Annotated in this window: 56 protein-coding genes (2 of these 56 only partly in view); 18 read left to right on the plus strand and 38 right to left on the minus strand. The window is 58.2% G+C overall.

All coding sequences use genetic code 11. The annotated features are described in order from the left end of the window. From C1N60_RS18130 to dnaB, 3 genes are all read right to left on the minus strand, one after another. Positions 1-2, minus strand: partial view of a YitT family protein gene (locus C1N60_RS18130; RefSeq protein WP_021507849.1) — a 2-nt sliver only. 613 nt of this gene lie to the left of the window's left edge; just 2 of its 615 coding nucleotides fall inside the window; the start codon is cut by the window's left edge — 2 of its three bases fall inside, at positions 1-2; its stop codon lies off the left edge, out of view. 228 nt (positions 3-230) lie between these two features. Beyond that, positions 231-722, minus strand: coding sequence for an Lrp/AsnC family transcriptional regulator (locus tag C1N60_RS18135; protein WP_058757562.1), 492 nt, complete (start codon positions 720-722; stop codon positions 231-233). Between the two features lie 128 nt (positions 723-850). Further along, entirely contained in the window at positions 851-2,257 is a 1,407-nt protein-coding gene (dnaB, locus tag C1N60_RS18140; protein ID WP_021507851.1) for a replicative DNA helicase, read from the minus strand. 73 nt (positions 2,258-2,330) lie between these two features. On the opposite strand from dnaB, the gene C1N60_RS18145 reads away from it, so the two are divergent. After that, on the plus strand, positions 2,331-3,314 hold the full coding sequence (locus C1N60_RS18145; RefSeq protein ID WP_394521168.1) for a quinone oxidoreductase: 984 nt from the start codon (positions 2,331-2,333) through the stop codon (positions 3,312-3,314). A gap of 191 nt (positions 3,315-3,505) precedes the next feature. Here the strand turns inward: C1N60_RS18145 and pspG are convergent, their stop codons facing one another. The 3 genes from pspG to traF form a co-directional block, all read right to left on the minus strand. Then, positions 3,506-3,772, minus strand: a complete 267-nt coding sequence (gene pspG / locus C1N60_RS18150) for an envelope stress response protein PspG (protein ID WP_104187839.1) — start codon at positions 3,770-3,772, stop codon at positions 3,506-3,508. A 209-nt stretch (positions 3,773-3,981) separates the two neighbouring features. Continuing rightward, positions 3,982-4,977, minus strand: a complete 996-nt coding sequence (gene dusA, locus C1N60_RS18155; protein ID WP_104187837.1) for a tRNA dihydrouridine(20/20a) synthase DusA — start codon at positions 4,975-4,977, stop codon at positions 3,982-3,984. A gap of 90 nt (positions 4,978-5,067) precedes the next feature. Further along, a complete protein-coding gene (traF, locus tag C1N60_RS18160) occupies positions 5,068-6,315 on the minus strand; it encodes a conjugal transfer protein TraF (protein ID WP_282955259.1) in 1,248 nt (415 codons plus the stop codon). 448 nt (positions 6,316-6,763) lie between these two features. Here traF and zur point away from each other — a divergent pair, with 448 nt between their 5' ends. Beyond that, positions 6,764-7,285, plus strand: coding sequence for a zinc uptake transcriptional repressor Zur (gene zur / locus C1N60_RS18165; protein ID WP_088515725.1), 522 nt, complete (start codon positions 6,764-6,766; stop codon positions 7,283-7,285). A gap of 70 nt (positions 7,286-7,355) precedes the next feature. Here zur and C1N60_RS18170 read toward each other — a convergent pair whose 3' ends face one another. From C1N60_RS18170 to C1N60_RS18185, 4 genes are all read right to left on the minus strand, one after another. Next, the gene (locus tag C1N60_RS18170; protein WP_021507857.1) at positions 7,356-7,568 is read right to left on the minus strand and encodes a CsbD family protein; all 213 of its coding nucleotides are present in this window, start codon (positions 7,566-7,568) and stop codon (positions 7,356-7,358) included. 159 nt (positions 7,569-7,727) lie between these two features. Next, positions 7,728-9,053, minus strand: coding sequence for an MATE family efflux transporter DinF (gene dinF / locus C1N60_RS18175; RefSeq protein WP_058770113.1), 1,326 nt, complete (start codon positions 9,051-9,053; stop codon positions 7,728-7,730). Between the two features lie 128 nt (positions 9,054-9,181). Then, positions 9,182-9,796 (minus strand): transcriptional repressor LexA, encoded by a 615-nt coding sequence (gene lexA / locus C1N60_RS18180; protein WP_031279762.1) that lies wholly within the window; start codon positions 9,794-9,796, stop codon positions 9,182-9,184. Positions 9,797-9,901: 105 nt separating this feature from the next. Next, positions 9,902-10,270 carry a diacylglycerol kinase gene (locus tag C1N60_RS18185; RefSeq protein WP_058780895.1) on the minus strand — a complete coding sequence of 123 codons (369 nt, stop codon included), beginning with the start codon at positions 10,268-10,270 and terminating at the stop codon, positions 9,902-9,904. Between the two features lie 125 nt (positions 10,271-10,395). Between C1N60_RS18185 and plsB the strand changes: the two genes are divergently transcribed. Then, complete coding sequence (plsB, locus tag C1N60_RS18190; protein WP_031279763.1) at positions 10,396-12,819, plus strand: glycerol-3-phosphate 1-O-acyltransferase PlsB; 2,424 nt, start codon at positions 10,396-10,398, stop codon at positions 12,817-12,819. Positions 12,820-12,953: 134 nt separating this feature from the next. Here the strand turns inward: plsB and ubiA are convergent, their stop codons facing one another. The 4 genes from ubiA to C1N60_RS18210 form a co-directional block, all read right to left on the minus strand. After that, entirely contained in the window at positions 12,954-13,820 is an 867-nt protein-coding gene (gene ubiA, locus C1N60_RS18195) for a 4-hydroxybenzoate octaprenyltransferase (RefSeq protein ID WP_021507861.1), read from the minus strand. 24 nt (positions 13,821-13,844) lie between these two features. After that, entirely contained in the window at positions 13,845-14,363 is a 519-nt protein-coding gene (gene ubiC / locus C1N60_RS18200; RefSeq protein WP_264441742.1) for a chorismate lyase, read from the minus strand. Positions 14,364-14,455: 92 nt separating this feature from the next. Next, positions 14,456-14,866 (minus strand): phosphate-starvation-inducible protein PsiE, encoded by a 411-nt coding sequence (psiE, locus tag C1N60_RS18205; protein WP_010616618.1) that lies wholly within the window; start codon positions 14,864-14,866, stop codon positions 14,456-14,458. A 70-nt stretch (positions 14,867-14,936) separates the two neighbouring features. Continuing rightward, on the minus strand, positions 14,937-15,635 hold the full coding sequence (locus tag C1N60_RS18210; protein ID WP_021507862.1) for a UTRA domain-containing protein: 699 nt from the start codon (positions 15,633-15,635) through the stop codon (positions 14,937-14,939). Positions 15,636-15,861: 226 nt separating this feature from the next. Between C1N60_RS18210 and C1N60_RS18215 the strand changes: the two genes are divergently transcribed. The 6 genes from C1N60_RS18215 (at position 15,862) to C1N60_RS18240 (ending at position 22,241) form a co-directional block, all read left to right on the plus strand. Next, positions 15,862-16,923: an ABC transporter substrate-binding protein gene (locus C1N60_RS18215; RefSeq protein ID WP_058770009.1), complete on the plus strand. Its 1,062-nt coding sequence runs from the start codon at positions 15,862-15,864 to the stop codon at positions 16,921-16,923. Positions 16,924-17,064: 141 nt separating this feature from the next. After that, complete coding sequence (locus C1N60_RS18220; RefSeq protein ID WP_058770008.1) at positions 17,065-17,874, plus strand: alkaline phosphatase family protein; 810 nt, start codon at positions 17,065-17,067, stop codon at positions 17,872-17,874. After that, a complete protein-coding gene (locus C1N60_RS18225) occupies positions 17,874-18,725 on the plus strand; it encodes an ABC transporter permease (protein WP_021507865.1) in 852 nt (283 codons plus the stop codon). The genes C1N60_RS18220 and C1N60_RS18225 overlap by 1 nt, the downstream gene beginning before the upstream one ends. Before the next feature lies 1 nt (position 18,726). Continuing rightward, positions 18,727-19,512, plus strand: coding sequence for an ABC transporter permease (locus tag C1N60_RS18230; protein ID WP_058757571.1), 786 nt, complete (start codon positions 18,727-18,729; stop codon positions 19,510-19,512). 2 nt (positions 19,513-19,514) lie between these two features. Further along, positions 19,515-20,507: an ABC transporter ATP-binding protein gene (locus tag C1N60_RS18235; protein ID WP_058770007.1), complete on the plus strand. Its 993-nt coding sequence runs from the start codon at positions 19,515-19,517 to the stop codon at positions 20,505-20,507. A 108-nt stretch (positions 20,508-20,615) separates the two neighbouring features. Further along, positions 20,616-22,241 carry a Na/Pi cotransporter family protein gene (locus tag C1N60_RS18240; RefSeq protein WP_058757573.1) on the plus strand — a complete coding sequence of 542 codons (1,626 nt, stop codon included), beginning with the start codon at positions 20,616-20,618 and terminating at the stop codon, positions 22,239-22,241. 81 nt (positions 22,242-22,322) lie between these two features. Here the strand turns inward: C1N60_RS18240 and gntU are convergent, their stop codons facing one another. From gntU to gntR, 3 genes are all read right to left on the minus strand, one after another. Continuing rightward, on the minus strand, positions 22,323-23,663 hold the full coding sequence (gene gntU / locus C1N60_RS18245; RefSeq protein ID WP_058757574.1) for a gluconate transporter: 1,341 nt from the start codon (positions 23,661-23,663) through the stop codon (positions 22,323-22,325). Positions 23,664-23,665: 2 nt separating this feature from the next. After that, a complete protein-coding gene (gene gntK, locus C1N60_RS18250; RefSeq protein WP_010615889.1) occupies positions 23,666-24,202 on the minus strand; it encodes a gluconokinase in 537 nt (178 codons plus the stop codon). Positions 24,203-24,343: 141 nt separating this feature from the next. Then, the gene (gene gntR, locus C1N60_RS18255) at positions 24,344-25,339 is read right to left on the minus strand and encodes a gluconate operon transcriptional repressor GntR (protein ID WP_058774941.1); all 996 of its coding nucleotides are present in this window, start codon (positions 25,337-25,339) and stop codon (positions 24,344-24,346) included. 346 nt (positions 25,340-25,685) lie between these two features. Here gntR and C1N60_RS18260 point away from each other — a divergent pair, with 346 nt between their 5' ends. Beyond that, on the plus strand, positions 25,686-26,189 hold the full coding sequence (locus C1N60_RS18260) for a GNAT family N-acetyltransferase (protein ID WP_058757575.1): 504 nt from the start codon (positions 25,686-25,688) through the stop codon (positions 26,187-26,189). Between the two features lie 57 nt (positions 26,190-26,246). On the opposite strand, the gene ggt is transcribed toward C1N60_RS18260, so the two are convergent. Next, positions 26,247-27,998 carry a gamma-glutamyltransferase gene (gene ggt / locus C1N60_RS18265; protein WP_021507998.1) on the minus strand — a complete coding sequence of 584 codons (1,752 nt, stop codon included), beginning with the start codon at positions 27,996-27,998 and terminating at the stop codon, positions 26,247-26,249. A gap of 203 nt (positions 27,999-28,201) precedes the next feature. Between ggt and C1N60_RS18270 the strand changes: the two genes are divergently transcribed. After that, a complete protein-coding gene (locus C1N60_RS18270; protein WP_021507999.1) occupies positions 28,202-28,498 on the plus strand; it encodes a DUF2756 domain-containing protein in 297 nt (98 codons plus the stop codon). Here the strand turns inward: C1N60_RS18270 and ugpQ are convergent. The 10 genes from ugpQ to C1N60_RS18320 form a co-directional block, all read right to left on the minus strand. Continuing rightward, positions 28,495-29,238 carry a glycerophosphodiester phosphodiesterase gene (ugpQ, locus tag C1N60_RS18275; RefSeq protein WP_348879881.1) on the minus strand — a complete coding sequence of 248 codons (744 nt, stop codon included), beginning with the start codon at positions 29,236-29,238 and terminating at the stop codon, positions 28,495-28,497. The genes C1N60_RS18270 and ugpQ overlap by 4 nt on opposite strands. Next, positions 29,235-30,308 (minus strand): sn-glycerol-3-phosphate import ATP-binding protein UgpC, encoded by a 1,074-nt coding sequence (locus C1N60_RS18280; protein WP_283342042.1) that lies wholly within the window; start codon positions 30,306-30,308, stop codon positions 29,235-29,237. The genes ugpQ and C1N60_RS18280 overlap by 4 nt, the downstream gene beginning before the upstream one ends. After that, positions 30,309-31,151, minus strand: coding sequence for a sn-glycerol-3-phosphate ABC transporter permease UgpE (gene ugpE, locus C1N60_RS18285; RefSeq protein ID WP_021508002.1), 843 nt, complete (start codon positions 31,149-31,151; stop codon positions 30,309-30,311). Then, positions 31,148-32,038 (minus strand): sn-glycerol-3-phosphate ABC transporter permease UgpA, encoded by an 891-nt coding sequence (ugpA, locus tag C1N60_RS18290; RefSeq protein ID WP_058774944.1) that lies wholly within the window; start codon positions 32,036-32,038, stop codon positions 31,148-31,150. Before ugpA ends, ugpE begins: the two co-directional genes overlap by 4 nt. A gap of 61 nt (positions 32,039-32,099) precedes the next feature. After that, complete coding sequence (gene ugpB, locus C1N60_RS18295) at positions 32,100-33,416, minus strand: sn-glycerol-3-phosphate ABC transporter substrate-binding protein UgpB (protein WP_058757579.1); 1,317 nt, start codon at positions 33,414-33,416, stop codon at positions 32,100-32,102. Between the two features lie 292 nt (positions 33,417-33,708). Further along, positions 33,709-34,422, minus strand: a complete 714-nt coding sequence (livF, locus tag C1N60_RS18300) for a high-affinity branched-chain amino acid ABC transporter ATP-binding protein LivF (protein ID WP_010615896.1) — start codon at positions 34,420-34,422, stop codon at positions 33,709-33,711. A 1-nt stretch (position 34,423) separates the two neighbouring features. Then, on the minus strand, positions 34,424-35,191 hold the full coding sequence (gene livG, locus C1N60_RS18305) for a high-affinity branched-chain amino acid ABC transporter ATP-binding protein LivG (protein WP_021508005.1): 768 nt from the start codon (positions 35,189-35,191) through the stop codon (positions 34,424-34,426). Then, positions 35,188-36,459 (minus strand): high-affinity branched-chain amino acid ABC transporter permease LivM, encoded by a 1,272-nt coding sequence (locus tag C1N60_RS18310; protein ID WP_058780903.1) that lies wholly within the window; start codon positions 36,457-36,459, stop codon positions 35,188-35,190. The genes livG and C1N60_RS18310 overlap by 4 nt, the downstream gene beginning before the upstream one ends. Further along, a complete protein-coding gene (livH, locus tag C1N60_RS18315) occupies positions 36,456-37,382 on the minus strand; it encodes a high-affinity branched-chain amino acid ABC transporter permease LivH (protein WP_010615899.1) in 927 nt (308 codons plus the stop codon). Before livH ends, C1N60_RS18310 begins: the two co-directional genes overlap by 4 nt. 150 nt (positions 37,383-37,532) lie before the next feature. Continuing rightward, the gene (locus tag C1N60_RS18320; protein ID WP_021508007.1) at positions 37,533-38,660 is read right to left on the minus strand and encodes a branched-chain amino acid ABC transporter substrate-binding protein; all 1,128 of its coding nucleotides are present in this window, start codon (positions 38,658-38,660) and stop codon (positions 37,533-37,535) included. Between the two features lie 403 nt (positions 38,661-39,063). On the opposite strand from C1N60_RS18320, the gene panM reads away from it, so the two are divergent. Beyond that, entirely contained in the window at positions 39,064-39,450 is a 387-nt protein-coding gene (gene panM, locus C1N60_RS18325) for an aspartate 1-decarboxylase autocleavage activator PanM (protein ID WP_021508008.1), read from the plus strand. Positions 39,451-39,727: 277 nt separating this feature from the next. Here panM and rpoH read toward each other — a convergent pair whose 3' ends face one another. From rpoH to ftsY, 4 genes are all read right to left on the minus strand, one after another. Continuing rightward, positions 39,728-40,585: an RNA polymerase sigma factor RpoH gene (gene rpoH, locus C1N60_RS18330; protein WP_021508009.1), complete on the minus strand. Its 858-nt coding sequence runs from the start codon at positions 40,583-40,585 to the stop codon at positions 39,728-39,730. A 240-nt stretch (positions 40,586-40,825) separates the two neighbouring features. Then, a complete protein-coding gene (gene ftsX / locus C1N60_RS18335; RefSeq protein ID WP_021508010.1) occupies positions 40,826-41,812 on the minus strand; it encodes a permease-like cell division protein FtsX in 987 nt (328 codons plus the stop codon). After that, positions 41,802-42,470, minus strand: coding sequence for a cell division ATP-binding protein FtsE (gene ftsE, locus C1N60_RS18340; protein WP_394521169.1), 669 nt, complete (start codon positions 42,468-42,470; stop codon positions 41,802-41,804). The genes ftsX and ftsE overlap by 11 nt, the downstream gene beginning before the upstream one ends. Before the next feature lie 5 nt (positions 42,471-42,475). Beyond that, positions 42,476-43,984 carry a signal recognition particle-docking protein FtsY gene (ftsY, locus tag C1N60_RS18345; protein ID WP_394521170.1) on the minus strand — a complete coding sequence of 503 codons (1,509 nt, stop codon included), beginning with the start codon at positions 43,982-43,984 and terminating at the stop codon, positions 42,476-42,478. A gap of 231 nt (positions 43,985-44,215) precedes the next feature. Here ftsY and rsmD point away from each other — a divergent pair, with 231 nt between their 5' ends. Together rsmD and C1N60_RS18355 are read left to right on the plus strand one after the other, a co-directional pair. Next, positions 44,216-44,815: a 16S rRNA (guanine(966)-N(2))-methyltransferase gene (gene rsmD / locus C1N60_RS18350; RefSeq protein WP_125309276.1), complete on the plus strand. Its 600-nt coding sequence runs from the start codon at positions 44,216-44,218 to the stop codon at positions 44,813-44,815. Next, complete coding sequence (locus C1N60_RS18355; protein ID WP_021313674.1) at positions 44,805-45,071, plus strand: DUF1145 family protein; 267 nt, start codon at positions 44,805-44,807, stop codon at positions 45,069-45,071. The genes rsmD and C1N60_RS18355 overlap by 11 nt, the downstream gene beginning before the upstream one ends. A gap of 43 nt (positions 45,072-45,114) precedes the next feature. On the opposite strand, the gene C1N60_RS18360 is transcribed toward C1N60_RS18355, so the two are convergent. Continuing rightward, positions 45,115-45,471 (minus strand): DUF2500 domain-containing protein, encoded by a 357-nt coding sequence (locus C1N60_RS18360; protein ID WP_021508014.1) that lies wholly within the window; start codon positions 45,469-45,471, stop codon positions 45,115-45,117. Between the two features lie 162 nt (positions 45,472-45,633). On the opposite strand from C1N60_RS18360, the gene C1N60_RS18365 reads away from it, so the two are divergent. Further along, the gene (locus tag C1N60_RS18365) at positions 45,634-46,263 is read left to right on the plus strand and encodes a lysoplasmalogenase (RefSeq protein WP_125309278.1); all 630 of its coding nucleotides are present in this window, start codon (positions 45,634-45,636) and stop codon (positions 46,261-46,263) included. A 92-nt stretch (positions 46,264-46,355) separates the two neighbouring features. Then, the gene (locus C1N60_RS18370; RefSeq protein ID WP_394521171.1) at positions 46,356-48,623 is read left to right on the plus strand and encodes a zinc/cadmium/mercury/lead-transporting ATPase; all 2,268 of its coding nucleotides are present in this window, start codon (positions 46,356-46,358) and stop codon (positions 48,621-48,623) included. 18 nt (positions 48,624-48,641) lie between these two features. Here C1N60_RS18370 and tusA read toward each other — a convergent pair whose 3' ends face one another. Further along, on the minus strand, positions 48,642-48,893 hold the full coding sequence (gene tusA, locus C1N60_RS18375) for a sulfurtransferase TusA (protein WP_021508017.1): 252 nt from the start codon (positions 48,891-48,893) through the stop codon (positions 48,642-48,644). A gap of 303 nt (positions 48,894-49,196) precedes the next feature. Here tusA and C1N60_RS18380 point away from each other — a divergent pair, with 303 nt between their 5' ends. Both C1N60_RS18380 and C1N60_RS18385 read left to right on the plus strand, forming a co-directional pair. Further along, the gene (locus C1N60_RS18380) at positions 49,197-49,862 is read left to right on the plus strand and encodes a 7-cyano-7-deazaguanine/7-aminomethyl-7-deazaguanine transporter (protein ID WP_021508018.1); all 666 of its coding nucleotides are present in this window, start codon (positions 49,197-49,199) and stop codon (positions 49,860-49,862) included. Positions 49,863-49,977: 115 nt separating this feature from the next. Further along, entirely contained in the window at positions 49,978-50,535 is a 558-nt protein-coding gene (locus C1N60_RS18385) for a DcrB family lipoprotein (RefSeq protein WP_150059135.1), read from the plus strand. A gap of 84 nt (positions 50,536-50,619) precedes the next feature. On the opposite strand, the gene glgP is transcribed toward C1N60_RS18385, so the two are convergent. The 4 genes from glgP to glgX form a co-directional block, all read right to left on the minus strand. Then, complete coding sequence (gene glgP / locus C1N60_RS18390; protein ID WP_058769996.1) at positions 50,620-53,067, minus strand: glycogen phosphorylase; 2,448 nt, start codon at positions 53,065-53,067, stop codon at positions 50,620-50,622. Positions 53,068-53,088: 21 nt separating this feature from the next. After that, positions 53,089-54,522: a glycogen synthase GlgA gene (gene glgA / locus C1N60_RS18395; protein WP_325971473.1), complete on the minus strand. Its 1,434-nt coding sequence runs from the start codon at positions 54,520-54,522 to the stop codon at positions 53,089-53,091. 62 nt (positions 54,523-54,584) lie between these two features. Next, entirely contained in the window at positions 54,585-55,877 is a 1,293-nt protein-coding gene (gene glgC / locus C1N60_RS18400; RefSeq protein ID WP_058757590.1) for a glucose-1-phosphate adenylyltransferase, read from the minus strand. 10 nt (positions 55,878-55,887) lie between these two features. After that, on the minus strand, positions 55,888-56,492 hold the final stretch of the coding sequence (gene glgX / locus C1N60_RS18405) for a glycogen debranching protein GlgX (RefSeq protein ID WP_058780908.1). Its footprint extends 1,375 nt past the window's final position; the window shows 605 of its 1,980 coding nt (coding positions 1,376-1,980); its start codon lies beyond the right edge, outside the window; it ends in the stop codon at positions 55,888-55,890.

The raw sequence follows: 56,492 nt of genomic DNA on the forward strand, positions 1-56,492 counted from the left end.
ATGGCGCGATCTCTTTGCAAATGATGGCGTTCATTTGCAAAAAACGCACCACATCGGCGGCTTCCTGTCGCCGCCGATGGGTGCCAGCGATTATCCAATTGATAACTAAGGCGCTTTATTGCAGGTTTATGTGCATCAATCTGCTGTAAAATAATCGATTCATGCACAAATTCGGTTTCTGGTGCGCGCTTTGCGCGAAAAACGGCACAAATCTGCACCACACTGGCACATCATGCACTCTTTTGGCGCACTTTGTGCTCGGGGATCATCATCAAGCCGTTCTCTTTTAAACGGTTGAGTACCACCGAGGTTTTCACGTGGGCCACGCTTTGATGGCCAGCGACGAGCTGACTGATCAGCGCGCTCAGCGCCGCTAAATCGGCCACCGCGACTTTTAACAGATAGTCGGCGTCACCGGTGGTTTTGAACGCGTCGACAATCGCCGCTTCCTGCTCCACCATGCGGTGAAAACTCTCTTCGTAATCGGGCGTGTGATTTTTTAGTCGCACCTCGATCAAGCCGACCATGCCCAGCCCTACCGCGTCCGGCGAGAGCCGCGCGTGATAGCCGAGAATAAGATTTGCCTGTTCGAGATTAATGCGCCGGCGTGAACATTGCGACGCCGAAAGTCCGACTAAATCACTGAGTTCCTGGTTGGTAAGGCGGCCGTTAGATTGTAGTAGTGTCAGTATCTTAAGGTCGTAATCGTCTACCTGAGTCATTCTGTGTCCACAGCGTTATAGGATTCGCTTTGCTACAGATAACCTGATAATTGACGAGGTTGTCCAACACTATTTTCTGATGACGTGAAATGCATGCACAAATCGTGCATGCAACTGTGGAAGCGCGATTATTCGTCGTCGTATTGCGGTCCGGCGTAGTTATCAAAGCGTGACCACTGGCCGTTGAACGTCAGACGTACTGTGCCGATCGGGCCGTTACGCTGTTTGCCGATGATGATCTCGGCGATGCCTTTCAGATCGCTGTTTTCGTGATACACCTCGTCACGATAGATGAACATGATCAGGTCCGCATCCTGCTCGATCGACCCCGATTCACGCAGATCCGAGTTAACCGGACGCTTATCGGCGCGCTGCTCCAGCGAGCGGTTAAGCTGCGACAGCGCCACCACCGGTACATTGAGCTCTTTCGCCAGCGCTTTAAGCGAGCGTGAGATCTCGGCGATCTCCAGCGTACGGTTGTCAGAGAGCGCCGGTACGCGCATCAGCTGCAGGTAGTCGATCATGATCATGCTCAGGCCGCCGTTTTCACGGAACACGCGGCGCGCGCGTGAACGCACTTCGGTTGGCGTCAGGCCGGACGAGTCATCGATGAACATGTTCTTCTTTTCTAACAGAATGCCCATGGTGGCCGAGATGCGCGCCCAGTCTTCATCCTCCAGCTGACCAGTACGGATGCGCGTCTGATCAACGCGCGACAGCGAGGCCAGCATACGCATCATCAGCTGTTCGCTGGGCATCTCGAGACTGAAAATCAGCACCGGTTTGTCTGTCAGCATGGCGGCGTTTTCGCACAGGTTCATGGCGAAAGTGGTTTTACCCATCGACGGACGCGCCGCGACAATGATCAGATCTGAGCCCTGCAGACCGGCGGTTTTCTTGTTGAGATCCTGATAGCCGGTATCGACGCCGGTCACGCCATCGTGCGGCGTTGACACCAGCGCTTCAATGCGCGATACCGTCGCTTCGAGAATTTGCTCGATATTTTGCGGGCCTTCATCCTTATTGGCGCGCTGTTCGGCAATTTTAAAGACGTTGGATTCAGCGAAATCCAGCAGCTCTTCACTGCTGCGGCCCTGCGGATCGTAACCGGCGTCAGCGATCTGATTGGCCACCGAAATCATCTCACGCACCACCGCACGTTCACGCACGATGTCGGCATAAGCACCGAGGTTTGCCGCACTTGGAGTATTTTTTGCCAGCTCGGCCAGATAGGCAAAGCCGCCCGCCATTTCCAGCTCGCCGCGGGTTTCCAGCGACTCTGACAGGGTGATCAGATCGATAGGCTGACCGGCTTCCAGCAGGCGCTGCATTTCGGAGAAAATCATGCGGTGCGAGCGGTTGAAGAAGTCTTCCGCGACCACGCGCTCGGAGACGTTATCCCAGCGTTCGTTATCCAGCATCAACCCACCGAGCACCGACTGCTCCGCTTCGAGAGAGTGCGGCGGCATTTTCACGCCTTCGAGCTGCCGATCGCGGGGTTCGTTCGATTTGTTGGTGGGTTTATTTCCTGCCATAGTGAATGCATTACCGATCGTGAAAGGGACGCGCAAGTATACCGTCCCAGGATGAACAATCACAGGAGTCAGAATGGCAAAGCGAATTCAGTTCAACCAGCACGGCGGCCCGGAAGTATTGCAATGGGTCGATTTCACACTAGCCGATCCCGCCGACCATGAAGTTCAGGTGGAGAACAAGGCGATTGGTATTAACTACATCGATACCTACGTGCGCAGCGGATTGTATCCGGTCTCCTCGCTGCCGTCCGGCCTGGGCACTGAAGCGGCAGGCATCGTGAAAAAAGTGGGCAGCGCGGTTTCGCGTTTCAAGCCGGGCGATCGCGTGGTGTATTGCCAGGCCGCGCTGGGTGCCTACAGCGAGCTGCACAATGTGGCGGAAGATCGGCTGGTGATTCTGCCGGACAGCATCAGCTTTGAGCAGGCTGCGGCCTCTTTCCTCAAGGGCCTGACGGTGCAGTATCTGCTGCGTCAGACGTACAAAGTAAAAGCCGATGAAATTTTCCTGTTTCATGCCGCCGCGGGCGGCGTGGGCCTGATTGCCTGCCAGTGGGCGAAAGCGCTGGGCGCGCATTTGATTGGCACCGTCGGTTCTGCGGAGAAAGCGCAGATCGCCAAAGATGCCGGCGCCTGGGCCACCATCAATTATCGCGAAGAGGATATCGCCCATCGCGTCAGCGAACTGACCAACGGTGAAAAAGTGGCGGTAGTGTACGACTCAGTGGGCAAAGATACCTGGGAACCCTCCCTCGACAGCCTGCGCCGCCACGGCCTGATGGTGAGCTTTGGTAATGCATCCGGCCCGGTGACCGGCGTTGACCTCGGCATTCTCAACAAGAAAGGCTCGCTGTTTGTCACCCGCCCTTCCCTGTTTGGCTATATCACCAACCGTGAAGAGCTCGATCGCGCCAGCGGCGAACTGTTTTCGCTTATCGCCAGCCGCGCTATTCAGCTTAACGTGCCGGAGCAGCAGAAATTTGCCCTGAGCGATGCGGTACGTGCGCATCAGGTGCTGGAGAGTCGTGCCACTCAGGGTTCCAGCCTGTTAATTCCCTGATAGCAGAAATGATGAAGGGCTTCCCGAAGGAAGCCCTTTTCTTTCTTTTTTATAGTTCGCGCTGGTGTAGGGACAGCGGCGATGAATTCGTCTGAATTTCTTTACCTATCCTGACAGAAAACATAAGTAAAAAATATGTTTAATTGCGAATTCGTACTAAGCAATCACCAACTCTGTGATCGTAACCGCATTTAGCGCCAGCTTCTCTTCTCTAAGTCACTGATTTTCCTTTTCAGCCGGTTAAGTTTCACCTCACCCTGCGGCGTGGTAAATGCGCGATACAGCCACACGGCGACCACCGCCAGCACCAGCCACGGCAACAATTTTATAACAAGCGCAAACAGCCCGCCGAGAAACATCACCACGGTGGCCACCACCAGCGCGGCGATCACGCCCAGCAGCGATACGCCAGTCAGCAGCAGCATCATAAAAAAGCCGATAACGAATAATATTTCCACGAGCGCTCTCCTGTATCAGTAATGCAGAAGGTATTACAAGATACGTGCCAGGTCGTAACGATCGCTAAGTCATTGATTTATTGCTTTGATGCAGGGCAGAGGGGACGTTGATTTGGTGAAATTGACTAACTGCTGGTGAATTAAAAACCGCACGATGAAACCGTGCGGTTCAAACCGTCCTGCCAGCCTGACCAGGCCGGCTCGCGGGATCAGGCTTCCTGCACAATGCGGTCGGCCACCAGCGCCAGCGCCGCTTCCAGCACGCGGACGTCGGCGCCCGGTTTGTGGGCATTTTCGCTCAGGTGACGGCGCCACTGGCGCGCGCCGGGAATGCCCTGGAACAGGCCCAGCATGTGGCGCGTAATGTGTCCCAGATAGGTGCCCTGTGCCAGTTCGGCTTCGATGTAAGGGTACATGGAACGCACCACGGCGACCGGATCGGCCACCGGTGTCTCGCGGCCAAACAGCTGGCGATCAACCTGCGCCAGAATGCCGGGATTTTGATAGGCCTCGCGCCCCATCATCACGCCGTCCAGGTGCTGCAGATGCGCTTTGGCCTCTTCAAGCGTCTTAACGCCGCCGTTGATTGCCATGGTCAGCGCCGGGAAATCCCGCTTCAGCTGGTAAACACGCGGATAATCGAGCGGTGGAATTTCACGGTTCTCTTTCGGGCTGAGACCCGACAGCCACGCTTTACGCGCATGAATAATGAACGTATCACAACCGCCCTGCTGCGCCACGGTGCCGACAAAATCGCACAGGAAAGCATAACTGTCCTGATCGTCAATACCGATGCGGGTTTTCACCGTGACCGGAATGCTGACCACATCGCGCATCGCTTTGATACAGTCCGCGACCAGCGCCGCCTCACCCATCAGGCACGCGCCAAAACGGCCGTTCTGTACCCGATCGGACGGACAACCCACGTTCAGGTTGATCTCATCGTATCCGCGCGCTTCTGCCAGCTTTGCACAGGTTGCCAGCGCTGCCGGATCGCTACCGCCCAGCTGCAGCGCCAGCGGATGCTCCGCCTCGCTATAGGCCAGATAGTCGCCTTTGCCGTGGATGATGGCACCGGTGGTCACCATTTCGGTGTACAGCAGCGTGTCGCCGCTCAGCTGACGGTGAAAATAGCGACAGTGACGGTCGGTCCAGTCCAGCATTGGGGCGATGGAGAAACGTTGCGAAGAGAATGTATCGGTCATGAAACGCAGTAAATCCGCAGTTAAGTGATGAGAAACTGCGCAATGATATCACAGCTGTGACGGGCGACACAGCCGCCCGTCATCGTGTGGTCAGAAGTTAAACCCGAGCTGCACCATGGCGCCCCAGGTATTGTCTTTGCCGACCGAACCGGCCAGGTCCAGATGCACCGCATTGTTGAACGGCGACACGCCGAGACCGGCCGTAAACACATCGGTGTCATTCGACTTCATATCCGCGCGATAGCCGGCACGCAGCGCCAGCCAGTCCAGCACGCGATATTCACCACCCACGCCAGCGTACTGACTGCTCTCCTGCGATTTAAAACGTTTGGTTTCGGTCAGATCGACATCGCCAGTCAGGGTAAAGGGTCCGCGATTCCACGCCAGTCCGGTAGTTACCAGCGGGCGAATCTGATACGTATCGCGATAGCCGTTAACCTCTTTGGTGTCGATATCGCGCGATACCAGGTTCTGCCCGGTCACGCCGAAGGTCCAGTTCTCCGCGAAGTCGGTAGCGATACCGGCATCGACGTTGAAACCGGTATCGGTGCTGCGATAGCGGCTGTCGTTAATATCATTCTTGTCGTAGTTATAAACGCTGGCGGTGTAGTTATACAGCCAGGTTTTCTGCAGCTTTGGCGTGACGCCAACGGAGACCGGGTGACCGGCGATGGTGAACTCGTGCGCCATTGCGACGCCGTAATCGGTGATCAGGGCAGCCAGGCCGTTGGCACTGGAGCGCAGATTATTTTGGTCGCCCGGCAAGGGAATGCGGCCATTTGCGACCTGATCCAGATAATCGATATCGCTCTGTACCACGTTAGCGCGGATGTGCGCCGTGCCGTAGGCTTTGGTGATGAAGGCGAAAGGAAGGGTCTCGTTGGGAATGCTGACGGCCAGCGCCACGCCTGCGGTGCCATTCGCTTTATCACCGCGCAGATCGCGCAGCTGATTGGCCATATCACCTGCCGCGGCTCTGACCTGAGGCGCACCGTTGATGATCTCCGGCAGCGTGATGTTGTTGATCACGTCACGATAGCGGTCCACCGTATCAGTAATTTCGTCTACGCGATCCACTAATTTGTCTTTGTCAGTAATCTGCACACCGGCTGAAGGAAAAATGATGCTGACGTTATCTTCAGGCTGCGCTTTGGTCATCAATGCCGGGTTAGCCAGCACTGCCGAGCTCCAGGTTGAGGAAGCGACACCGGTTCCCCCCATGGCATCGTTACGCGCATCGTACCAGGTGCCAGCAGCAAATGCTGATGAGGTAACAAATACCGCATTAAAACCAACAACATAAGAAATTTTCTTGCGTCTGAATAATGTCTTCACCATGAGTCTGCCATCACCTTTTACTTGTCGTGGACTGTCTCTACGACGGAATAGTTTATTAGCCCTATTCTGAACGCTGGCTAACGCTTTATTGCTGTGAATTGAAAGGAATTAGCATTGCTATTCGCAGAATTGGTCACGCCCGCACCATTCTGCTGTTGTTTTATGCAGAAATATGAACGTCAGCTAAATTGATGCCAGAAATTACTTAAAACCTTTTGAACCATAGCCACTAAGTCAGTGAGTTGCAAAGCAAAAAGATGGGTTAACCTGTGAGAAAAAACTCAGGAAGGAAAAGCATGGCTTAACAGAAGGAGGTACCAGGACGCAACGCGGCAGATAAGTGGCTGAAAGCTGGACATTTCCTGGATGATATAAGGTAAAAAAGCAATGGCAGCAGCGTAAAAGTTTGTGTGATAAAATAACATCACCCATCACCTGGAGAATGCTTATGCCAAACCTCACGCCCGAACAACTGCTCACGCAGGCTGAATCTCTGTGCCTTGACCGTGGCGTGCGCCTCACTACGCAGCGCGCAGAAGTGCTGCGCCTGATGGCGGAGCAGAACGGTTCCATTAGCGCTTACGATTTGCTGGACCAACTGCGCATCAGTGAACCCCAGGCGAAACCACCGACTATTTATCGCGCGCTGGATTTCCTGCTGGAGCAGGGGTTTATTCATCGGGTGGAGTCAAATAACAGTTATGTGGTGTGCCACCATTTCGACGAGCCGGCGCACACATCGGTGATGCTGGTGTGCGACAACTGTGCCGCCGTCAGTGAGAAGCACGCGCACGGCGTGGAAAAGATCATCGCCGGGTTGGCCGATCAGGCGGGTTTTACCTTACGTCATAGCGTTATTGAGGCGCACGGCCTGTGTGAAAACTGTGCCGAAGTGGCGGCCTGCACACAGCCGGGTAGCTGTCAGCACGATCATGAAGTGGAAAGTAAGAAGAAGGTGCGTAAAGGGTAACTGGCACGTCCGTGTGCCAGGCCGATCGTAACGATCAGCGGGTAGGAGCATCATCCTTAAAGCGGGAGACTTACCAGCGGTAATCTTTGTTTTGACTTTCCCAGTCTTTCAATTCACGTTCAGCTTCATCTTTGGCGTAACCGTAACGTTCCTGGATTTTACCCACCAGCTGATCGCGTTTCCCTTCGATCACGGTCAAATCGTCATCGGTCAACTTGCCCCATTTCTCTTTAAACTTCCCTTTAAACTGCTTCCAGTTTCCGCTCGCTTCGTCTTTGTTCATAACAATCCTCCACGTCTTCCTGAATGAGATGGTTTATTTCTCATGTAATGCCGGAAATAACCATATAACGCGCTACTTATCTGCGCCGTTTGAGATAATTATAGTAGCCGCTTCGGATTGTGCACGGAATTACAGATTATTCTGGTGCCTGCGCTGCGCTTATGGCTGACTAAACCAGCTGTCACGCTGCCAGTGGCGGCGCCACATCCATCCCAGCGTCAGGCCGCGCAGCGCCAGAAACACCGTGATCGCCAGCCATAAACCGTGATTCCCTAACCACGGCAGCGTTAGCAAAGTGATACCGAAACCGGCTGCTGCCATGATCATGCTGTTACGCATTTCGCGGCCGCGCGTCGCGCCAATGAACATGCCGTCCAGCAGATAACACCAGACGCCGACCAGCGGTAAAATTACCTGCCACAGCAGAAAGCGATCGGCCATCTCACGCAGCGGCTGCAGCGAGGTAAGCAATGCAACAATGTACGGCCCGCTGAGCGCATAAATAAGCGCAAACAGCAGCGCAACGATACCCGCCTGGCGACAGGCGGCATGCCAGATCAGCAGCAGCCGGCTGCGATCTTTTGCCCCTACCGCTTCACCCGAGCAGGCTTCCACCGCGTAAGCAAAGCCGTCCAGCGCATAGGCAGTAAACGTCAGGAACATCAACAGCACCGCATTGACCGCAACCACATCCGGTCCGATGCGTGCACCCAGCAGGGTCAGTGAGGCAAAGCAAATCTGCAGCATGAGCGAGCGCAGCATGATGTCGCGATTAAGGCGAAATAACCGCGCCGCGTCACCGCGCCAGCTGTTTTTCAGCAGTTTGAAATCGATGCCGCGCAGTTTCAGTACGCGCGCCACCATCCATAATCCCACTGCCAGCGTCACGTATTCGGCCAGCGCCGTGGCGGCGGCGGCACCGGCAACGCCCCAGTGCAATTTCAGCACCAGCAGCAGATCGAGCAGGATGTTGACCAGGTTTCCGACAATCAGCAGAACCATCGGCGCACGCGCATACTGCACGCCCAGCAGCCAGCCGAGAATCACCAGGTTAGCCAGCGTAGCCGGTGCGCTCAGCCAGCGGATTTCAATGAAGATCTGCGCCTGCTGCTGGACTTCCGCGCTGCCGCCCATCAGCGTTGCCGCCAGGCTACTGGCAGGAGAACGCAGCAGCGCCAGCAGCAACCCGGCGGCAAGAGCGATCAGCAGCGGCTGCATCAGTGCGCGCGCCAGTGCCTGTTTATCGCCGGCCCCGAACGCCTGGGCGGTTAAACCGGTGGTGCTCATACGCAGAAACAGCAGCAGCATAAAGATGAAGCTGGTTGCCGTGGTGCCTACGGCCACGCCGCCGAGGTAGATCGGGCTATCAAGATGGCCAATCACGGCGGTATCGACCACGCCGAGCAGCGGCACAGTGATATTGGAGAGGATCATTGGCAACGCCAGTCGCCACAGCGTTTTATCAGAAGAGGAAAATAGCTGCATCAGCCCCATCCCGAGGGTTACGGTAGTCGGCCTGAGCGAGCGCCTTACGGGCCGGGAACAAGAGTATGATTAAAGCAGACTGCGGCCAGCGCGCGAGCGCCGCCGCAGCGGGGGAGATCAACCGGGTTTCAGAGCCACTCGCCGTTGCGCACGATGCCAACGGCCAGCCCTTCCACGGTTAGCGACTGTTCACGGGTATCCACAACAATCGGCTGGAAATCATTGTTTTCCGGCAGCAGCTGGACAATCGCGCCCTGCTTCTTCCAGCGTTTCACCGTGACTTCATCATCGATACGCGCAACCACCACCTGGCCATTGCGCACTTCCTGCGTTTTATGCACCGCGAGCAGATCGCCGTCCATAATGCCGATATCTTTCATCGACATACCGCTGACGCGCAGCAGGAAATCGGCAGAGGGTTTGAACAGGTTGGCGTCGACCTGATAGTGGGCTTCGATATGTTCCTGCGCCAGCAGCGGTTCACCGGCGGCGACGCGACCGATCAGTGGCAGCCCTTCACTCGCCTCTTCTTCCATCAGCAGGCGGATACCGCGCGATGCACCGGAGACGATTTCAATGACACCTTTACGCGCCAGCGCTTTCAGGTGCTCTTCAGCAGCGTTAGGCGAGCGGAAGCCCAGTTGCGAAGCAATTTCAGCACGCGTTGGCGGCATGCCGGTCTGATTAATATGGTCGCGAATCAGGTCATAGACCTGTTGCTGCCTGCTGGTTAACGCTTTCATCCCGCCCCCTGGTTGTTTATACAGTCGCTGTGAGTATATACAGGTATTGGCGAAATGAAAACCGAAACAGAGGGAAAAATCAGCGGCTTGATGAATGTGGAATGTTTATCGCAAATGCGACCAAAGCAGCGCGATCCAGACAAACAGAGCCAGTAAGATAGCCAGCAGTACCGCCGCCGAGCCCATGTCTTTGGCGCGTCCCGCCAGCGGATGGCGTTCCTGACCAATACGGTCCACCACGGCTTCGATGGCACTATTAAGGATCTCAACAATGACTACCAGCACCACCGAGCCAATCAGCAACACACGCGTGATGATATCGACATCCAGCCAGCAGGCGATGGCAACCGCGACCAGTGCGGCAATCGCCTCCTGGCGAAAAGCGGCTTCATGCTGCCAGGCAGCGCGCAGCCCCTGCCAGGAATAACCGGCGGCTTTAATGATTCTCAGGAAACCGGTGACGTTATTTGCCATGTTGTGGAACCCTTAACTGTTTTTGACGTCAATGTCTGGGCGCGCGAGGTGGCACAGCCACAGATCTTCGCCGCACTTTCTGGTATGCTTGCCGCGCTTTGCTAACAAGAGGCTTCAAGTTGTCTATGTCAGGTTGGCGTAAACTCTATTACAAATTGTTGAATTTACCACTCTCTATTTTGGTAAAAAGTAAGGTCATTCCGACCGATCCGATCTCGGAACACGGTATCGATCCGACCCGTCCGGTGATGTATGTTTTGCCTTATGATTCAAAGGCGGACCTGCTCACGCTACGCGCACAGTGCCTGAAGCACGATCTGCCGGATCCGCTGGCGCCGCTGGAGATTGACGGCACCCTGCTGCCGCGCCACGTATTTATTCACGATGGGCCGCGCGTCTTCCCCTATTTCGTGGCGAACCCGGAGTCGGTCAAGCTTTTCCATGACTACCTCGATCTGCACCGCAATAATGCGGCGCTGGACGTACAGATGCTGCCGGTTTCCGTGATGTTTGGCCGTGCGCCAGGCCGTGAAATTCAGGGCGAACCGACGCCACATCTGCGTATTCTTAACGGTATACAGAAGTTCTTTGCCATCCTGTGGCACGGTCGCGACAGCTTTGTCCGCTTCTCGCCCACGGTTTCGCTGCGTCAGATGGCCACCGAACACGGTACCGATCAGTCGATCGCGCAGAAGCTGGCACGTGTCGCACGCATTCATTTTGCCCGCCAGCGGCTGGCAGCCGTCGGCCCGCGTCTGCCGGCACGCCAGGATCTGTTCAACAAGCTGCTGCAGTCCAAAGCAATTGAGAAAGCGGTTGAAGACGAAGCGCGCAGCAAGAAGATTTCGCATGAAAAAGCGCAGCAGAACGCCATCGAAATGATGGAAGAAGTGGCGGCGGATTTCTCGTACGAAGCGATCCGCGTGACTGACCGTGTGATGGGCTGGCTGTGGAGTCGGCTCTATCAGGGCATTAACGTGCACGGCGGCGAACGCGTGCGCCAGCTGGCGCAGGATGGTCACGAAATTGTTTACGTGCCCTGCCACCGCAGCCACATGGATTATCTGCTGCTGTCCTATGTGCTCTATCATCAGGGCCTGGTGCCGCCGCATATTGCTGCCGGTATCAATCTAAACTTCTGGCCAGCCGGACCGATTTTCCGTCGTCTCGGTGCCTTCTTTATTCGTCGTACCTTCAAAGGCAACAAGCTCTACTCCACGGTGTTCCGCGAATACCTGGGCGAGCTGTTCAGCCGCGGCTATTCGGTGGAGTATTTTGTTGAAGGCGGACGCTCGCGCACTGGCCGTCTGCTCGACCCGAAAACCGGCACGCTGTCGATGACGTTACAGGCGCTGCTGCGCGGCGGCAGCCGTCCTATCACCTTTGTGCCGATCTACATCGGTTATGAGCACGTGATGGAAGTCGGCACTTATGCCAAAGAGCTGCGCGGTGCCGCGAAAGAGAAAGAGGGCTTCATGCAGATGGTGCGCGGCCTGCGCAAGCTGCGTAACCTCGGCCAGGGCTATGTGAACTTCGGTGAGCCGCTGTCGCTGGTTAACTATCTCAACAAACAGGTTCCGGAGTGGCGCGACGCGATTGACCCTATCGATCCTCAGCGTCCGGCGTGGATGACGCCGGTGGTGAATGACATCGCGGCACGTCTGATGGTACGCATCAACGAAGCCGGCGCGGCCAACGCCATGAACCTGTGCGTGACCGCGCTGCTGGCATCGCGCCAGCGTTCGCTGACGCGTGAACAGCTGACGGAACAGCTGGAGTGCTACACCCAGCTGCTGCGCAATGTGCCGTACTCACCCGAGTCGACCGTGCCGGATCTCAGCGCTGAAGCGCTGCTCGATCACGCCATGGGCATGAACAAGTTCGAGACCGAGCAGGACAGTATTGGCGAGATCATCATTCTGCCGCGCGAGCAGGCGGTGCTGATGACCTACTATCGCAACAACATCCACCATATGCTGGTGATGCCGTCGCTGATTGCCGCTATCGTGCAGCAGCATCGGGAGATCAGCGAGGCGGAACTGCTGCGCCAGGTCAGCCTGGTCTATCCGATGCTGAAGAGCGAACTGTTCCTGCGCTGGGACAGTGCCGAACTGCCAGCCCTGCTGAATGCGCTCTGCGCCGAAATGGCGCGGCAGGGGCTGATCACCGTACAGGAAGGCCAGCTGAAAATGAGTGCGGCGCGTTACCGTACGCTGCAGCTGCTGGCGGCCGGGATTCGTGAAACGCTGCAGCGTTTCGCCATCACCTTCGCCATTCTCAGCGCCAAGCCGACCATTAACCGTGGCACGCTGGAGAAAGAGAGCCGCACGCTGGCTCAGCGTCTGTCAGTGCTGCACGGTATCAATGCGCCGGAGTTCTTCGACAAGGCAGTCTTTACCGCGCTGGTGCTGTCGCTGCGTGATGAAGGCTATATCAGTGATTCCGGTGATGCGGATGCTGAACGTACCAATATGATGTGGCAGATGCTGGCCGAACTGGTCACCAGCGATGTCCGTCTGACCATTGAGAGTGCCGTGGCGCACGACTAATGGACGACTGAAAACCGCGGCGCATCTGTCACACGCCAGATTGCGCCGCGGTTTTTATTGTCAGATTCAGGCGCGAAAAGAACGCGCTTCCCACTGCGACGACCGGCGCGCCGCCGGGGTTAATCATCCCGTCATCAGAACAGCGCAACAAACGGCTGGGTATTAAGCAGCACGCCAATAAACAGCACCAGACCAACGTAGTTGTTGTTAAGGAATGCCTGGAAGCACAGCTCACGTTCACGCCCGGCAATCAGTTTCTGCTGATGCACAAACAGCCCGCCCGCCAGCAGCAGCGACCAGTAAAACGCACCGTTCAGATGCAGTAAAATGCCCACCAGTGCCATCAGGCCCAGCGCGGCCAGCTGTAACAACCCGATAATCAGCTTGTCGTAACGCCCAAAAAGAATCGCCGTGGATTTCACGCCAATCTTCAGATCGTCGTCGCGGTCAACCATGGCGTACTGGGTGTCATAAGCCACCGTCCAGCAAATATTGGCGAGAAACACCAGCCAGCAGACAAAGGGTAAGGACTCACTAACCGCCGCCCAGCCCATCGGAATCGCCCAGCCAAACGCCGCGCCCAGCACCACCTGCGGCAGATGGGTATAGCGTTTCATAAAGGGATAAACCCACGCCAGCGCCAGCCCGCCAAATGACAGCAGAATGGTCATGCGGTTCATGGTCAGCACCAGCAGGAACGCCAGCAGACCGAGGCCAGCGAACAGCAGCTTCGCCTCTTTCTCCGTTACCGCGCCGCTGGCTAACGGTCGCGCGGCGGTGCGTTTCACGTGGCCGTCGACGTTACGGTCGGCGTAATCATTAATCACGCAACCCGCCGCGCGCATCACAAACACGCCAAGGACGAACACCAGCAGCACCGACAGCGGCGGAATCGCCATGCCGGACAGCCACAGCGCCCACAGTGTCGGCCACAGCAGCAGCAGCGTGCCAATCGGTTTATCAATACGCATCAGGCGACTATAGGCCTGCCATTTGCTCATGGTTAAAGTCTTTTGCACGGGGCGTTATCCTTGCTTCAGCGCGCGGTACAGCGGCGACGCCGGTAAAAACAGTTCAGTTAACAGCAGCGGTTTGCCGGACAGGCGCAGCCGCGAGCGGCGTCCCCACAGGTCATCAATCTGGCCCGGATCGATAAAATCACGGCTCAGCGTCGAGGAGGCAAACAGGTAGCGTCCCAGCGGTCGCGTGCCGAGATTTTGCAGCATCTGTTCCGGGCCGTTCAGCGTGCTCTCCGGCACCACGGTACGGCCAATCAGCCAGGGTTCATTGTCACCGCACAGCACGATTTCACGCAGCCAGAAGCGCGTGTCGGCAGGCAGAAACGCTGCTTCCTGCGGCATCTCATCGGCGGTAATGAACGCTTCCCGCAGCAGTTGTACGGTAACCTGCTGACAATGCTGCTCAAAGCGGCGTGTCATTGAGTCTTCTTCCAGCAGCCAGTCAAGCAGCGGCGGTGAAAGTAACGGGGAAGAGGCTGGCAGCCAGTGCAGTGCGCGTAACTGGCGCAGCGCGTCATGCGACATCAGGACATCTCCGGTAAAAAAGTTGCCCTAGTGTAGCGCACCGCGCTCAGCGTGACACATCTGCTTGTGCCACGCTGGCGTCGCGGGAGGAATTACTCGCGTTTCAGGCGGTTACTGTTGGCCAGCCACAGCGTCACCACCAGAATCAAAATGGCCGCCGAGTAGCACAACGTATCGAAAGGATTTTTATGGTCGACAATGATCAGACGAATAATCGCCGTGATGCCGATATAGACGAAGTAGCGCAGCGGAAAGTGATAGCCGGACTGAAAGTACTTCACAATCAGCGCGATAAACTCGAAATAGAGAAAGTAGATCACAATGCCTTCGATCAGCAGATACGAGGACGCCTGCTCACCGGTGCTGAACAGCACATTCGCCAGGTGAATGGTCTCTTTACCGAGAAACACCACCAGAATAACGGCCAGAATCACCAGGCCAATGTTCAGTACCCACTGTAATACCGAAGCAATAAGCTGCCCCGCCGCTGGTTTTGTTGTCATTATTTTGCGCCTCAGATGACGAGATTCTTCTGGCGCTATCATGCTGTAATGTGATCTAAATCACAATACATCACACCTCAACATCAACGCACAGCGCGTCATAACGCCAGTACTCGCAGTCGCAGTCAATCACCCGCTTATGCTGGTCACGGTTGATACGCGTAATCAGCAGGCCGGGCGTACCGCTCGCCACGTTCAGTGCGGGCGCCGCCCGCGCCGGAAGCGGACCGGGCACAATGGTAAACCGTGCGCCGCCGTAGTGAATGCCGTAGCGCTGGTCATACAGATCGGTCAGCGAGCGGGTGAGATCTTCACGCAGCAGACCGGGAAAGAAGGCCGGATTGAGGTAATGCTCGACGTACAGCACCGCGCGGCCATCAATGCGGCGCAGGCGGCGAATGCGGTACACCTGATCGCCTTCCAGCAGTTGCAGATGACGCGCAATTGCCAGCTGCGCCGGCACCTCGCGCGCCTCCATCACCTCAGTGCTGGCAATGCGCCCCTGCTGCAGCGCCATGGCGTGAAAGTGGCTGTGATGTGCCGGGTTATAGATGAGGCGCGGCGGCGCAATAAACCAGCCGCGCCGCAGTTCGCGGTAGATGACGCCCTGCGCTTCCAGCAGGCCAAGCGCTTCACGAAGCGTGATGCGCGTGGTGGAATATTGTTCGCTCAACGCGCGCTCGGCCGGCAATCGTCTGGTGACAAACTCTCCGTTTTCAATCCGTTCGCATAGTGCGGCGGCGATCACATCTGCGGTTTTCGACGACATTTTTTTCAGCCTCATTTTGGGGCAAATCTGCACTATGACAGTTCGATGACTACAATGTGACAAGGCACATCCCACGCTTTAGCGCGCTGAAACCGCATGTGGAACGACGCGCCACATCCCATTTCAACACCCCGGTCATAAAACCTTCATCTATCCGGGCTACATTGGCTCGGTTCTTGCTGGACTAGACCACGACGACCCAAAACTTACACCCGGAGCAATCGAGATGAAAGCGTTTATCTCTTCTGTAGTAGCCAGTGCCGTTCTGCTTGCGCTGCCCGCCGCGCATGCCGCCGATAACGATGTTGCCGCGCTGGAAAAAGCCGCGCGCGCCGAAGGCCAGGTGAACAGCGTCGGTATGCCTGACACCTGGGCTAACTGGAAAGATACCTGGAACGATCTCAGCACCAAATACGGTCTGAAGCACAGCGATACCGATATGTCTTCGGCGCAGGAGCTGGCGAAGTTTGCCGCCGAGCAGGATAACGCCAGCGCCGATATCGGCGACGTGGGCGCCGCTTTCGGTCCGATTGCCGTCGCCAAAGGCGTGGCGCAACCCTACAAACCGACCCACTGGGATCAGATTCCGGCATGGGCGAAAGACGCCGATGGCAACTGGATGCTGGCCTACACCGGCACCATCGCTTTCCTGATCGACAAGCAGCAGGTGAAAGACGCACCGCACAGCTGGGCCGATCTGAAAAAAGGTAAGTATGTGGTCACTATCGGCGACGTCGGCACGGCTGCTCAGGCGGCAAACGGCGTCCTCGCCGCCAGCTATGCGCTGGGCGGTGACGAGAAGAACATCAAGCCGGCGCTGGCATTCTTTGGCGAGCTGGCGAAACAGGGCCGCCTTGGCGTGACCGACCCGGTGATCGCCAACATCGAAAAAGGTGAGATTCAGGTCGCCGTGGTGTGGGACTTCAACGGCCTGAACTACCGCGATCAGATTGATAAAAATCGCTACGAAGTGGTGATTCCGTCGGACGGGTCCGTGACTTCTGGCTACACCACCATTATCAACAAATACGCCCGCCACCCGAACGCGGCGAAGCTGGCGCGTGAATACATTCTGTCGGATGAGGGCCAGATCAACCTGGCGAAAGGCTATGCGCGCCCGATTCGCGCCGAGCATTTAACGCTGCCGGCAGACGTGCAGGCCAAACTGCTGCCGCAGTCGGAATATAAAAATGCCCGTCCGATCAAAGATCAGGCTGCCTGGGATAAGACCTCAAAACTGCTGCCGCGCCTGTGGCAGGAGAATGTGGTTATTAACATGAAGCAGTAACGCAGACGTTCTGCCAGTCGCACATACCGTAGCGGCGCGATGTATCGCGCATCCGTTTTCCGGCAATGCGCAATACATTGCGCCGGTACCTATCACCAATTTTTACAGGGTGCGCATTCATGCGCACCTGAGGGAGCGGGGATGAAAACAATCCTGGTGGTACTCGATGGGCTGAGTAATCAGGTGGCGCAGCACGCCATGGGCTATCTGTTTGCCGAATGCAAACAGGGCAACGGCCACTATTACACGCTGACCTGCGAACTGCCGTCGCTGTCGCGTCCGCTGTACGAATGCATTCTGACCGGCATTCCGCCGGTGCGCAGCGGCATCATTCACAACGGCGTCAATCGCCTGAGCAATCAGCGCAGTATCTTCCACTACGCGCGCGACGCCGGACTCACTACCGCCGCTGCCGCTTATCACTGGGTGAGCGAACTGTATAACCGCTCGCCGTTCAACGCCGCGCGCGATCGCCACACTAACGCGCCCGACCTGCCGATCCAGTACGGCCATTTCTACTGGGACGACGGTTACCCCGACTCGCATCTGTTTGAGGATGCCGAAAGCCTGCGCCTGCAGCACGATCCCGATTTCCTGCTGATTCACCCAATGAACATCGACGATGCCGGGCACAAGCACAGCCTGTCATCACCGCAGTACCGTAACCGGGCACGAATGGCGGATGGCTATCTGTCGCAGTGGATGCCCGGCTGGCTGGCCGCCGGTTATCAGGTGATTGTCACTGCCGACCACGGCATGAACGACGATCGCTCGCACGGCGGTATTCTGCCGGAAGAGACGCAGGTGCCGCTGTTTGTTTTTGGCCGCGGCTTCTCGCTGCAGCCCGACCTCGAACCGCAGCAAACCGACCTGTGCGGCACCGTCTGCACCCTGCTCGGCGTCCCGCACGACAAACCGCTGTGTCGTGGTCTGCTGGCGGAGCCGCGCTGATGAAGGGCAAAACCCTGGCCTCGCTGTTGCTGCTGCCGTTCGTGCTGTTCTGGATCGCCTTCCAGCTCGCGCCGCTGCTGTGGATTGCCATCAACAGCTTCTGGAGCGATATCAATGAGCGCTGGGGCATCGATAACTACAGCGATATCCTCACTTCACCGTTCTACCTGCAGGCTTTTCGCCTGTCGCTGGATATTTCGCTGTGGTCGAGCGTTTACGGCCTGCTGATCGCGCTGCTTGCCGGTTATTCGCTGCACAAGCTCGGCACCGGGCGTTTTCAGCGCTTTTTGCTGTCGTTCACCAATATGACCAGCAACTTCGCCGGCGTGCCGCTGGCCTTCGCCTTTGTCATCCTGCTCGGACTGAACGGCTGCCTGACGCTGCTGCTGCGCCACTACGGCTGGCTGGACAGCTTTAAGCTGTTTTCGCGCGACGGCATGGTGCTGGTTTACACCTGGTTCCAGATTCCGCTCGGTATTCTGCTGCTCTACCCGGCGTTTGACGGGCTGCGGAAAGACTGGGAAGAGTCGGCGGCACTGCTCGGTGCCAGCCGCTGGCGCTACTGGTGGCACATCGGCCTGCCGATTCTGTTTCCGGCACTGCTCGGCACCTTTGTGATTTTGCTGGCCAACGCGCTGGGCGCCTACGCCACCATTTACGCGCTGACCACCGGCAACTTCAACGTGGTGCCGGTGCGCATCGCCGCGCTGGTGTCAGGCGATATCTCGCTCGATCCCAATACCGGCGGCGCGCTGGCGATGCTGCTGGTGCTGATTATGGCGCTGATTACCGTGGTGCAGCAGTATCTGGTGCGTCGCAGCTATCTGCATGCCCGCGTACAGGAGTCCTGACATGTCTCGCGTCGAAAAACTCTACCATCGCCTGATTGTCTGGCTGCTGCTGATTGTGCTCGCCGCACCGCTGCTGGCGACGCTGCTGTACGGCATCTCCAGCGAGTGGAGCGATACCATTCTGCCACAGGGCTTTACCCTGAAGTGGCTGACGCAGCTGTGGAGCGATCCGCGCTTCCTCACCGCGCTCGGTCATTCGCTGCTGATCTGCGTGGGTGCGCTGCTGTTCTCCCTGCTGCTGGTGCTGCCTGCGATGTTTGTAATCGCTTACTACTATCCAAAACTGGACGCGGTGATGAACGTGCTGATTCTGATGCCGTTTGCCGTGCCGCCGGTGGTCTCGTCGGTCGGGCTGCTGCAGCTCTACTCCTCGGGCCCGCTGATGCTGACCGGCACGCCATGGATTCTCATCGGCTGTTACTTCACCATTGCGTTGCCGTTTATCTACCGCGCCATTGCCAACAATATGCAGGCCATCAACCTGAAAGAGCTGATTGACGCGGCTCATCTGCTGGGCGCCAGCACCTGGCAGGCAGCCCTGTTTGTGGTGCTGCCAAATCTGCGCAAAGGGGTGTTCATTGCCGTGCTGCTCTCCTTCTCCTTTCTGATTGGTGAGTTTGTCTTTGCTAACCTGCTGGTCGGCACCCGCTATGAAACGCTGCAGGTTTATCTCTACAACATGCGCAACGGCAGCGGGCATTTCACCAGCGCGCTGGTGATCTCTTATTTTGCGGTTGTCCTGCTGGTCACCTGGCTGGCCAATGCCCTCAATCCTGAACGAGGCTGACCATGAGTTACCTGAACGTTACCCAACTGAATAAAAGCTACGGCCCGACCACCATTTTTGAAAACATCGATTTCAGCGCCGACGAAGGTGAGTTTGTCACCCTGCTCGGCCCGAGCGGCTGCGGCAAGTCAACGCTGCTGCGCTGCATCGCCGGCCTGACCGATGTCGACAGCGGCACCATTCTGCTGCAGGGCCAGGATCTGGTGCCGCTGCCGCCACAAAAGCGCACCATTGGCATGGTGTTCCAGAGCTATGCGCTGTTTCCCAATATGACGGTGGAGAAGAACGTCGCGTTTGGCCTGAAGATGCAGAAACTGGCCGCCGGTGAGATTCAGCAACGCGTGATGGAAGCGCTGGCGCTGGTGGAGCTGACCGACTTCGCGCGCCGCTATCCGCACCAGCTGTCGGGCGGCCAGTGTCAGCGCGTGGCGCTGGCACGTTCGCTGGTGACGCGGCCGCGTCTGCTGCTGCTGGATGAACCGCTGTCGGCGCTGGACGCCCGCATTCGCCGCCATCTGCGCGAGCAGATTCGCCACATTCAGCAGGAGCTGAAGCTGACCACCATTTTTGTCACCCACGATCAGGAAGAGGCGCTGACGCTGTCGGACCGTATTGTGCTGATGAATCGCGGTCGCATTGTGCAAAACGGCAACGCGGAAACGCTCTATACCCAGCCGGTGGATCTGTTCGCCGCGGGCTTTATTGGCAACTACAACCTGCTGAGTGCCGAACAGGCAACGCAGCTGACCGGTCAGCCGTTCAGCAGCCAGGTGGCGATTCGTCCGGAATCCATCCAGCTGTGCGCACCGCAGGCAGGCATCGCGGCCACCATTCTCAGCCATAGCCTGCTCGGGAACGTGATCCGCTATCGCGTGCTGGCGAATCAGGTCGAGTTGTCGGTGGATGTGCTCAACCGCAGCGTGGCAGATTTACACCCCGCCGGCATGCAGATTGGACTACAGTTAGAGATGTCGACGTTGCGCCAGGTCGCTTAAATTAAACGAAAAATTGGCAACGCAGCGCGACGCAGGTATTTATCGGCTGTGCTTATCGCCAGGCAGGCAGCCGCCTGTTTTCTGCCTGGCGCATAGGAGCCTTTATTCGTGCTAACCCTGCTTAACCTTCTCTCCGCCGTCGCCCTGCTGGTATGGGGCACCCACATTGTCCGCACCGGCGTGATGCGCGTGTACGGTGCCGATCTGCGTCGCGTGTTAAGCCGCAGCGTGGAAAAAAAACCGATGGCGTTTCTTGCCGGGATCGGCGTTACCGCGCTGGTGCAGAGCAGTAACGCCACCACGTTATTAGTCACCTCGTTTGTGGCGCAGAATCTGGTCAGCCTGACGCCCGCGCTGGTGGTGGTGCTGGGAGCCGACGTCGGTACCGCCATCATGGCGCGCATCCTGACCTTCGATCTCTCCTGGCTGTCGCCGCTGTTTATCTTTTTTGGCGTGGTATTTTTCCTCAGCCGCAAACAGACGCGCGCCGGTCAGATCGGACGCGCAGCTATCGGCCTCGGGCTGATTCTGCTGGCGCTGCAGCTGATTGTCGCCGCCGCCAAACCCATTACGCAGGCCGCCGGCGTGCAGGTGCTGTTCTCGACGCTGACCGGCGATATCATGCTGGATGCGCTGATTGGCGCGGTATTCGCCATCATCAGCTACTCCAGCCTGGCTGCGGTGCTGATTACCGCCACGCTGACCGCCACCGGCGTTATCTCGTTCAAAGTGGCGCTGTGTCTGGTGATTGGCGCTAACCTCGGCAGCGGCTTGCTGGCGATGATCAACGCCAGCGGATCCAATGCTGCCGGCAAGCGGGTGGCGCTCGGCAGCCTGTTGTTCAAGCTGATTGGCAGCATCGTTATTTTGCCGTTTGTCGATTACATCGCCGATCTGCTGGATAAGCTGCCGGTTAACGATGAAGAGATGGTGATCTTCTTCCACGTGTTCTACAACCTGGTGCGCTGTCTGGTAATGGTGCCGTTTGCCGAACCGATGGCGCGCCTGTGCCGCCGCATGATCGCCGACGATGCGGAAAACCAGACCCATCTCAAACCTAAGCACCTCGACAGCAGCGCGCTGGATACCCCGGCGCTGGCGCTGGCCAACGCGGCGAGGGAGACGCTGCGCATTGGCGATGTGGTGGAGCAGATGCTGGAGAGCTTCAACAAGGTGGTGATGGGCGAACTGCGCGAGGAGCGCGCAGTGCGGCGGCTGGATGATGATGTGGATGTGCTGTACACCGCCATTAAGCTCTATCTGGCGCGCATGCCGAAGGAGGACCTGGCGGAAGAGGATTCACGCCGCTGGGCCGAGGTGATTGAGATGGCGCTGAATCTGGAGCAGGCAGGCGACATTATCGAACGCATGAGCGCCGACGTAGCGGACAAGTCGCTGCAGGCGCGCCGGGCGTTTTCGCCGGAAGGGCTGGAAGAGCTGAATTCGCTGCAGGAGCAGGTGTTAAGCAACCTGCGCCTGAGCCTGTCGGTGTTTCTGTCGCACGACGTCAGCAGCGCCAAGCGCCTGCGCCGTGCCAAGCACCGTTTCCGCATCCTGATTCGCCGTTATTCCCACGCCCACGTCGAGCGCCTGCACCGGCAGAATGTGCAAAGCATCGAAACCAGTTCGCTGCATTTAGGTTTGCTGGGAGATATGAAGCGCCTGAATTCGCTGTTCTGTGCGGTGGCGTACACCGTGCTGGATCAGCCGGACGATGAGCGCGAGGTAGATTAATCATTTTTACAACGCGCGATAAATCGCGCCGCTACAGGCTGTGCATTAATCTGTAACGGCGCAATTTATTGCGCATTGCCATTACGACAACAAACTAAACGCGATCATCCCGACGATGGCGCCGGTGGTGCCGAGAATCGTCTCCATCAGCGTCCAGGTCTTCAGCGTCTCGCCTTCGGTGGCACCGGTGAAGCGGCCGAACAGCCAGAAACCGGCATCGTTGACGTGGCTGATAATAATCGAGCCGCCGCCAATGCAGATCGACAGTGCCGCCAGCTGCGCACCGCTGTAATGCAACGGTTCAATCACCGGCATCACCAGCCCGACGGTGGTTAAACAGGCCACCGTGGCCGAGCCCTGAATCACCCGAATCGCGCCGGAGAGAATAAAACAGGCCAGCGCAATCGGCATGCCGGCACCGGTCAGCGCGTGGCCCAGCACCGGGCCAACGCCGGAATCCACCAGCACCTGCTTGAACACGCCGCCCGCACCAATCACCAGCAGAATAATCCCCGCCGGCTGCAGCGCGCTGCCGCATACCTGCATCACCTTCTCTTTATCCATTCCCTGACGGTAAGCCAGGCCGTAAATCGCCACCAGCAGCGCCAGCAGGATGGCGGTAAACGGATGGCCGATAAACTCCAGCCACGCATACAGACGTGTATCCGGTGTGGTAAAGCGCGCGCCGATGGTTTTCAGCCCGACCAGCAGCAGCGGGAACAGAATCAGCGACAGGCTAAAGCCAAACGACGGCAGCTGGCCCTCGCTGACGTCCGGCTGATGATCTTCCGGCGGCGCGCTGAACGTCACATGGCGCGCAATCAGGTTGCCGAACAGCGGACCGGCAATCAGCATGCCGGGAATCGCCGCGCACAGCCCCAGCAGGATCATCCAGCCAAAGTCAGCGTGCATCTGCGCCGCCAGCAGCATCGGTGCCGGTCCGGGCAGCAAAAAGGCCGCCGCGGCGGCGACGCCGGCAAACAGCGGGATCACCAGTTTGACCAGATTATCGTGGGTGCGGCGTGCCACCGCGAAGGCGATGCTGATCAACAACACTACGGCCACTTCAAAGAACAGCGGCAGCGCACAGATCAGCCCGGCAATGCCCATCGCATAGTGCGCGCGCCGCTCGCCAAAGGTTTTCAGCATGCGAATGGCGATCTGATCGACCGCACCGGTTTCATGCAGAATTTTGCCGAACATGGCGCCCAGCGCCACCACAATGGCGAGAAAGCCGAGCGTGCCGCCCATGCCTTTTTGCATGGTCTCGGCAATTTTATCCAGCGGCATACCGGAGAAAAGACCGGCACCCATCGATACTAACATCAGGGCGACAAAGGCGTGCATACGCGCTTTCATCACCAAAAACAGCAGCAGCAGGACAGAGCCTGCTGCGGTTAACACCAGCGTTGCGGTACTCATGACTAGCCCTTGTTGATTGCGCCCTCGATGGTCGCAACCGTGGCCGCAACTACCTCATCCAGTGAGTGATTGATATCGACAACCAGCACATCTGGCTCGTCGGCACCCGGTTCCTGCAGGGTTTCAAACTGTGTCACCAGCATCTGCGGTTTGAAGAAGTGGCCTTTGCGCGCCTTGAGACGAGACTCAATGGTGGCAAAATCGCCCTTCAGATAGATGAATTTCAGGTTGTGATTGCCCTGACGCAGGATGTCGCGATAGGACTTTTTGAGCGCTGAACAGACGATGATCGAGATTGCCTGGGTGCGCTGCATCGCGAACGCCGCATCATTCAGCGCCTGCAGCCACGGCTGGCGATCGTCGTCGTTCAGCGGATGGCCTTCCGCCATTTTGGTGATGTTGCTGCGCGGATGCAGGAAATCACCATCCAGAAACGCGGTGCTGAGCTGATGAGACACCTGATTGGCGACGGCAGACTTTCCGCTGCCGGAAACACCCATCAGGATAAAGACGTGGTGCGATGGAGATGGCGTGGTCATGGTTTTGCGCTCCGGCAGGTTAAGCTGCCAATGTTACCGATAACAATTTTGATTGCCATTGTCCGAGCGCGCTCAGACGCTGGCAACCCTTGTCAGGCGGAAAAGCACGAAAGTGTGAACTGACTCAAAAAATCGCCAAAATCAGATGCTGCCACCTTCGGCAATCTCAAAACCGACATCCAGCGGCGCGGTCACGCTGCGATCGCCGCCAATCCGCGCCAGCAGCATGGCGGCTGATTCACGCCCCATGCGTTCGCGTGGCGTCAGCACCGTAGCCAGCCGCGGATTGACCACCTGCGTGATGTCGTGGCCGTGAAAGCCGGCGATCGCCATCTGCTCCGGCACGCGCAACCCCTGGCGCTGGCACTCAAACATCGCGCCTACCGCCAGGTCATCATTGGTACAGAACAGGCTGTCAGTGTGCGGATAGCGCTTCTGCGCCTCGCGCAGCAACTGGGCACCGGCGCTGAAGGAGGAGGCATCTTCCATCATGACGCTGTGTGGCGTCAGCCCGGCTTCGCGCATCGCCTGTTCGTAGCCCTGCTGCTTTTGCAGCGTACGCTCATCGAGGCGCGCGCCCAGATAGACGGTGTGACGATGGCCTTTCCTGAGGATAGCATGCGTCATCTGCCGCGCCGCCTCGACGTTATCGAAGCCCACGGCCATATCAAGACACGGCGTGACGCAATCCATCATTTCGATCACCGGAATGCCCGCCACTTCCAGCATGCGCAGCGTGCCCGGCGTGTGGGAACGTTCGGTAAGGATCACGCCATCAATGTTCCAGCCCAGCAGCGAACGCAGCTGCAGCTCCTCTTTGTGCGGGTTATAGCCGAAGTGCGCCACCAGCGTCTGATAGCCCGCTTCATCGGTCACGGTTTCAATGCCGCGCAGCACGTCGGCAAACACCTGGTTGGTGAGCGAGGGTAGCAACACGCCAATCGCGCGGCTGGTGGCGTTAGAGAGCATGTCGGGCGCACGGTTGGGGATATAGCCGAGTTCATCCAGCGCCACGGCGATTTTGCCGCGCAGCGCCGCAGAGACCTGATCGGGGTTCCGCAGGTAGCGGCTGACGGTCATTTTTGTGATGCCGACGCGATCGGCAACATCCTGTAATACCGGTCTTTTCTTCTTCATCGTGTGCGCCTGAGGTCAGAGATACGCTGAGTTTATCATTTTTTTGTCATGTTATGCCGTTGCGGCCACGGAAGGAGAAGAGGGATAAAATGCTGAGGACGGCGTTCGGCTGAGGCGCAGGCAAAAAAAAGCCAGCACCCGAGCTGGCTAAGAAACACTGGAAGCAATGTGAGCAATGTCGTGCTTACCCGGTTTGTCAGGAGACGCTGCCGGATTCGCGTTGACAATAATAATCATTATCATTCTCGTCTGTAAAGCCCTTTCCCGGTTTTTTTACCGTTGACGTTGCGCGCGAATTCCCTGATGTTAAAGGGGATTTCATTCACTGAGTGCAAGGAGCTGCTTTATGAGTCAGGTTACTGTTCGTCACGCAACGCCCGAAGATGCCGCCGTTCTGACGCGTATCTATAGCCAGCCGGAAACCCAGGCGGGCACGCTGCATCTGCCGTATCAGTCACCGTCACTCTGGCAGGAGCGGCTCGCGAATCCCCGTCCCCATGTCACCATGCTGGTGGCCTGTATTGACGGGCAGGTTGTCGGTCAGCTGACGCTGGAAGTTATGGCGGTGGCACGCCGCCGTCATTGCGCCACTATCGGCATGGGCGTTGATCCGGCATTTCACCGGCGCGGCGTGGGTAAAGCGCTGATGGCGGCGATGGTGGATCTGTGCGACAACTGGCTGCAGGTCACGCGAATTGAACTGACGGTATTTGCGGATAATTACCAGGCCATGGGTTTGTATCAGCAGTTTGGTTTTGAGATTGAAGGTACCGCCAGAGGTTTCGCGGTCCGCGACGGCCAGATGATTGATACGCATTACATGGCACGTCTGAAAGGGAATGCGCGATGAATCGCGCCGCTACCGGCCGGTGCACGGTGAGGTAGCGGCGCAATTTATTGCGCGACGTTAATACCCGGCACTCAAATCATCCACCGAGCGTGGGTCGGACGCGCCGTAGCGCATGCCGTCCGGGCCAATCATGATGCTCTGCGTGCTGCCCATCGCCGGCAGCACTTTGACATGCTGACCTTTTGCTTCCAGCAGACGCAGCGTATCCGGGCTGAAGCCCTTCTCGACGCGCAGCTGATCCGGCAGCCACTGATGGTGGAAGCGCGGCGCATTGGTGGCTTCCGCCACGTTCATGCCGAAATCGATACTGTTCACCACCATTTGCAGCACGGTGGTGATAATCCGACTGCCGCCCGGGCTGCCGGTCACCAGCCAGGTTTTACCGTCTTTCGCCACAATGGTTGGCGACATCGATGACAGCGGACGTTTGGCCGGCTGAATCGCGTTCGCCTCACCGCCCACCAGGCCATAGACGTTTGGCGTGCCCGGCTTGGCGGAGAAATCATCCATTTCATTGTTCATCAGAATGCCGCTGTTACCGGCCACCACGCCGCTGCCAAAGTAGGTATTCAGCGTATAGGTCACCGCCACCGCGTTGCCGTCTTTATCCACCACCGAGAAGTGAGTGGTTTGATTGCTCTCGTACGGTGCCAGCTTGCCGGGCTTGATGTCGGCTGAGGGGCGCGCCTTGTTGACGTCAATCTGCTGGGCCAGCGTTTTAGCGTAGGCTTTGCTGGTCAGCGCCTGCTGCGGCACCTTAACGAAGTCGGGATCGCCGAGATACTCGGAGCGGTCGGCGTAGGCGTATTTTTCCGCCTCAGCCATCACCTGCATAGCGTCCGCGCTGCCAAAGCCCCATTTCGCCAGGTCGAAGTTTTCCAGGATATTGAGGATCTGCACGATATGAATGCCGCCGGACGACGGTGGCGGCATGGAGAACACCTCGTAACCACGGTAGCTGCCGCTTACCGGCTTGCGTTCCACTGCGCGGTAGGCCGCCAGATCCGCCTTGCCAATCAGCCCGCCGTGCTGCGCCATTTCGGCGGCGATCTCATCGGCAATTTTGCCTTTGTAGAAAGCATCCGGCCCCTGCTGAGCAATCAGCTGCAGGCTGTGCGCGAGGTTTTTCTGCACCAGGCGATCACCCTTCTGGTAAGGCTGACCGTCGGCTTTGTAGAAAATGGCGCGACTGTTGTCGTGGTTGATCAGGTTCTCTTTACCGTAGGTAGCGAGATCGTCAGCCAGCGCATCGTTAACGATGATGCCGTCGCGCGCCAGTTTGATCGCCGGCGCCAGCAGCGTGCTGAGCGGCAGCGTGCCGTACTTTTGCGCTGCCAGGGCAAAACCGGCTACGGTGCCCGGCGTGCCGGAAGCCAGATGAGAAGTGAGTGATAACTTACTATCCGCGTTGCCCTGCTTATCCAGGAACATATCGCGCGAGGCACGCGCCGGCGCCATCTCGCGGAAATCAATGGCGGTGGTGCGGCCGGCAGCGGTGCGCAGCAGCATAAAGCCGCCACCGCCCAGGTTACCCGCCTGCGGGTGAGTGACCGCCAGCGCAAAGCCCACCGCAATCGCTGCATCTACCGCGTTACCCCCTTGTTTGAGGATATCGACGCCCACCCGGGTTGCCATGGCGTCCACTGACGCAACCATCCCGTGCTGTGCTTTCACCGGGTGAAAGGTGTCGCTGTCGACGCCATATGACACCGGCGGTGCGCTGGCTGGCGCTGCCTGCGCCCCCTGCACCACGGTAAAACTCATTAACAGCGCCCAGCCGAACTGGCGCACACCGTTATGTATCCTCATCCCGCCACCATCCTTTCAGTTGTTTACATTTGTTATTGATTGCTGCAAGTGTTTGCAAATACTGTAAAAAAGATAGCAGTTAAGCCAAATTAGGTGCACTCCTGGTTTTGGGGTTTGTGATATCGCATAAACTTATGGTTGCGGCGGTTGCTGCCGGGTGGCGAGCAACCTCACACAGCAGGCCGCACTGATGGAGGAACACCATGAAAAAATGGCTGATTGTTATCGCGGCACTGATGCCGCTGAGCGGCATGGCGAACATGCTGAACAACACTAACCAACCGAATCAACCCGGCTATAACCCAAGCCAGCAGCGGATGCAGACGCGCATGCAGATCCAGCAGCAGCAACAGCAGCAGCAGTTGCGTCAGGATCAGCAGCAGCAAAATCAGGAGATGCAGCGTAAGCTGCAGGAGCGGCGCGATAGCGCCCGGCAGCGCGTGATTCAGTCGCAGCCGGGCCAGCAGAACAGCAATACACAAACACAGTACGGCAATTAACGGAAGTCCGGGCCGATAGCATCAATGCGATCGGTACAGATGGCATCCACGCCCCAGCTCAGCAGCTCGCGCGCCCGCGCGGGCTGATTCACGGTATACGCCAGAATACGCAGACCGGCGGCTTTAAGCGCGGCGGTGCGTCCGGCGTCCAGCAAGCGATGATTTAAATGGATGGAGACGCAGTCGAGCGCGGCGATAAGCGTCTGCCAGTCGTCGTGCCACTCATCCAGCAGCAGGCCGCGCGGCAGCTCCGGCGCGGCCTGCATCGCCGCTTCCAGCGCCGCATACGAGAACGAGGACAGCAGCGGTGCCGTTTGTCCCTGCCACAGCGTACGCGCGGCCAGCGCCACACCGCGCCCGGTTTCCACCTCGGTACCGCTGCTGGGTTTGATCTCAATGTTGGCCATCATCTGATGCTGGCGGCAGCGCGCCGCCACCTCGCTCAGCAATGCCAGCGGTTCACCGTCAAATTCACGGCTAAACCAGCTGCCGGCATCCAGCTGCGCCAGCTGCTGCCACGGCAGATCGCCCGCCACGCCCCAGCCGTTGCTGGTGCGGTCCAGCGTGTCATCGTGCAGCAGGAAAATCTGCTTATCCTGTGACAGTTTGGCGTCGAATTCGATCATGGTATGACCGTAGTGCGCGCCGACATCAATCGCCGCCAGGGTGTTTTCCGGGGCCAGCTTGCCGCCGCCGCGATGCGCAACAATGTGCGGATAGGGCCAGTTTTTTACACTCATTCCAGACGCTTTCCATGGGTAGAATCGAAGAAGTGTAACGCATCTGGCGGCAGTTGTAGCCACAGGCTGCTGCCAGCCTGCGGCCGCTCGCTGTGCGGCAAACGCACCACCAGCCGTGTGTTGCCAATGTGGCCGTGCGCAAGATTGTCCGCGCCGAGGATCTCCAGCGTATCCACCACCAGCGGCACACCGCCGGCCTCACGGCTGCTGAGCTGAATATGCTCGGGACGAATGCCGAGCGTCAGCGGACGGTTGGCCCATCGCGCTTTGCCAGCGCCGAGCGGCAGGCTGTTGAGCGCGTCGAGCGTAAAGCGCGAGCCATCGCTGTTAATCTGACCGGGTAGCAGGTTCATCGCCGGCGCGCCGATGAACGACGCAACAAACTGACTGGCCGGACGCTCATACACTTCGACCGGCGTGCCCACCTGCTCCACCACGCCTTTGTTCATCACCATCACGCGCTCGGCCAGCGTCATGGCTTCAACCTGATCGTGCGTGACGTACAGGCTGGTGGTTTTCAGCCGGCGGTGCAGTTGCTGCAGCTCCAGACGCATCTGCACGCGCAGGCGCGCATCCAGGTTCGACAGCGGCTCATCAAACAGAAACACCGCCGGTTCCCGCACGATGGCGCGGCCCATGGCCACGCGCTGACGCTGGCCGCCGGAGAGCTCACGCGGACGGCGCTGCAACAGGTGATCAAGCTCCAGACTGCGCGCCGCATCCATCACCCGCTGGGTAATCTGTTCCTTGCCCATGCCGCGGATCTTCAGACCGTAAGCCATGTTTTCTCCCACCGTCATGTGCGGGTAGAGCGCGTAATTCTGGAATACCATGGCGATGCCGCGATCTTTCGGCTCCATGTCGGTGACGCGCCGATCATCGATGTAGATATCGCCCGAGGTGACGCGCTCCAGCCCGGCCACCATGCGCAGCAGCGTCGATTTCCCGCAGCCGGATGGGCCGACCATCACCATAAACTCACCGTCATTGATGGTGATGTTCAGCGGCTGAATGATTTGGTTTTTGCCGTCATACGATTTCGTAACGGTCTGAAGGGTTACCGCTGCCATCTATTTCTCACTCTCCACCAGGCCACGCACAAAGGCGCGCTGCATCACAAGCACCACCACCACCGGTGGGATCAGGGTTAATAACATCGCCGCCATCACTTCGTTCCACTGCGTCGGACCGCCGCTGGTGTTGATCATACTTTTAACCCCCGCCACGGCAGTGCTCAGTCCGGCATCGTTGATGATCAACAGCGGCCACAGATACTGGTTCCAGCCGTAAATAAAGGTGATGACAAACAGCGCGGCGAGATTGGTTTTTGACAGCGGCAGCACGATATCCCAGAAGAAACGCATCGGACTGGCGCCGTCAATGCGCGCCGCTTCAATCAGCTCATCCGGCAGCGACATAAAAAACTGGCGGAACAGGAACGTGGCGGTCGCGGAGGCCATCAGCGGCAATGTCAGACCGCTGTAACTGTCCAGCATGTGCAGCGTGGAGATCACCTCCACCGTCGGGAAAATACGCACTTCTACCGGCAGCATCAGGGTGATGAAGATCAGCCAGAAAAACAGCGTGCGCAGCGGAAAACGAAACCATACCAGCGCAAACGCTGAGAGCATCGACACCGTGATTTTGCCCACGGTGATGCCCAGCGCCATGATCAGGCTGTTCAGCATCATCAGGCCAAACGCCGCGCTGCCGTTGACGCCATCGCGCCAGATGTGGGTGATGTTGTCGATGAGATGCGGGCCGGGCACCAGCGTCATCGGCACCTGATACACCGCATTGTTATCCAGCGTCGCGGCGACAAACGCCACGTACAGCGGGAACAGAATGGTCAGCACCCCCAGCGCCAGCAGCGTGTGGGCGAAGATATCCAGCCCGCGTCGGTTTTCAATCATTGGTATTGCACCTTACGCTCGACAAAGCGGAATTGCAGAATGGTCAGGCCGATAACCAGCAACATCAGCACCACCGACTGCGCGGCGGACGACGAGAGATCGAGCCCGGTGAAGCCTTCGCGGTAGATTTTGTAGATCAGCGTGGTTGTAGCCTGTACCGGCCCGCCGCCGGTGGCAGCATCAATCACCGGGAAGGTGTCGAAAAAGGCGTAAACCAGATTCACCACCAGCAGGAAAAAGCTGACCGGCGTAATCAGCGGCAGCGACAGATTAAAGAAACGGCGCACCGGTCCGGCACCGTCAATCGCCGCGGCTTCCACCAGCGATTTAGGAATGGACTGCAGCGCGGCAAAGAAAAACAGGAAGTTGTAGCTCATTTGCTGCCAGATCGACGCTAATACGATCAGGAACATCGCCTGACCGCTGTTCTGCGCATAGTTCCAGTTGTAGCCAAACTGGTTCAGCAGATGGCTGAACAGCCCCAGCCCCGGGTTGAACAGGAACATCCACAGCACCGCCGCAACCACCGGCGCTACCGCATAGGGCAGCAGCAGCAGCGTCTGATAGAGCTTTTTCAGCCGGATAACGTAATCCACCAGCGCCGCCAGCAGCAGCGAGAATGTCATGCCGCATACCGTCACCAGCGCGCTAAACACGAGGGTGGTCCAGAACGAATCAAGGTAGTAGTCGTCACTGAACAGGCGGCGGAAGTTATCAAGGCCAACAAAGGTGCTGGAGATGCCAAACGGATCGATGCTTTGCAGCGAGTACCACAGCGCCTCTCCGGCGGGCCAGAGAAAAAAGATCGCGGTGATCGCCAGCTGCGGTGCCACCAGCAGATACGGCAACAAACGGGCGCGGAAAACCGGACGTGATGATGAGGACATAGCAGGCTCGTCAGAAAGAGACAGCGGGACGGACTTACCCGTCCATCCCGCCATTACGGAGTTACTTCACTTGCTGTTCAAAGCGACGCAGCAGTTCGTTGCCGCGTTTCACCGCGTTGTCCAGCGCTGCCTGTGGCGACTGTTTGCCAGTCCACACGCCTTCCAGCTCTTCGTCGACGATGGTACGAATCTGCGGCATGTTGCCCAGACGCATACCTTTGGTGAACGGCAGCGGATCTTTATTCAGCATCTGCCGCGTGGCGATGTCCGCGCCCGGGTTTTTGTCATAGAAGCCCTGCTGTTTGGTCAGCTCATAAGCCGCGGTGGTGATCGGCAGATAACCGGTTTTCTGGTGCCATTCTGCCGCGATATCCGGCTGGGCGAGGAACTTCATGAACTCAGCCGCGCCTTTGTAAGTGGCGGCATCTTTGCCTTTCATCACCCACAGGCTGGCGCCACCGATAATGGCGTTCTGCGGTGCGTTCGGCACGGTGTCATCGTACGGCATCATGCCCACGCCAAAGTTGAATTTGGCGTAATGCTTAATGTCGGCCAGCGAACCGGATGAGGCGGTGGTGATACCGCAGTCGCCGTTATAGAACTTGGACGTCGACTCATCTTTACGGCCAAAGTAGGTGAAATCACCTTTCTTATTCATCTCTTCCAGCAGTTGGATGTGGCGCACCTGCACGGGTTTGTTGAACTCCAGCACCGCGTCGGTACCGTCAAAGCCGTTGTTTTTGGTGGCAACCGGCAGGCCATGCCAGGCGCTGAAGTTTTCGATCTGAATCCAGCCCTGCCAGCCGCTGGCATAGCCGCAGCTCATGCCGGCTTTACGCAGCGCGGCGGCATCCTGCGCCAGCGCCTGCCAGGTTTTCGGGGGCTGATCCGGATTAAGACCGGCTTTTTTGAACGCGTCTTTGTTGTAGTACAGCACCGGCGTGGAGCTGTTAAACGGCTGTGAGATCAGCTGGCCGTTGCTGTCGCTGTAGTAACCGGCAACCGCAGGAACAAACTGTTTCGGGTCCATCGGCACGCCGGCGTCTTTAAACACTTCATGCACCGGCACGATGGCTTTAGAGGCCATCATGGTGGCGGTGCCCACTTCGTAAACCTGCAGAATGGCCGGTGCCTTACCGCTGCGCACCGCAGCGATACCCGCGGCCAGGCTCTGCTCGTAGTTGCCTTTATAGGTCGGAACGATTTTGTAATCCGGGTGAGCCTGGTTAAAACGCTGTGCCAGAGAATCGACTTCTTTGCCTAACTCGCCTTCCATTGAGTGCCAGAAAGGGATTTCGGTAGCAGCCAGCGCATTACCGCTGATCGCCAGACCGAGCAGCAGACTCATCAGGCGGGGACGAAGCGTAAAAGCGGACATAAGGGTTTCCTGTGCTTGTGGCGCGCGCGATATCACGCATTTTTTGTTCGCGAAGTAACATGACACGGGGAAATGACGGAAAAATAACAGGATTATGACGGGAATATGACGGGGTAAGCGCAGGGACGATGGAGTGTAAGTGGGTGAGAATTATTTGTTATTCCGCACTCAGGTTAATGACCGTCGGCGGCGCAGTCAGATTACGGGCGGACAGCGCGCAGCCACCGCAGCGTACATGTAGTACGTGAGGATGGCGAGCACTGCCCAACCGCAATCTGACAAGTAAGCCAGGTCAGGCGCCTAAATACGCGCTTCTCACCGCTTCATTGGATAACAACGCTTCACCGCTATCCTCCAGCACCACGTGACCGTTCTCCAGCACGTAACCGCGATCGGCCAGCTTCAGCGCCTGGTTGGCGTTCTGCTCGACGAGGAAGATGGTCATGCCCTCTTTACGTAGCTGTTCGATGGTGTCGAAAATCTGCTGGATAATGATCGGCGCCAGACCCAGCGATGGCTCGTCCAGCAGCAGCAGGCGCGGCTGACTCATGAGCGCGCGGCCAATCGCCAGCATCTGCTGCTCACCGCCGGACATGGTGCCGGCGCGCTGCACTTTGCGCTCCGCCAGCCGGGGGAACAGCTGATAAACGCGCTCAATGCGCTCCTGATACTGCTGACGCGTCGCGAAAAAGCCGCCCATCGCCAGGTTCTCTTCCACCGTCATGCGCGAAAATACGCGCCGGCCTTCCGGTACGATGGCAATCGCTTCACGCATGATTTTTGCCGTCTGCCAGTCGGTAATCGTTTTGCCATCAAAGGTGATGGTGCCGCTGGTGGCGCGCGGCTCGCCACACAGCGTACCGAGCAGCGTGGTTTTACCCGCGCCGTTAGCGCCAATCAGCGTCACGATTTCGCCCTGACTGATATGCAGATTAATGTTATGCAGTGCCTGGATCGGGCCATAGTGCGCACTGACACCCTGTAAAGTTAAAATCGGGTTCGCCATGTTACGCCTCACCTAAATAAGCACGGATCACATCCGGGTTGTTACGCACTTCTTCCGGCGTACCGTTGGCCAGCGGCGTTCCCTGATTCACCACATAAATGCGGTCAGAAATGCCCATCACCAGTTTCATATCGTGTTCAATCAGCAACACCGTCACCTTGTGTTCGCCACGCAGTTCAGCGATCAGCTCATCCAGCTCGTGCGTTTCGCGCGGGTTGAGGCCGGCGGCCGGTTCGTCGAGCATCAGGATTTCCGGACGCGTCACCATGCAGCGGGCGATCTCCAGCCGGCGCTGCTGGCCGTAAGCCAGATTGCCGGCCTGGCGGTTAGCCAGCTCCAGCAGGCCAATGCGCTCCAGCCAGCTGGCCGCGCGGTCCAGCGCTTCGCTCTCGCCACGCCGGAACGCCGGGGTTTTAAACAGCCCGGAGAACACGCCGCTTTTCAAATGCTGATGCTGCGCCACCAGCAGGTTTTCAATCACCGTCATCTCACGGAACAGGCGCACGTGCTGGAAAGTTCGCACCACGCCCATGCGCGCGATCTTCTGCCCCGGCAGGCCCTGCAATGGCTGATCGCGCAGTTTGATGGTGCCGCCCGTTGGCTTATAGAAACCGGTCAGGCAGTTGAATACCGTGGTTTTCCCCGCCCCGTTCGGGCCAATCAGCGAGACGATCTCCTGCGGATGCAGTTCCAGCGCCACGTTGTTGACGGCCAGCAGGCCGCCGAAGCGCATCATCAGGCCTTCAACGGCTAATAAAGGCTGACTCATGCCTGCTCTCCTTGTTTTGCCTGTTTCAGCTTCAGGTGCGGACGCTTCATCGGCAGCAGCCCCTGCGGACGCCAGATCATCATCAGCACCATCAACCCACCGAGCACCAGCATGCTGTACTCGTTCAAATCACGCATCAGCTCGCGCGACACCACCAGCAGAATCGCGGCCAGGATCACCGCCAGCTGCGAACCCATGCCGCCCAGCACCACAATCGCCAGCACAAACGCGGACTCGACAAAAGTGAAAGATTCCGGGCTGACAAAGCCCTGACGCGCGGCAAACAGCGTACCGGCGAAACCGGCGAACACCGCGCTGATGGTAAAGGCCGTCAGCTTGATGCGCGTTGGGCTGAGACCGAGTGAACGGCAGGCAATCTCATCTTCACGCAGCGCTTCCCACGCGCGCCCCAGCGGCATGCGCAGCAAACGATTGATGACGAACAGCGTCAGCACCACCAGCAGCAGCGCCACCAGATAAAGGAAAATCACGCGGTGATTGGGATCGTACGCCAGGCCCGTCAGATCGTGGAAGGTGGTCCAGCCGCCTTCACTGACGCGCCGGCCAAATTCAATACCAAACAGGCTCGGCTTGGGGATCTGCGCGATTCCGTTGGGACCGCCAGTGATTGATGTGCTGTTCAGCAGCAGAATACGCACGATCTCACCAAAGCCGAGCGTCACAATCGCCAGATAGTCACCGCGCAGCCGCAGCACCGGGAAGCCCAGCAGCAGGCCAAAGGCACCGGCAACAATGCCGGCCAGCGGCAAACTTTCCCAGAAGCCAAAGCCGTAATAGTGATTCAGCAGCGCAAAGGTGTAAGCACCGATGGCGTAAAAGCCGCCGTAGCCCAGCACCAGCAGGCCGGACAGGCCCACTACCACATTCAGGCCGAGGCCGAGCATCACGTAGATCAGCGTCAGGGTGGCGATATCCACGCTGCCGCGCGATACAAAGAAGGGCCAGGCGACGGCAGCAACAATCACCAGCAGCATCAGCAGCTTTTGTTTTGGTGTCGAACCGTCAAAACCCGGCAGCACCAGCCCTTTGCCACTGCGCTTGAGCTTGCCCTGCAACAGCGGACGCAGCAGCTGGAACACAAACACCACTGCGCAGCCGAGGAAGATCCAGTTCCAGCGCACGGCGCCCGCATTCGCCACCACCAGTTTGGTGCCGTCGAGATCGAGGCGCATACCCATAAAGAAGCTGGCGAGCACCAGCAGCATCACCGTGGAGACCACGGCGTTAACCAGACCGAGGCGTTTCATACTTTCTCCACCTCCGGACGGCCCAGGATACCGGTTGGCATCACCAGCAGCACCACGATCAGCAGCGCGAACGACACCACGTCTTTATATTCGGTCGACAGATAGGCTGACGTCAGCGCTTCCGCAATGCCCAGCACCAGGCCGCCAATCATCGCGCCCGGAATGCTGCCGATGCCGCCCAGTACCGCCGCGGTAAAGGCTTTCATGCCGGCCATAAAGCCGATGAACGGGTTAATGGAGCCGTAAAACTGCCCCAGCAGCACGCCAGCCACGGCCGCCATCGCCGCGCCGATCACAAAGGTCAGTGAGATCACGCGGTCGGTGTTGATGCCCAGCAGGCTGGCCATTTTCAGGTCTTCAGCGCAGGCACGGCAGGCGCGGCCCATGCGCGAATAGCGGATGAACAGCGTCAGCGCCAGCATCGCGAGGAAGGTGACGACCCAGATAACCAGCTGCATGGTGGTGAGCGTGGCGGCAAAGCCGTTGCTCTCACCCAGCGTCCACTGGCCGGTGATCAGGCTGGGCAGCGCCAGATCGCGCGAGCCCTGCGTCAGGCTGACGTAGTTCTGCAGAAAGATCGACATACCAATCGCCGAGATCAGCGCGATCAGGCGTTTGGAGGAGCGCACCGGCTTATACGCCACGCGCTCGATGCTCCAGCCGTAGGCGCTGGAGATAATCACCGCCATCACGAACCCGGCGGCAATCATCAGCCACGAGGTGTCGATACCCATCATCATCAGGGCGGCGATCACGATAAAGGAGACATAGCTGCCGATCATGTATACCTCGCCGTGGGCGAAGTTGATCATGCCGATGATGCCGTAAACCATGGTGTAACCGATGGCGATCAGCGCGTAGGTGCTCCCGAGGGTGACCCCGTTGAACATCTGCTGAATGAAATAGAGAAACTGCTCGGACATAGTGAGGACCTGCATGTAAACGGGAAATCCCCGGTGCGTTCGGCACCGGGTTAGGGTGAGAGCACCGCGTCGCAGCGCCTCATTCAGCGCGTGCGCGCGGTGTCGCACCCTGCCCTCGCCCATCAGGAGAGGGACAATTCAGGAGCGTGCTTACTTAACCGCGGTAGAAGAACCGTCTTTGTGCCATTTGAAGACGCCAAATTCGAAGCCCTTCAGATCGCCCTTCTGGTCCCAGCTCAGGTTACCCATCACGGTGGGTACCGGCGCACCCTCTTTCAGGTTTTTAGCAATCGCATCAGGCTCATCGCTTTTGCTGCGCTCAATGCCCGCTACCAGCGACTGAATAGCCGCATAGGTGGTCCAGACGAACGGACCGGTTGGATCTTTGCGGTTTGATGCGCTGTTGGCTTTGATCGCGTCCACAATCGCTTTGTTGTCTGGCAGCTGGTCGTAGCGCTTCGGCAGCGTCACGTACAGGCCTTCAGAGGCGTCACCCGCGATGTTAGACAGGGAAGCGTTGCCGACCCCTTCTGGTCCCATAAAGCCGGCTTTCAGACCGGCGGTTTTGGCCTGACGCAGAATCTGGCCCAGTTCCGGGTAGTAACCGCCGTAGTAAACGAAGTCGACGTTCTCTTTCTTCAGGCGCGCAATCAGCGTGGAGAAGTCTTTATCGCCAGCGGTGATCCCTTCGAACAGCACCACGTTGCCGCCTTTCGCCTTCAGGGTTTTCTGCACGGATTCCGCCAGGCCCTGACCGTACTGCTGCTTGTCATGCACCACGGCAATACGTTTTGGTTTGATCTGATCGAGGATGTAGTTGGCAGCGGTCGGGCCCTGATCGGAATCCAGACCGGTGGTACGCATCACGTCGGCATAGCCGCGCGCGGTCAGTTCAGGCGCGGTAGCCGCCGGGGTGATCATCAGAATGCCTTCATCGTTATAAATGTCTGATGCCGGCTGAGTGGAGGAGGAGCACAGGTGGCCGATAACGTATTTGATGCCGTCATTGACCACTTTGTTGGCCACCGCAACCGCCTGTTTCGGGTCACAGGCGTCGTCATATTCTACGCCGACCAGCTTGTCGCCGTTTACGCCGCCTTTGGCGTTGATGTCCTTGATCGCCTGGGCCGCACCGGTGAACTGCATGTCACCGTACTGCGCCACCGGGCCGGTTGCCGCACCGACAATCGCAATTTTGATGTCTTTCGCCAGTACCGCATGGCTCATCGCCAGCGCTACGCAACCCGCCAGTAATGCGCGTCCTTTACTCATTTTCATGCGAACTTCCCCATCTGTTGTGTCGTGTCTGTTGTGATTGGTTATTTATCTGCCAGTCAAAGAGCAAAACTGATTTGAGAATAATGAGTTAGCGCTCTTTTCAGGCATTTTTTGTTAAGAAGGCTTTATTTTTCAGGTTATTAAACAGGAACTTTCTTCTGTAAATCAACTGACATATTCAGTAAAAGCTGACAGGAACAGCAGATTACTCTGGTTTTTATGGCCGGTTTTTCACCACCAGGCCAGCGCGTTATGCTGGCTTTTTCAGCGATCGATGCTGGCTTACTCCACAATCCTGGCAAAGTGGCTGGCATTTGACCTCTTTTCATCGCAAAAAAGTGACAGCGCTCTGACTGTCTAAATTCGCTACACTAAGGCCTTTCTGCCAGTACAGGTAAGGGTTATGAAGCTCACTATTCAGCGCATCAGCACGCTGACACCGCAGGATCGACTGGATTTAGCCAAAGTCTGGCCGCAGCAGGATATCGCGCAGCTGGAAGCCAGCCTCAGTGAAGCGCAGCGGCTGTATGCAGCGCGCTTTAACGATCGCCTGCTCGGCGCGCTGCGGCTGGAGATTCGCGGCACGCTGGGCAAGATTACTCAGCTGGAAGTGCGTGAAGTCACGCGGCGGCGCGGCGTAGGGCAATATCTGCTGGAAGAGACGATAGCGCAGAACAGCGCGCTGGATCACTGGTGGGTTGCCGATGACGGCGAAGACGATCAGCGCGTGCGCGCGGCGTTTATGCAGGCGTGTGGTTTCCGCGCGCAGAGCGACGGGTGGGTGCGTTAAGCGGCGATTTTACGCCGTGCAGAGCGGTGCGCATGAATACGTATGTGGCGCAGTAGCGTGATTAACGGTGCGCATGAATGCGCACCCTGCGGGGATTGCGAACGAGCGTACAGATTGCGTGGGATCGTGATTAACGATGCCTATGCATGCGTGTCCTGTAGGGTCGCCATTCATGGCGACCGTGCTGTAATCCGCACAGGTCATAAGTCATCGCAGGTTATTGCGCGCATAAAAAAGGGCGACCCGGTGGTCGCCCCATTTATCTGTCAGCCGTTAATCAGGCTTCAATCGCCATACGCAGTTTCTTCATGGCGTTCTTTTCCAGCTGACGCACGCGCTCGGCAGACACACCGTACTGGTCGGCCAGCTCCTGCAGCGTGGTTTTGTTGTCATCATCCAGCCAGCGGGCGCGGATAATGTGCTGGCTACGCTCATCGAGGCTCAGCATTGCATCGCTCAGCTTGTCAGCGGCATGCGCATCCCAGTTATCTTCTTCAATGCCGTCGGCAAAGTCAGAGGTTTTATCCTGCAGATACAGCACCGGTGCCATCGGCTTGCCTTCGCCCGCATCGTCATCAGACGACATGTCGAAGGTCATATCCTGGGCCGCCATGCGCGACTCCATTTCCAGCACGTCTTTGCTGCTGACACCCAGCTCGCGCGCCACCATTTCGACTTCATCCTGATTGAACCAGCCGAGACGCTGCTTGGTTTTACGCAGGTTAAAGAACAGTTTGCGCTGTGCTTTGGTGGTGGCAACTTTCACGATACGCCAGTTACGCAGCACGTACTCGTGAATCTCCGCTTTGATCCAATGTACGGCAAATGACACCAGACGCACCCCGACTTCCGGGTTGAAGCGACGCACCGCCTTCATCAGGCCGATGTTACCTTCCTGGATCAGGTCCGCCTGCGGCAGGCCGTAACCGGAATAGTTACGAGCGATATGAACAACAAAGCGCAGGTGAGACAGGATCAGCGTCTTAGCTGCATCCAGATCGCCCTGGTAATGCAGCCGCTCAGCCAGTGCTTTTTCCTCTTCTGCCGTTAATACCGGCCAGTTGTTAGCAGCCCGGACGTAAGATTCCAGGTTGCCCAGAGGAGCAATCGCTAAAGTTTGCATTTCTTTGGTCATTCAAACCCTCACAAATTCAATGGACTTGCTGCTCGTTTCCCTGCGCAGCCGTTACATTATGTCAACGACGCGTGAAAACCAAAAGCAATCTGTGCTACTTGGACGTCAAAGTTATCCACAAGTTCAATTATAGCAGTGAATATTTTACACACAGATGACGGCGGGGGAAATCGGAGAAATCCTCTGCTCCCAGGTCGTCGGCAGCAGAGGAAGAGTATATCAAAAAATCGTTGCTATGGGTTACTGCGGCGTAAAACGACGTAAATGTTGCACTGTCGCCAGCCACGCGGCAATCCAGCCGATGATGGCCGCGATTAACAGCAGCAGCAGACCTTCATCCCACGAAAAGCCCTCCAGCGCGAAGCTGGTACCGAAGACCGAGGCGACCTGCGCCACCACTGATTGCAGGCGTAGCACCAGCACTTCCGACAGAATCAGCGACAGCACCGCACCGCTGAAACCGAGCAGCGCGCCGCCGTAGAGGAAGGGCCGCAGAATAAAGCCATCGGTCGCGCCAATCAGCTTCTGCACGTTGATGGTGTCGCGCCGGGCAAAAATGCTCAGGCGCACGCTGTTGCCAATCACCAGGAACACCGCTACCACCATCAGCAGGCCGATCATTGACGCCACCTGTCCCACCAGCCCGGTGAGTGCGGCTAAACGCGCAAACCAGCTGTCATCCATGCGCACTTCATCCACGCCCTGCACTTTCGCCACGCGATCGCGCAGATTGGCCATGGTATCGGAGTTCTGGAAGTTCAGCTTCGGCGTGATGATCGCCACCGCTGGCAGTGGGTTCTGCTCCAGCATATCCATCGCACCACCAAAACCGGACCAGTTGCGGAACTCGCTTTGCGCCTCTTCACGCGTCAGGTAGTTCACCTTGTCCACGCCATCGAGCTTTTTCAGCTCGGCGGTCACGTTCTCTGCCGCCGTGTCATCCAGCGCTTTGTCGAGGTAAACCGTCAGCTGCGGCGCCGGGTACCACTGCGCGGCGGCCTGGCTGACGTTTTTCCACACCATGTAGCACACGCTGGGCAGCGTCAGCGAAATTGCGATGACCATTACCGTCAGCAGCGTCGCCAGCGGCTGACGATACATGTCGGACAGCGTACCGCGCCACGCGTAGCGCCACTGCTCCTGCCAGCCGCCTTTCAGCGCTTTGCTCTTTGACGGCTGCTTCGCCGTTTTCGGCGCAGCCGGACGCTTGTTACGTTTATTGACCATCGTGGCCTCCGTGCAGACGTCCCTGATTAAGCGTCATCACGCGATAATTGCGGCGTGCGATCAGCCCGATGTCGTGCGTCGCCATCAGTACCGTAACGCCCACGCGGTTGAACTCTTCAAACAGGCGCAAAATATCTTCCGACAGCGCGTTATCGAGGTTACCGGTCGGTTCATCCGCCAGCAGCACGGCCGGTTTATTCACTACCGCGCGGGCAATGCCGACGCGCTGCTGTTCACCGCCAGAGAGCTGAATCGGATAACTTTTTGCTTTGTCGAGCAGGCCGACTTTGTCCAGCGCCGCCGACACGCGACGGCGAATATCCTCGCCGCTGGCCCCGGAAATAATCAGCGGGATCGCCACGTTGTCGTAGACCGAACGATCCATCAACAGGTGGTGATCCTGGAAAATCATGCCGATCTGACGGCGCAGGAAAGGCACTTCGCTGTGACGCAGCCGGGAAATATCGTGACCGCTGAACCAGATTTGCCCGGCGCTCGGGCGATCAATGCCACAAATCAGCTTCAGTAAGGTACTTTTCCCCGCGCCTGAGTGGCCGGTCAGAAACGCCATCTCACCGGGACGCAAATGGAAATCCACGCCCTGCAGCGCCTGGCGTCCTCCCAGATAAGCCTTACTGACCTCTTCAAAGCGAATCATGCCAATTATTCCTCTCGGGCAAACAGTGCCTCAATAAAGTCGGCGGCCTTAAACGGCCGTAAATCTTCGATGCCTTCCCCGACACCGATATAACGAATCGGAATGCCAAACTGATCGGCCACCGAGAAGATCACGCCACCTTTTGCGGTGCCGTCGAGCTTGGTCAGGGTGATGCCGGTCAGGCCGACCGCTTCGTGGAACAGCTTCGCCTGGCTGATGGCGTTCTGGCCGGTGCTGGCGTCAATCGTCAGCATCACCTCATGCGGTGCCTCTTCGTCCAGCTTCTTCATCACGCGGGTGATTTTTTTCAGCTCTTCCATCAGGTGCGCTTTGTTCTGCAGGCGGCCGGCGGTATCGGCGATCAGCACGTCAACGTGGCGCGATTTCGCCGCCTGGATGGCGTCAAAAATGACCGACGCAGAATCCGCGCCCGTATGCTGCGCGACCACCGGAATATTGTTGCGCTGGCCCCAGACCTGCAGCTGCTCTACCGCCGCCGCGCGGAAGGTGTCACCCGCCGCCAGCATGACGGACTTGCCCTGCGCCTGATACTGACGCGCCAGCTTACCGATGGTGGTGGTTTTACCCACGCCGTTAACGCCGACCATCAGGATAACGAACGGTGTTTTGCCCGCCACATCCAGCGGGGCATCGACCTTTTCCAGAATGCCGGCCATTTCAGCCTTCAGCAGGCCATACAGCGCTTCGGCATCGCGCAGCTGCTTACGGCTGGCCTGTTGCGTCAGGCTGGTGATGATGCGGCGCGTGGTTTCCACGCCGACATCGGCAATCAGCAGCTGCTCTTCCAGCTCTTCAAACAGCTCGTCATCGATTTTTTTGCCGCGGAACAGGCTGATAAAGCCGGATCCGAGGTTTTCACGCGTTTTGACCAGGCTGCGTTTCAGGCGGGCAAAGAAGCCCTCTTTGGTGGGGCGCTCCTGCTCCTGAGCCACAATCGGCGCGGCCGCCAGCGGCAGATCGCTCACGGTGTCTGTCGCCACAAGCTCTTCTGCCGCGTCTTCGGCATAGGTTTCCGCTAACGCCAGCGCTTCCAGCTCTTCATCGCTCAGCGGTGCGTCTGCGTCCTCTGGCTGAGGCTCCTCAGATAAAACCGGTGCTTCAATAATCAGTTCTTCAGCCTGCGGCTCCTCTTCAACCGGCATCAGCTCCGGCTGCGGATGATCTTCCGGCAGTACCTCTTCTTCAATCGCGCTAACGGCAGCGGTTTCTGCGTCATCAGCGTTAGCGTCGGATTCGGCTGCGGTTTCTGCTTCCGCAACGGGATGCGTTTCAGCGTCGGCGTGAACCGGCGATTCGGCCTGCTGTTCTGCCACCTGTTCAGTGACGATCACGGTTTCGGCGGCCTGCGCTTCGGCGCTTGCTAACGCGCTCTCTTCAGCGGCGGGTGCCGGTTGATCGGTCGGCTGCTGCTGCGCCTGCTCTTCCGCTGGCTGCTGCTCTTCTTTGCCAAAGCCCAGCCAGGAAAAAAAGCCGCGTTTTTTCTCTTTTGCCATTGTGTGACCACACTCCTCGATGGCTTATTCCCGGTAGCACGCTGTTCCCAGGGGATAAAAAATTCACTTTTTCGCGCGTGAGCGGCGTAAAAATCAGGCAATTACGTCCGCTTTATCAACTTAGTAGTCTAACACTTTCCTGCCAGCGCACCACAGCACCCTTTTTTAACGTTTCTTCTGCCTGCTACGCCCGTTAAACTACGCAACAAATTATGACGAGTTGTGAGCGAAATGAGTAAATCCCCCCGCAACAGCGGCGCGGCAGGCCAGATTCGCCTGATTGGCGGACAGTGGCGCGGCCGCAAATTGCCGGTGCCGGACAGCGCCGGCCTGCGCCCGACCACCGACCGCGTGCGTGAAACGCTATTTAACTGGCTGGCGCCGGATATCCAGCAGGCGCGCTGCCTCGATTGCTATGCCGGCAGCGGCGCGCTGGGCTTAGAAGCGCTGTCACGCTATGCCGCCTCCGCGACCCTGCTGGAACTGGAACGTCACGTGGCGCAGCAGCTGACGCAAAACCTGCACACGCTGCGCGCCAGTAACGCCAGCGTCGTCCAGACCAATACGCTGCAGTGGCTAAGCCAGCCCGGCGAGCCGTTTGACGTGGTGTTTGTTGATCCGCCGTTCCGCAAAGGCCTGCTGCAGGAGACACTAACGCTGCTGGAGAACAATGGCTGGCTCGCCGCCAACGCGCTGATTTATGTTGAGAGCGAAGTGGAACACGGCACCCCGCTGGCCCCGGCTAACTGGGATTTGTATCGCGAGAAGATTGCCGGTCAGGTGGCCTATCGCCTCTATCAACGCCAACAGGAGACCGATGATGTGGCTTAATCTGGGACGTTTGCTGATGATTTGCGTCTGGGCATTTCTGCTGCTTAACCTGGTGCACCCCTTCCCGACGCCGCTGCGCTACTTTGTCCACGTTGCGCTGTTCTTTATGGTGGTGATGCACGGCCTGCAGCTGGTGCTGCTGCGTGCCACGCAACCAAAGGAAGCGCCAAAACTGAGCCGCGCCACGCAGGCGAAAATCTTCTTCTTTGGCGTATTTGAACTGCTGGCGTGGCAGAAAAAGCACTATCCGTCGTAACGTAAGACAGCGCGCGCGGCTTCAGCCCCGTGCGCTTTAGCGCCTATTGCGCCGGGGTAAAGCTGACAAAGCGCGTGCCCTGCATTTTCAGCTCACCCTTCACGCCCTTGTCCATCTGGTGATAATCGCTGGCGCTGACGTTGACCTTAAAATCACCGGCGCCGTTCAGCGGATGGAACCAGGCTTCATACTTCATCTCTTCCGCCACAATCTCTTCGCGCTGACGCGAACGGCGATTGGGGGCCGGGAACTCTCGCTTGGTTTTCACTTCCACACTCATTGAGCGCACCGGTGAAGCGTCGTTGACCGCGGCTTCGCGGCGCTGCTTGATAAACTGACGGGTTGCCAGGATGGCAATTACAGCCAGGACGATAAAAAAGATTAGCGGTGGTTTGCTCATGTTTTCTCTCGCACTTTACGTCGGGGGTTAACAGATAAAAGACGCCAAAGCATACAACCAGAGTTGCCCGATTGTCACATTTGCCGCCAGTAACTTAAACTGAGATCGCGATTTTGGGAAAATTCATCAATGTGGGCGACACGTTCACAAAAGGGAGAAAAAATGCTTTGGTCTTTCCTTGCAGTCCTTTTTTCCGGTTGGCTGTATGTAGATGCCTCCTACCGCGGCCCGCAGTGGCAGCGCTGGCTGTTCAAACCCGTTACGCTGCTGTTGCTGGTTGCCTGGGCGTGGCAGGCTCCCACGCTTAACACCACCGACTACCTGATTCTGGCTGGCCTGGTCGCTACGCTGGTGGGCGATGCGTTAACCCTGCTGCCGCGTCAGCAGATGCTATATGCGCTCGGCGCCTTTTTCCTTTCGCATCTGCTGTACACCATCAGCTTTGCCGCGCACATGACCATGAGCTTCTTCTGGCCGATTCCGCTCACCTTCCTGGTTATTGGTATCATCGTGATCGGCATCATCTGGTCAAAACTGGATACGCTGCGCTGGCCGATCTGTACGCTGATTGGCATGACGCTGGTGATGAACTGGATGGCGGCGGAAAATTACTTCTTCCGTCCGACCGATTACAGTTTCTCGCTGCTGGTGGGTGCCGTGCTGCTGTTGCTGGCTAACATCGTGTGGTTTATCTCGCACTATCGCCGTCGCTTCAGCGCTGACAGCGCCATCGTTGCCGCCTGCTACTTCGCCGGTCACTTCATGATTGTGCGTTCACTGTGGCTGTACTGAAAAAATTGACCTCACCGCTTGACTCTGGAGTCCACTCCAGAGTGTAGCATGCAGACTGCGGGCATCGGCCCGCTTCTGCAACCGGAGGTCACATGCATCAACATGCCCACTCTTGCCGCTGTGGCAAATCACACCGTCAGCCAAAACCGCTATGTGCGGTACGCAGCGTTCAGCCTGCATCCCTGAAGATTTCTGCCGCACAGCCGGTGGCCGCGTCCAGTGATTGCGGCTGCTGCACCAGCGATGACGACAGTCCCGGCGGCGGCGACGCCGACAGCGACAGGCGCGCGTCCGCGCCCTATCAGTTCCGCTGGCAGATTGCCGGCATGGACTGCCCGAGCTGCGCCCGCAAAATCGAAACCGCCGTGCAAAAGCTGCCGCAGGTCGCCAGCGCGCGGGTGATATTCGCCAGTGAAAATCTGCTGGTGGAGGCGCACAGCGATATTCGTCCGGCTATCGAACAGGCCGTTAACCACGCCGGCTTTAGCCTGAAATCCACTGAGAACCCCGCACCGGCGGCGCGCCGCTGGCGCGATAATGCCTCGCTCATACTGCTCACGCTGTTGATGATCGCCAGCTGGCTGCTGAGCCAGCTCACGCCGCTGTGGGGCGATCGCCTGTTTGTGCTTACCACGCTGGTCGGTCTGGTGCCGGTAGCCCGCAGCGCGTGGCAGGCCATACGCAGCGGCTCACCGTTCAGCATTGAAACCCTGATGACCCTCGCCGCCGCGGGCGCGCTGGTGATTGGCACCCACGCCGAAGCTGCCATGGTGTTGCTGCTGTTTCAGCTGGGAGAACGGCTGGAAGCCTATGCCGCCGCGCGGGCGCGCCGTGGCGTCACCGCGCTGATGGCGCTGCGTCCGGACACCGCCACGCGCGTCAATGGCACACAGCGTGAGCAGGTGGCACTGGCGGCGCTCCAGCCCGGTGATGTGATTGAAGTAGCGGCAGGCGGTCGTCTGCCCGCCGATGCCGAGCTGCTGCACGCCAGCGCCAGCTTTGATGAAAGTGCGCTGACCGGCGAATCGCTACCGGTGGCCCATCAGCCGGGCGATGCCGTGATGGCAGGTGCCACCAGCGTGGATCGGCTGGTGACGCTGCGCGTGACCTCACAGCCGGGCCACAGCGCTATCGACCGCATTCTGCAGCTGATAGAAGAAGCTGAAAGTCACCGCGCGCCGGTGGAGCGTTTTATCGATCGCTTCAGCCGCCTCTACACGCCGGCCATCATGCTGCTGGCACTGCTGGTGATGGTGCTGCCGCCGCTGCTCGGATTAGGCGCCTGGCTGCCGTGGATCTACAAAGGGCTGACGCTGCTGCTGATTGGCTGTCCGTGCGCGCTGGTGATCTCCACGCCTGCCGCTATCACTTCCGGCCTGGCGGCGGCGGCTCGCCAGGGCGCGCTGATTAAAGGCGGCGCGGCGCTCGAACGCCTCAGCCGGGTGCAGGCGCTGGCGTTTGATAAAACCGGCACCCTGACCGCCGGTAAACCGCAGGTTACCGACGTGCAGCCGTTTGGCGCGGATGCACAGCAACAGCTGCTCAGCCTCGCGGCCGCTATCGAGCAGGGCTCCGGCCATCCGCTGGCGCGGGCGATAGTGGCGGAAGCGCAGCGCCAGCAGCAGGTGATTCCACCGGCGCAGCATCAGCAAACGCTGGCCGGCAGCGGCATTCGCGCACAAATCGACGGCGTGATGCATCAACTGCTGGCACCGCGTGATGCGGCGGCGCTGAGTGACGCGCAGCAGCAGCAGATTGCGCAGCTGGAGGCACAGGGCAAAACCGTGGTGGTGCTGTTGCGCGAAGCACAGCCGCTCGGGCTGCTGGCGCTGCAGGATTTGCTGCGCGAGGAGGCCCGCAGTGCGCTGGCGGCGCTGCAGGCGCTGGGGATTCGCAGCGTGATGCTGACCGGCGATAATCCGCGCGCCGCCGCCGCGATTGCCGCCGAACTCGGCATCAGCTATCGCGCCGGTCTGTTGCCTGCGGATAAGGTAGCCGCCGTGCGTGAACTGGGCGAACAGCAGCCGCTGGCGATGGTCGGCGATGGCATCAACGATGCGCCAGCCATGAAGGCCGCGACGCTGGGGATTGCCATGGGCAGCGGCACTGATGTGGCGCTGGAAGCGGCCGATGCGGCTCTGACGCAAAATAACCTGGCGATTCTGCCGCGCACCGTGCAGCTGGCACGCCGCACGCGCGCCATTATCCGTCAGAATATTGCGCTGGCGCTGGGGCTGAAGGCGATTTTCCTCGTCACCACGCTGCTCGGTTTTACCGGCCTGTGGCTGGCGGTGCTGGCCGATTCGGGTGCCACCGCGCTGGTCACCGCCAACGCGCTGCGCCTGCTGCGTCAGCGCTGAGGCGGGCGGATGCCGCGATCAGGCATCCGCGCCTTTCTGGATCAGATACTGGTACGGCAGGCTCTCGGTCTGCTGTGCCAGCAGCTGATGCTCCATAAAGCGGCAGAAGCCGGGAATATCACGCGTGGTCGCCGGATCGTCGGCGATGATCAGCAACGTTTCGCCCGCCTGCATGGTACGCACGGTTTTGCGCACCATCATCACCGGCTCCGGGCAGCGCAGCCCAAGCGCATCAAGCGTATGGTCCGCAGCGGAAAAAGGATCGCTCATGATTCTCTGTCTTTATTCAGGGTGGGCGCTCATTCTAACGCGCTACAGCGCGCGCGCAAGGCGAGAACGATTGCGTTAAAATTAACCATTGCATTTGTTGCGCAACACGCTAAGATGCCGTCCGATTTTTTAATGTTACTGCCAATTCCTCAAAATAATTCAGGTTTTAGGAAGGCGGCAAGCCTGCTCACCCCAGGAGCTTACTGAAGTAAGTGACTGGGGTGAGCAGGCGCAGCCAACGCACATAAAACCTGAAGTATGAAGAGGATGGGTTCCCTCACCCCATTTTTAAAAAAGGCCTTTATGATCAACTTCTCTGCTCGTCAGCGCATGCATGCGCTATTCTGGCTGTCGCTGTTTCACCTGCTGGTGATTACCTCCAGTAACTATCTGGTGCAGCTGCCGGTCGCGATTTTCGGCTTCCACACCACCTGGGGTGCGTTTAGCTTCCCGTTTATTTTTCTCGCCACCGATCTCACCGTGCGTATTTTTGGCGCACCGCTGGCACGGCGCATTATCCTTGCGGTGATGATTCCGGCGCTGTTTATCTCCTACATCGTGTCGTGCGTGTTTTATCAGGGCGCGTGGCAGGGCTGGGCCTCGCTGCAGGAGGTCAATCTGTTCGTGGCGCGTATCGCCTGCGCCAGCTTTATGGCCTATGCGCTGGGGCAAATCCTTGATGTGCACGTGTTTAACCGCCTGCGTAAACTGCCGCAGTGGTGGATTGCGCCTGCCTGCGCCATGTTCCTCGGCAATATCAGCGATACGCTGGCCTTCTTCTTTATCGCCTTTTATAAGAGTCCGGACCCGTTCATGGCCAGCCACTGGGTGGAGATCGCACTGGTGGATTACAGCTTCAAAGTGCTGATCTGCATGGTTTTCTTCCTGCCTGCTTACGGTGTTTTGCTCAATGCGGCACTTAAGCGCCTGGCGGAACGTTCGGCTCAGCGCCAGATGAATTTCGGCTAATTGAACGTAGACGAAACGCCACGGCACGCTAAGATTTCCTGACAAAGCGCTGATTGCTTTTAAGCACCGATTCCGTTTTGATAACGGCTGATGGAAACCTTACGAAGGGATAAGAATGCGTAACTTAGTGAAATATGCGGGCATCGGCCTGCTGGTGTTAGGCCTGGCGGCGTGTGATCAGAAGAAAGACGACACGGCGGCAAACAGCAACGGCACCAGCGCCAGTCAGTCAGCACAGACAGTAAACCTGATGGACGGTAAGCTGAGTTTCAGCCTGCCAGCAGGCATGTCAGATAAGAGCGGCAAGCTGGGTTCGGAATCCACCAATATGCACGTGTATGCCGATGAAACCGGCCAGCGCGCAATTATCGTGATTGCGGGCGATCCGACCAGTGAAGCACTGGATGCGCTGGCTCAGCGTCTGGAGCAGCAGCAGCGCAACCGCGATCCGCAGCTGCAGGTGGTGTCGAACAAAGCGGTGACGCTGAAAGACCAGCCGGCACAGCAGCTGGATACGGTGATTTCCGCCAATAACCAGACCTCCTGGTCCTCGGTTATTCTGGCGAAGGTGGACGGTAAACTGCTGACGCTGCAGATCACCCTGCCCGCCGACAATCAGCAGCAGGCGCAGAGCGATGCCGATGCGATTGTGAAGAGTATTACTCTGAAGTAAGTTTGCACCAACGGTAGCGGCGCGATTTATCGCGCGTTGTTAAAAACCGCGCAATAAATTGCGCCGCTACAGAATGTGCCTCGTTTACAACCTCACCGGCGAAATATGCCAGATTTCATCCGCGTACTCCTGAATGGTACGGTCGGCGGAGAAATAACCCATATTGGCGATGTTCAGCGCCGCACGCCGCTGCCACTCTTCCGGCTGACGATAAAGCTTATCCACCTTATCCTGGGTATCCACATAACTGCGGTAATCCGCCAGCAGCTGATAATGATCGCCAAAGTTGACCAGCGCGTCGAACAGGTTACGGTAGCGCCCCGGCTCCTGCGGGCTGAAGACGCCGCTGGCGATTTGCGTCAGCGCCTGGTGCAGTTCCGCATCCTCTTCATAGTATTTGCGCGGGTTATAGCCCTCAGTGCGCAGCTTCTCCACCTGCGGCGTGGTGTTGCCGAAGATAAAGATATTCTCTGCGCCGACGTGCTCGCGCATCTCCACGTTGGCCCCGTCCAGCGTACCGATGGTCAGCGCGCCGTTTAGCGCAAATTTCATGTTACTGGTGCCGGAGGCTTCGGTGCCGGCGGTAGAGATCTGCTCGGAGAGATCCGCCGCCGGAATGATGATCTGCGCCAGGCTGACGCCGTAGTTAGGAATAAACACTACCTTCAGCTTGTTCTTCACCTGCGGATCGTTGTTGATCACGTTGGCAACATCGTTGATCAGGTGAATGATGTGCTTGGCGACGTAATAGGCCGACGCCGCTTTCCCGGCGAAGATATTGACGCGCGGCACCCACTCTGCGGTCGGATCGGCTTTGATGCGGTTGTAACGCGTGATGACGTGCAGCACGTTCAGCAGCTGACGTTTGTATTCGTGAATACGCTTGATCTGCACGTCGAACAGCGCCTGCGGATCCAGCACGATATCCATATTCTTCGCCACCCACTCCGCGAGGCGCTTCTTGTTGGCGAACTTGGCATCGGCGATCTGTTCAATAAACGCCGGATAGTCAATGTGTGGCACCAGCTCACTCAGCTGAGCCAGATCGGTACGCCAGGTGCGGCCAATGGCGTCATCCAGCACCTCAGACAAGGCCGGGTTGGCCAGCGCCAGCCAGCGGCGCGGCGTCACGCCGTTGGTTTTATTGCAGAAGCGCCCCGGGAACAGGCGGGCAAAATCGGCGAACAGCGACTGCACCATCAGATTAGAGTGCAGCTCCGACACGCCGTTGACCTTGTGGCTAACCACCACCGCCAGCCACGCCATGCGGATGCGGCGACCATCGTTTTCGTCGATGATCGAGATGCGCGCCATCAGATCCCAGTCGTCCGGATAGTAGTCCTGAATGGTCTTCAGGAAGTAGTCATTGATTTCGAAAATGATGCTGAGGTGACGCGGCAGGATCTTGCCGATCATGTCCACCGGCCAGGTCTCCAGCGCTTCGCTCATCAGCGTATGGTTAGTGTACGAGAACACCTGGCAGGTGACTTCAAAGGCGTCGTCCCAGGTAAACTTGTGCTCATCAATCAGCAGACGCATCAGCTCGGGAATCGCCAGCACCGGATGGGTATCGTTGAGGTGGATGGCAATTTTGTCGGCCAGGTTGTCCCAGGTTTCATGCATCTGCCAGTGGCGATTGAGGATATCCTGCACCGTGGCGGAGACGAGAAAATACTCCTGGCGCAGACGCAGCTCGCGCCCGGAGTAGGTCGAGTCGTCGGGATAGAGCACGCGCGACACGTTCTCCGAGTGGTTTTTATCTTCCACCGCCGCGAAATAGTCGCCCTGATTGAACTTGCCGAGGTTGATTTCGTTACTGGCCTGCGCACCCCACAGCCGCAGCGTGTTGGTGGCATCGGTGTCGAAGCCAGGGATGATCTGATCGTAGGCCATTGCCACGATCTCTTCGGTCTCAACCCAGCGCACCCGGCTGCCTTCATGCTGCAACCGCCCGCCAAAACGCACTTTGTAGCGGGTGTTAAAGCGCTGGAACTCCCACGGGTTGCCGTACTCCAGCCAGTAATCCGGCGATTCACGCTGCTGGCCGTCAACAATGTTCTGTTTGAACATGCCGTAATCGTAGCGAATGCCGTAGCCGCGCCCGGGCAGGCCCAGCGTGGCCAGCGAGTCGAGGAAGCAGGCCGCCAGCCGGCCAAGACCGCCGTTGCCGAGCCCGGGATCGTTCTCTTCTTCCATCAGCTCGCTGAGGTCGAGTCCCATCTCATCCAGCGCCTGGTTGAGGTCATCATAGATGCCCATCGCCAGCAAGGCATTGCCCAGCGTGCGCCCCATCAGGAACTCCATCGACAGGTAATAAACCTGGCGCACATCCTGCGACAGTTGCGCACGGCTGGAGCGCAGCCAGCGCTCCACCATGCGATCGCGTACCGCCAGCAGCGCGGCGTTCAGCCACTCATGCTTGTTGGCGATCGACGGATCTTTACCAATGGTAAACATCAGCTTATAGGCGATTGAGTGCTTGAGGGCGTCAACCGTCAGCGTGGGTGAGGCATAGGTGAAAGGTGCGTTCATATGCGGTATCCCAATCTCTCATTACAGCAAGCGTTGATAAAGATCGCGGTAGGCTTGTGCTGCCACCTGCCAACTAAAATCCATCCCCATCGCCTGGCGCTGAACATAACGCCAGAGTGAAGGACGGGACCATAAAACAAAAGCACGACGAATCGCACGCAGCAGTGACCAGGCATTGCTGTCTTCGAAGCTAAAGCCGCTCGCTACGCCGTCGGCGAGGTTTTCCAGCGAGCTGTCCTGTACGGTATCCGCCAGTCCACCGGTGCGCCTGACCAGCGGCAGCGTGCCATATTTCAGGCCGTACAACTGCGTCAGACCGCACGGTTCGAAACGGCTGGGCACCATAATGACGTCCGCGCCACCGACAATGCGGTGCGAGAACGCTTCGTGATAACCAATTTGCACGCCGACGCTACCCGGATGCTCAGCGGCTGCGGCGAGGAAGCCCTGCTGCAGTTCCGCATCGCCCTGGCCCAGCAGCACCAGTTGCCCGCCCTGCGCCAGCAGTCCCGGCAGCGCTTCCAGCACCAGATCCAGCCCTTTCTGTTTGGTTAAACGGCTGATAACGCAGAACACCGGCACTTTGTCATCGACCTTCAGCCCCATGGCAATCTGCAGCTGACGTTTATTCTCCGCTTTGCTCTCCAGCGTGTCGCGGTCATAACGGGCGGTGAGCAGCAGGTCGTGCGCCGGATCCCAGATGCCAGGATCGACGCCGTTGAGAATCCCGCTCAGCCGTCCTTCGCGCAGCCGCTGTTCCAGCAGTGATTCCATGCCGTAGCCAAACTCCGGCCGGGTGATCTCCAGCGCGTAGGTCGGGCTGACAGCAGTAATATGATCGGCATAAAACAGGCCGGCCTTTAGATAAGAAATCTGGCCGTAGAATTCCAGCCCGTGCATGTCGAAATAGGCGCGCGGGATCTGGATTTCGTCCAGATGCCGCGCGGAAAACAGCCCCTGATACGCCAGGTTATGCACGGTAAACACCGTTTTCGCCGGACGTCCGCGCGCGGCGATGTAGGCCGGCGCCAGACCGGCGTGCCAGTCGTGCGCGTGCACGATGTCCGGCTGCCAGTAAGTATCCAGCCCGCTGGCCAGCTCGGCCGCCATCCAGCCAAGCAGCGCAAAGCGCAGGTAGTTATCGACATAGGCAAACTGCGACGTATCGTGGTACGGGCTGCCGGGACGATCGTACAGTCCCGGCGCATCAATCAAATATATCCCCACGCCGTTGAAGGGCCCAAACAGCAAGCGGACCGGCCCGGCAAAGGTTTGCAGCTCCGCCACCACTTCGGTATCAGGAATCCCTTTACGCAGATCCGGAAACGCCGGAATCAGCACCCGCGTGTCCATACCTTCGGCAATTTGTGCCTGAGGCAATGCGCCGACGACATCAGCCAGTCCGCCGGTTTTTAGCAGCGGGAAAAGCTCTGAACAGACATGTAAAACCTGCATCCTGAACCCCTATTGTGTTATCGCCCGCGTTCCACGCGGCAATGTTCTTTGCCTTTCGTCACTTACTGACCCGCAGCGGCCAATTTGGCCAGCATGGCGCGCGTCACCAGTACGATGCCCTCTTCTGAACGGTAAAAACGGCGACTATCCTCATCCGGATTTTCGCCAATCACCATGCCTTCCGGAATGACGCAGGCACGGTCTATGACGCAGCGACGCAAACGGCACGATCGCCCGATAACCACATCGGGCAGCAGCACCGCCGAATCAATATTGCAAAACGAGTTAACGCGCACGCGCGGGAACAGCACCGAATTCACCACCACCGAGCCGGAAATAATGCAGCCGCCGGAGACCAGCGAGTTCATGGTCATGCCGTGACTGCCGGATCGATCCTGGACAAATTTGGCCGGCGGCAGCGGCTCCATGTGGGTACGAATCGGCCATTCGTGGTCATACATATCGAGTTCGGGCGTCACCGAGGCCAGATCGAGGTTGGCGCGCCAGTAAGCTTCCAGCGTACCGACGTCGCGCCAGTAAGGTTCCGCGTTTTCGTCGTTCTGTACGCACGACAGCGTGAAGGAGTGCGCGTAGGCTTCGCCGCTGGCGACGATCTTCGGCAGCAGATCTTTACCGAAATCGTGGCTTGAGTCGGCGATCTGCAAATCCTCCTCCAGCAGCTCATAGAGGTAATCGGCGTTGAACACGTAAATGCCCATGCTGGCCAGCGCTTTGCTGTCGTCGCCCGGCATGGACGGCGGCTGCGCCGGTTTCTCAACGAAATCGATTACATTGTTGTCCGCATCGACTGCCATCACGCCAAACGCGGTGGCCTCATGCAGCGGTACGGGCAGACAGGCGATGGTGCACTTGGCGCCACGATCGGCGTGGTCGAGCAGCATGCGCGAGTAATCCATTTTGTAGATGTGATCCCCGGCGAGAATCACGATGTACTGCGCGTTATAGCGGCGAATGATGTCGAGATTCTGCGTGACCGCATCGGCGGTACCGCGATACCAGTGTTCGGTCGAGGCGCGCTGCTGCGCCGGCAGCAGATCGACAAACTCATTCATCTCTTCGTTGAACAATGACCAGCCGCGCTGAATGTGCTGCGTCAGCGTATGTGACTGATATTGGGTGATGACGCCGATGCGCCGAATCCCGGAGTTGATACAGTTGGAGAGCGCAAAGTCGATGATGCGGAACTTGCCGCCGAAGTGCACGGCAGGCTTGGCGCGTTTGGCGGTAAGATCTTTCAGGCGCGTACCGCGCCCGCCAGCAAGGATCAGGGCAACCGTCTGTGTAGGGAGCTGGCGCGCCAGCATCAGGGGGTCGTTTCTATCTAATTTCACCATGTCTGACTCCTTATGATTGCTTTAGGAACACACACACGCCGTGTGCGGGCCCGTGCCAGACAGTTGTCAGGATGGGGTTATCTTCCCCGGCGAAAGGAGGAATGGCTCGCCATTCTCCGTCTGGTAAGGCAAGGTCACTCACCGAATCCGTGGCGTTTATCGTTAGTAACCAGCGACCGGAGAGCAGGATCTGCAGTCTGTGCATCCCCTGTTCCCACTCATCCCTTTCCAGTGGTTTGCCGCTGGCATTCAACCACTGCACGTTACCATCGCCCTCCTGCCACCAGCTGTCCTGCGTCAGCGCGGGAATATGCTGACGCAGCCGGATTAACGCGGCAGTGAAGTCGACCAGTCCAAAATCATCCTGTTGCCAGTTCAGCCAGGTGAGTGGGTTATCCTGACAGTACGCATTATTGTTGCCGTGCTGGCTGTGACCGCGTTCGTCACCGGCCAGCAGCATCGGCGTGCCCTGCGCCAGCAGCAGCGTGGTCAGCAATGCGTGCACGCTGCGCCGCCGCCGCTCGACCACATCGAAGTTGCCCTGCAGCCCTTCAAAACCATGGTTATGGCTGAAATTACTGCTGCTGCCGTCGCGATTATCTTCGCCGTTGGCCT

Source organism: Pantoea sp. SGAir0184 (genome assembly GCF_043544755.1).

Excerpts from the sequence above, each read along its gene's own strand:
- C1N60_RS18135 (WP_058757562.1), bottom strand. The coding sequence starts at position 722 with ATGACTCAGGTAGACGATTACGACCTTAAGATACTGACACTACTACAA.
- dnaB (WP_021507851.1), bottom strand. The coding sequence starts at position 2,257 with ATGGCAGGAAATAAACCCACCAACAAATCGAACGAACCCCGCGATCGG.
- C1N60_RS18145 (WP_394521168.1), top strand. The coding sequence starts at position 2,331 with ATGGCAAAGCGAATTCAGTTCAACCAGCACGGCGGCCCGGAAGTATTG.
- dusA (WP_104187837.1), bottom strand. The coding sequence starts at position 4,977 with ATGACCGATACATTCTCTTCGCAACGTTTCTCCATCGCCCCAATGCTG.
- traF (WP_282955259.1), bottom strand. The coding sequence starts at position 6,315 with ATGGTGAAGACATTATTCAGACGCAAGAAAATTTCTTATGTTGTTGGT.
- zur (WP_088515725.1), top strand. The coding sequence starts at position 6,764 with ATGCCAAACCTCACGCCCGAACAACTGCTCACGCAGGCTGAATCTCTG.
- C1N60_RS18170 (WP_021507857.1), bottom strand. The coding sequence starts at position 7,568 with ATGAACAAAGACGAAGCGAGCGGAAACTGGAAGCAGTTTAAAGGGAAG.
- dinF (WP_058770113.1), bottom strand. The coding sequence starts at position 9,053 with ATGCAGCTATTTTCCTCTTCTGATAAAACGCTGTGGCGACTGGCGTTG.
- lexA (WP_031279762.1), bottom strand. The coding sequence starts at position 9,796 with ATGAAAGCGTTAACCAGCAGGCAGCAACAGGTCTATGACCTGATTCGC.
- C1N60_RS18185 (WP_058780895.1), bottom strand. The coding sequence starts at position 10,270 with ATGGCAAATAACGTCACCGGTTTCCTGAGAATCATTAAAGCCGCCGGT.
- plsB (WP_031279763.1), top strand. The coding sequence starts at position 10,396 with ATGTCAGGTTGGCGTAAACTCTATTACAAATTGTTGAATTTACCACTC.
- ubiA (WP_021507861.1), bottom strand. The coding sequence starts at position 13,820 with ATGAGCAAATGGCAGGCCTATAGTCGCCTGATGCGTATTGATAAACCG.
- ubiC (WP_264441742.1), bottom strand. The coding sequence starts at position 14,363 with ATGTCGCATGACGCGCTGCGCCAGTTACGCGCACTGCACTGGCTGCCA.
- psiE (WP_010616618.1), bottom strand. The coding sequence starts at position 14,866 with ATGACAACAAAACCAGCGGCGGGGCAGCTTATTGCTTCGGTATTACAG.
- C1N60_RS18210 (WP_021507862.1), bottom strand. The coding sequence starts at position 15,635 with ATGTCGTCGAAAACCGCAGATGTGATCGCCGCCGCACTATGCGAACGG.
- C1N60_RS18215 (WP_058770009.1), top strand. The coding sequence starts at position 15,862 with ATGAAAGCGTTTATCTCTTCTGTAGTAGCCAGTGCCGTTCTGCTTGCG.
- C1N60_RS18220 (WP_058770008.1), top strand. The coding sequence starts at position 17,065 with ATGAAAACAATCCTGGTGGTACTCGATGGGCTGAGTAATCAGGTGGCG.
- C1N60_RS18225 (WP_021507865.1), top strand. The coding sequence starts at position 17,874 with ATGAAGGGCAAAACCCTGGCCTCGCTGTTGCTGCTGCCGTTCGTGCTG.
- C1N60_RS18230 (WP_058757571.1), top strand. The coding sequence starts at position 18,727 with ATGTCTCGCGTCGAAAAACTCTACCATCGCCTGATTGTCTGGCTGCTG.
- C1N60_RS18235 (WP_058770007.1), top strand. The coding sequence starts at position 19,515 with ATGAGTTACCTGAACGTTACCCAACTGAATAAAAGCTACGGCCCGACC.
- gntU (WP_058757574.1), bottom strand. The coding sequence starts at position 23,663 with ATGAGTACCGCAACGCTGGTGTTAACCGCAGCAGGCTCTGTCCTGCTG.
- gntK (WP_010615889.1), bottom strand. The coding sequence starts at position 24,202 with ATGACCACGCCATCTCCATCGCACCACGTCTTTATCCTGATGGGTGTT.
- gntR (WP_058774941.1), bottom strand. The coding sequence starts at position 25,339 with ATGAAGAAGAAAAGACCGGTATTACAGGATGTTGCCGATCGCGTCGGC.
- C1N60_RS18260 (WP_058757575.1), top strand. The coding sequence starts at position 25,686 with ATGAGTCAGGTTACTGTTCGTCACGCAACGCCCGAAGATGCCGCCGTT.
- ggt (WP_021507998.1), bottom strand. The coding sequence starts at position 27,998 with ATGAGGATACATAACGGTGTGCGCCAGTTCGGCTGGGCGCTGTTAATG.
- C1N60_RS18270 (WP_021507999.1), top strand. The coding sequence starts at position 28,202 with ATGAAAAAATGGCTGATTGTTATCGCGGCACTGATGCCGCTGAGCGGC.
- ugpQ (WP_348879881.1), bottom strand. The coding sequence starts at position 29,238 with ATGAGTGTAAAAAACTGGCCCTATCCGCACATTGTTGCGCATCGCGGC.
- C1N60_RS18280 (WP_283342042.1), bottom strand. The coding sequence starts at position 30,308 with ATGGCAGCGGTAACCCTTCAGACCGTTACGAAATCGTATGACGGCAAA.
- ugpE (WP_021508002.1), bottom strand. The coding sequence starts at position 31,151 with ATGATTGAAAACCGACGCGGGCTGGATATCTTCGCCCACACGCTGCTG.
- ugpA (WP_058774944.1), bottom strand. The coding sequence starts at position 32,038 with ATGTCCTCATCATCACGTCCGGTTTTCCGCGCCCGTTTGTTGCCGTAT.
- ugpB (WP_058757579.1), bottom strand. The coding sequence starts at position 33,416 with ATGTCCGCTTTTACGCTTCGTCCCCGCCTGATGAGTCTGCTGCTCGGT.
- livF (WP_010615896.1), bottom strand. The coding sequence starts at position 34,422 with ATGGCGAACCCGATTTTAACTTTACAGGGTGTCAGTGCGCACTATGGC.
- livG (WP_021508005.1), bottom strand. The coding sequence starts at position 35,191 with ATGAGTCAGCCTTTATTAGCCGTTGAAGGCCTGATGATGCGCTTCGGC.
- C1N60_RS18310 (WP_058780903.1), bottom strand. The coding sequence starts at position 36,459 with ATGAAACGCCTCGGTCTGGTTAACGCCGTGGTCTCCACGGTGATGCTG.
- livH (WP_010615899.1), bottom strand. The coding sequence starts at position 37,382 with ATGTCCGAGCAGTTTCTCTATTTCATTCAGCAGATGTTCAACGGGGTC.
- C1N60_RS18320 (WP_021508007.1), bottom strand. The coding sequence starts at position 38,660 with ATGAAAATGAGTAAAGGACGCGCATTACTGGCGGGTTGCGTAGCGCTG.
- panM (WP_021508008.1), top strand. The coding sequence starts at position 39,064 with ATGAAGCTCACTATTCAGCGCATCAGCACGCTGACACCGCAGGATCGA.
- rpoH (WP_021508009.1), bottom strand. The coding sequence starts at position 40,585 with ATGACCAAAGAAATGCAAACTTTAGCGATTGCTCCTCTGGGCAACCTG.
- ftsX (WP_021508010.1), bottom strand. The coding sequence starts at position 41,812 with ATGGTCAATAAACGTAACAAGCGTCCGGCTGCGCCGAAAACGGCGAAG.
- ftsE (WP_394521169.1), bottom strand. The coding sequence starts at position 42,470 with ATGATTCGCTTTGAAGAGGTCAGTAAGGCTTATCTGGGAGGACGCCAG.
- ftsY (WP_394521170.1), bottom strand. The coding sequence starts at position 43,984 with ATGGCAAAAGAGAAAAAACGCGGCTTTTTTTCCTGGCTGGGCTTTGGC.
- rsmD (WP_125309276.1), top strand. The coding sequence starts at position 44,216 with ATGAGTAAATCCCCCCGCAACAGCGGCGCGGCAGGCCAGATTCGCCTG.
- C1N60_RS18355 (WP_021313674.1), top strand. The coding sequence starts at position 44,805 with ATGTGGCTTAATCTGGGACGTTTGCTGATGATTTGCGTCTGGGCATTT.
- C1N60_RS18360 (WP_021508014.1), bottom strand. The coding sequence starts at position 45,471 with ATGAGCAAACCACCGCTAATCTTTTTTATCGTCCTGGCTGTAATTGCC.
- C1N60_RS18365 (WP_125309278.1), top strand. The coding sequence starts at position 45,634 with ATGCTTTGGTCTTTCCTTGCAGTCCTTTTTTCCGGTTGGCTGTATGTA.
- C1N60_RS18370 (WP_394521171.1), top strand. The coding sequence starts at position 46,356 with ATGCATCAACATGCCCACTCTTGCCGCTGTGGCAAATCACACCGTCAG.
- tusA (WP_021508017.1), bottom strand. The coding sequence starts at position 48,893 with ATGAGCGATCCTTTTTCCGCTGCGGACCATACGCTTGATGCGCTTGGG.
- C1N60_RS18380 (WP_021508018.1), top strand. The coding sequence starts at position 49,197 with ATGATCAACTTCTCTGCTCGTCAGCGCATGCATGCGCTATTCTGGCTG.
- C1N60_RS18385 (WP_150059135.1), top strand. The coding sequence starts at position 49,978 with ATGCGTAACTTAGTGAAATATGCGGGCATCGGCCTGCTGGTGTTAGGC.
- glgP (WP_058769996.1), bottom strand. The coding sequence starts at position 53,067 with ATGAACGCACCTTTCACCTATGCCTCACCCACGCTGACGGTTGACGCC.
- glgA (WP_325971473.1), bottom strand. The coding sequence starts at position 54,522 with ATGCAGGTTTTACATGTCTGTTCAGAGCTTTTCCCGCTGCTAAAAACC.
- glgC (WP_058757590.1), bottom strand. The coding sequence starts at position 55,877 with ATGGTGAAATTAGATAGAAACGACCCCCTGATGCTGGCGCGCCAGCTC.